61 protein-coding genes (2 of these 61 running past the window's edge) are annotated in these 54,943 nt (G+C 60.5%); 33 read left to right on the forward strand and 28 right to left on the reverse strand.

Annotation, left to right across the window (positions count from 1 at the left end; all coding sequences use genetic code 11):
- Positions 1–410, forward strand: the 3' portion of a protein-coding gene (locus AC07TV_RS06700) for a hypothetical protein (RefSeq protein ID WP_494647626.1). Its footprint begins 22 nt before the window's first position; only the last 410 of its 432 coding nucleotides appear in the window; the start codon falls outside the window, past its left edge; the stop codon is at positions 408–410.
- Here the strand turns inward: AC07TV_RS06700 and AC07TV_RS06705 are convergent.
- From AC07TV_RS06705 to nifE, 9 genes are all read right to left on the reverse strand, one after another.
- Complete coding sequence (locus tag AC07TV_RS06705) at positions 337–753, reverse strand: hypothetical protein (RefSeq protein WP_494647627.1); 417 nt, start codon at positions 751–753, stop codon at positions 337–339. The genes AC07TV_RS06700 and AC07TV_RS06705 overlap by 74 nt on opposite strands.
- 3 nt (positions 754–756) lie before the next feature.
- A complete protein-coding gene (locus AC07TV_RS06710; protein WP_494647628.1) occupies positions 757–1,104 on the reverse strand; it encodes a hypothetical protein in 348 nt (115 codons plus the stop codon).
- Between the two features lie 71 nt (positions 1,105–1,175).
- On the reverse strand, positions 1,176–1,445 hold the full coding sequence (gene fdxB, locus AC07TV_RS06715) for a ferredoxin III, nif-specific (protein WP_226404802.1): 270 nt from the start codon (positions 1,443–1,445) through the stop codon (positions 1,176–1,178).
- Positions 1,442–1,660, reverse strand: a complete 219-nt coding sequence (locus AC07TV_RS06720; protein WP_226498342.1) for a CCE_0567 family metalloprotein — start codon at positions 1,658–1,660, stop codon at positions 1,442–1,444. Before AC07TV_RS06720 ends, fdxB begins: the two co-directional genes overlap by 4 nt.
- A gap of 14 nt (positions 1,661–1,674) precedes the next feature.
- Complete coding sequence (locus AC07TV_RS06725) at positions 1,675–2,136, reverse strand: NifX-associated nitrogen fixation protein (RefSeq protein WP_226404798.1); 462 nt, start codon at positions 2,134–2,136, stop codon at positions 1,675–1,677.
- The gene (locus AC07TV_RS06730; RefSeq protein ID WP_494647629.1) at positions 2,129–2,584 is read right to left on the reverse strand and encodes a SoxR reducing system RseC family protein; all 456 of its coding nucleotides are present in this window, start codon (positions 2,582–2,584) and stop codon (positions 2,129–2,131) included. Before AC07TV_RS06730 ends, AC07TV_RS06725 begins: the two co-directional genes overlap by 8 nt.
- Before the next feature lie 8 nt (positions 2,585–2,592).
- Complete coding sequence (locus tag AC07TV_RS06735) at positions 2,593–3,072, reverse strand: NifB/NifX family molybdenum-iron cluster-binding protein (RefSeq protein ID WP_494647630.1); 480 nt, start codon at positions 3,070–3,072, stop codon at positions 2,593–2,595.
- Positions 3,035–4,438, reverse strand: coding sequence for a nitrogenase iron-molybdenum cofactor biosynthesis protein NifN (gene nifN, locus AC07TV_RS06740; protein ID WP_494647631.1), 1,404 nt, complete (start codon positions 4,436–4,438; stop codon positions 3,035–3,037). Before nifN ends, AC07TV_RS06735 begins: the two co-directional genes overlap by 38 nt.
- 10 nt (positions 4,439–4,448) lie before the next feature.
- Positions 4,449–5,849, reverse strand: coding sequence for a nitrogenase iron-molybdenum cofactor biosynthesis protein NifE (nifE, locus tag AC07TV_RS06745; protein WP_494647632.1), 1,401 nt, complete (start codon positions 5,847–5,849; stop codon positions 4,449–4,451).
- Positions 5,850–6,089: 240 nt separating this feature from the next.
- Between nifE and AC07TV_RS06750 the strand changes: the two genes are divergently transcribed.
- Complete coding sequence (locus AC07TV_RS06750) at positions 6,090–6,524, forward strand: universal stress protein (protein ID WP_494647633.1); 435 nt, start codon at positions 6,090–6,092, stop codon at positions 6,522–6,524.
- Between the two features lie 50 nt (positions 6,525–6,574).
- On the opposite strand, the gene AC07TV_RS06755 is transcribed toward AC07TV_RS06750, so the two are convergent.
- The 10 genes from AC07TV_RS06755 to AC07TV_RS06800 form a co-directional block, all read right to left on the reverse strand.
- Positions 6,575–7,663: a ComEA family DNA-binding protein gene (locus tag AC07TV_RS06755; protein WP_494647634.1), complete on the reverse strand. Its 1,089-nt coding sequence runs from the start codon at positions 7,661–7,663 to the stop codon at positions 6,575–6,577.
- Between the two features lie 220 nt (positions 7,664–7,883).
- Positions 7,884–9,215 carry a citrate transporter gene (locus tag AC07TV_RS06760; protein ID WP_494647635.1) on the reverse strand — a complete coding sequence of 444 codons (1,332 nt, stop codon included), beginning with the start codon at positions 9,213–9,215 and terminating at the stop codon, positions 7,884–7,886.
- Positions 9,216–9,362: 147 nt separating this feature from the next.
- Complete coding sequence (locus AC07TV_RS06765) at positions 9,363–9,632, reverse strand: RnfH family protein (protein WP_226498334.1); 270 nt, start codon at positions 9,630–9,632, stop codon at positions 9,363–9,365.
- Positions 9,633–9,643: 11 nt separating this feature from the next.
- Positions 9,644–10,315, reverse strand: coding sequence for an electron transport complex subunit E (locus tag AC07TV_RS06770; protein WP_494647636.1), 672 nt, complete (start codon positions 10,313–10,315; stop codon positions 9,644–9,646).
- Between the two features lie 9 nt (positions 10,316–10,324).
- Positions 10,325–10,930, reverse strand: coding sequence for an electron transport complex subunit RsxG (rsxG, locus tag AC07TV_RS06775; RefSeq protein WP_494647637.1), 606 nt, complete (start codon positions 10,928–10,930; stop codon positions 10,325–10,327).
- 1 nt (position 10,931) lies between these two features.
- Positions 10,932–12,029 (reverse strand): RnfABCDGE type electron transport complex subunit D, encoded by a 1,098-nt coding sequence (locus tag AC07TV_RS06780; RefSeq protein WP_494647638.1) that lies wholly within the window; start codon positions 12,027–12,029, stop codon positions 10,932–10,934.
- Entirely contained in the window at positions 12,026–13,555 is a 1,530-nt protein-coding gene (gene rsxC / locus AC07TV_RS06785; protein ID WP_494647639.1) for an electron transport complex subunit RsxC, read from the reverse strand. Before rsxC ends, AC07TV_RS06780 begins: the two co-directional genes overlap by 4 nt.
- Before the next feature lie 7 nt (positions 13,556–13,562).
- Entirely contained in the window at positions 13,563–14,090 is a 528-nt protein-coding gene (locus AC07TV_RS06790; protein ID WP_494647640.1) for an RnfABCDGE type electron transport complex subunit B, read from the reverse strand.
- Between the two features lie 12 nt (positions 14,091–14,102).
- Complete coding sequence (rsxA, locus tag AC07TV_RS06795; RefSeq protein WP_494647641.1) at positions 14,103–14,681, reverse strand: electron transport complex subunit RsxA; 579 nt, start codon at positions 14,679–14,681, stop codon at positions 14,103–14,105.
- Positions 14,682–14,738: 57 nt separating this feature from the next.
- Positions 14,739–14,900 (reverse strand): hypothetical protein, encoded by a 162-nt coding sequence (locus AC07TV_RS06800; protein WP_494647642.1) that lies wholly within the window; start codon positions 14,898–14,900, stop codon positions 14,739–14,741.
- A 44-nt stretch (positions 14,901–14,944) separates the two neighbouring features.
- Here AC07TV_RS06800 and nifL point away from each other — a divergent pair, with 44 nt between their 5' ends.
- From nifL to AC07TV_RS06845, 9 genes are all read left to right on the forward strand, one after another.
- Complete coding sequence (gene nifL / locus AC07TV_RS06805) at positions 14,945–16,477, forward strand: nitrogen fixation negative regulator NifL (protein WP_494647643.1); 1,533 nt, start codon at positions 14,945–14,947, stop codon at positions 16,475–16,477.
- 19 nt (positions 16,478–16,496) lie between these two features.
- The gene (gene nifA / locus AC07TV_RS06810) at positions 16,497–18,140 is read left to right on the forward strand and encodes a nif-specific transcriptional activator NifA (protein WP_494647644.1); all 1,644 of its coding nucleotides are present in this window, start codon (positions 16,497–16,499) and stop codon (positions 18,138–18,140) included.
- Positions 18,141–18,858: 718 nt separating this feature from the next.
- Positions 18,859–19,188, forward strand: a complete 330-nt coding sequence (locus AC07TV_RS06815) for a (2Fe-2S) ferredoxin domain-containing protein (RefSeq protein WP_226498325.1) — start codon at positions 18,859–18,861, stop codon at positions 19,186–19,188.
- Positions 19,189–19,192: 4 nt separating this feature from the next.
- Positions 19,193–19,465, forward strand: a complete 273-nt coding sequence (locus tag AC07TV_RS06820; protein ID WP_494647645.1) for a nitrogen fixation protein NifZ — start codon at positions 19,193–19,195, stop codon at positions 19,463–19,465.
- A 2-nt stretch (positions 19,466–19,467) separates the two neighbouring features.
- Positions 19,468–20,001, forward strand: a complete 534-nt coding sequence (locus AC07TV_RS06825) for a flavodoxin (protein ID WP_494647646.1) — start codon at positions 19,468–19,470, stop codon at positions 19,999–20,001.
- Entirely contained in the window at positions 19,998–20,303 is a 306-nt protein-coding gene (locus tag AC07TV_RS06830; RefSeq protein ID WP_494647647.1) for a hypothetical protein, read from the forward strand. The genes AC07TV_RS06825 and AC07TV_RS06830 overlap by 4 nt, the downstream gene beginning before the upstream one ends.
- Positions 20,304–20,394: 91 nt before the next feature.
- Positions 20,395–20,760: a hypothetical protein gene (locus tag AC07TV_RS06835; protein WP_494647648.1), complete on the forward strand. Its 366-nt coding sequence runs from the start codon at positions 20,395–20,397 to the stop codon at positions 20,758–20,760.
- A gap of 442 nt (positions 20,761–21,202) precedes the next feature.
- Positions 21,203–22,744: a sensor histidine kinase gene (locus AC07TV_RS06840; RefSeq protein WP_494647649.1), complete on the forward strand. Its 1,542-nt coding sequence runs from the start codon at positions 21,203–21,205 to the stop codon at positions 22,742–22,744.
- A complete protein-coding gene (locus tag AC07TV_RS06845; RefSeq protein WP_494647650.1) occupies positions 22,741–23,370 on the forward strand; it encodes a response regulator in 630 nt (209 codons plus the stop codon). Before AC07TV_RS06840 ends, AC07TV_RS06845 begins: the two co-directional genes overlap by 4 nt.
- Positions 23,371–23,403: 33 nt before the next feature.
- Here AC07TV_RS06845 and AC07TV_RS06850 read toward each other — a convergent pair whose 3' ends face one another.
- From AC07TV_RS06850 to AC07TV_RS06865, 4 genes are all read right to left on the reverse strand, one after another.
- The gene (locus AC07TV_RS06850; RefSeq protein ID WP_494647651.1) at positions 23,404–24,474 is read right to left on the reverse strand and encodes a YVTN family beta-propeller repeat protein; all 1,071 of its coding nucleotides are present in this window, start codon (positions 24,472–24,474) and stop codon (positions 23,404–23,406) included.
- 28 nt (positions 24,475–24,502) lie between these two features.
- Positions 24,503–26,263 carry a pyrroloquinoline quinone-dependent dehydrogenase gene (locus tag AC07TV_RS06855; protein WP_494647652.1) on the reverse strand — a complete coding sequence of 587 codons (1,761 nt, stop codon included), beginning with the start codon at positions 26,261–26,263 and terminating at the stop codon, positions 24,503–24,505.
- Between the two features lie 87 nt (positions 26,264–26,350).
- Positions 26,351–27,199 carry a substrate-binding periplasmic protein gene (locus AC07TV_RS06860; RefSeq protein WP_494647653.1) on the reverse strand — a complete coding sequence of 283 codons (849 nt, stop codon included), beginning with the start codon at positions 27,197–27,199 and terminating at the stop codon, positions 26,351–26,353.
- 375 nt (positions 27,200–27,574) lie between these two features.
- Positions 27,575–28,003, reverse strand: a complete 429-nt coding sequence (locus AC07TV_RS06865) for a TOBE domain-containing protein (RefSeq protein ID WP_494647654.1) — start codon at positions 28,001–28,003, stop codon at positions 27,575–27,577.
- Positions 28,004–28,205: 202 nt separating this feature from the next.
- On the opposite strand from AC07TV_RS06865, the gene AC07TV_RS06870 reads away from it, so the two are divergent.
- The 7 genes from AC07TV_RS06870 (at position 28,206) to AC07TV_RS06900 (ending at position 33,967) form a co-directional block, all read left to right on the forward strand.
- Entirely contained in the window at positions 28,206–29,024 is an 819-nt protein-coding gene (locus AC07TV_RS06870) for a TOBE domain-containing protein (RefSeq protein WP_494647655.1), read from the forward strand.
- 19 nt (positions 29,025–29,043) lie between these two features.
- On the forward strand, positions 29,044–29,790 hold the full coding sequence (modA, locus tag AC07TV_RS06875; RefSeq protein WP_494647656.1) for a molybdate ABC transporter substrate-binding protein: 747 nt from the start codon (positions 29,044–29,046) through the stop codon (positions 29,788–29,790).
- 214 nt (positions 29,791–30,004) lie between these two features.
- Positions 30,005–30,682, forward strand: a complete 678-nt coding sequence (modB, locus tag AC07TV_RS06880; protein WP_494647657.1) for a molybdate ABC transporter permease subunit — start codon at positions 30,005–30,007, stop codon at positions 30,680–30,682.
- A gap of 1 nt (position 30,683) precedes the next feature.
- On the forward strand, positions 30,684–31,754 hold the full coding sequence (gene modC, locus AC07TV_RS06885; RefSeq protein WP_494647658.1) for a molybdenum ABC transporter ATP-binding protein: 1,071 nt from the start codon (positions 30,684–30,686) through the stop codon (positions 31,752–31,754).
- Positions 31,751–32,605: a ModD protein gene (gene modD, locus AC07TV_RS06890; RefSeq protein WP_494647659.1), complete on the forward strand. Its 855-nt coding sequence runs from the start codon at positions 31,751–31,753 to the stop codon at positions 32,603–32,605. Before modC ends, modD begins: the two co-directional genes overlap by 4 nt.
- Before the next feature lie 14 nt (positions 32,606–32,619).
- Complete coding sequence (locus tag AC07TV_RS06895) at positions 32,620–33,012, forward strand: NifB/NifX family molybdenum-iron cluster-binding protein (protein WP_494647660.1); 393 nt, start codon at positions 32,620–32,622, stop codon at positions 33,010–33,012.
- Between the two features lie 223 nt (positions 33,013–33,235).
- Entirely contained in the window at positions 33,236–33,967 is a 732-nt protein-coding gene (locus tag AC07TV_RS06900) for a hypothetical protein (RefSeq protein ID WP_494647661.1), read from the forward strand.
- A gap of 166 nt (positions 33,968–34,133) precedes the next feature.
- On the opposite strand, the gene AC07TV_RS06905 is transcribed toward AC07TV_RS06900, so the two are convergent.
- On the reverse strand, positions 34,134–35,474 hold the full coding sequence (locus AC07TV_RS06905; RefSeq protein ID WP_494647662.1) for a (Fe-S)-binding protein: 1,341 nt from the start codon (positions 35,472–35,474) through the stop codon (positions 34,134–34,136).
- 68 nt (positions 35,475–35,542) lie between these two features.
- Here AC07TV_RS06905 and AC07TV_RS06910 point away from each other — a divergent pair, with 68 nt between their 5' ends.
- Complete coding sequence (locus AC07TV_RS06910; protein WP_494647663.1) at positions 35,543–36,088, forward strand: VF530 family protein; 546 nt, start codon at positions 35,543–35,545, stop codon at positions 36,086–36,088.
- Between the two features lie 108 nt (positions 36,089–36,196).
- Here AC07TV_RS06910 and AC07TV_RS06915 read toward each other — a convergent pair whose 3' ends face one another.
- A complete protein-coding gene (locus AC07TV_RS06915; RefSeq protein ID WP_494647664.1) occupies positions 36,197–36,436 on the reverse strand; it encodes a hypothetical protein in 240 nt (79 codons plus the stop codon).
- A gap of 169 nt (positions 36,437–36,605) precedes the next feature.
- Positions 36,606–36,812 carry a hypothetical protein gene (locus tag AC07TV_RS06920; protein WP_494647665.1) on the reverse strand — a complete coding sequence of 69 codons (207 nt, stop codon included), beginning with the start codon at positions 36,810–36,812 and terminating at the stop codon, positions 36,606–36,608.
- 261 nt (positions 36,813–37,073) lie between these two features.
- Here AC07TV_RS06920 and nifB point away from each other — a divergent pair, with 261 nt between their 5' ends.
- The 13 genes from nifB (at position 37,074) to AC07TV_RS06985 (ending at position 51,318) form a co-directional block, all read left to right on the forward strand.
- Positions 37,074–38,582 (forward strand): nitrogenase cofactor biosynthesis protein NifB, encoded by a 1,509-nt coding sequence (gene nifB, locus AC07TV_RS06925; protein ID WP_494647666.1) that lies wholly within the window; start codon positions 37,074–37,076, stop codon positions 38,580–38,582.
- A gap of 2 nt (positions 38,583–38,584) precedes the next feature.
- The gene (locus AC07TV_RS06930) at positions 38,585–38,863 is read left to right on the forward strand and encodes a 4Fe-4S binding protein (protein ID WP_494647667.1); all 279 of its coding nucleotides are present in this window, start codon (positions 38,585–38,587) and stop codon (positions 38,861–38,863) included.
- Positions 38,863–39,342, forward strand: a complete 480-nt coding sequence (locus AC07TV_RS06935; RefSeq protein WP_494647668.1) for a thioredoxin domain-containing protein — start codon at positions 38,863–38,865, stop codon at positions 39,340–39,342. The genes AC07TV_RS06930 and AC07TV_RS06935 overlap by 1 nt, the downstream gene beginning before the upstream one ends.
- On the forward strand, positions 39,320–40,591 hold the full coding sequence (locus AC07TV_RS06940; RefSeq protein WP_494647669.1) for an FprA family A-type flavoprotein: 1,272 nt from the start codon (positions 39,320–39,322) through the stop codon (positions 40,589–40,591). The genes AC07TV_RS06935 and AC07TV_RS06940 overlap by 23 nt, the downstream gene beginning before the upstream one ends.
- Before the next feature lie 18 nt (positions 40,592–40,609).
- The gene (locus AC07TV_RS06945; RefSeq protein ID WP_494647670.1) at positions 40,610–40,897 is read left to right on the forward strand and encodes a 2Fe-2S iron-sulfur cluster-binding protein; all 288 of its coding nucleotides are present in this window, start codon (positions 40,610–40,612) and stop codon (positions 40,895–40,897) included.
- Positions 40,898–41,035: 138 nt separating this feature from the next.
- Positions 41,036–41,398 carry a 2Fe-2S iron-sulfur cluster-binding protein gene (locus AC07TV_RS06950; protein WP_226498288.1) on the forward strand — a complete coding sequence of 121 codons (363 nt, stop codon included), beginning with the start codon at positions 41,036–41,038 and terminating at the stop codon, positions 41,396–41,398.
- Between the two features lie 14 nt (positions 41,399–41,412).
- A complete protein-coding gene (locus AC07TV_RS06955) occupies positions 41,413–41,988 on the forward strand; it encodes a nitrogen fixation protein NifQ (RefSeq protein ID WP_494647671.1) in 576 nt (191 codons plus the stop codon).
- Complete coding sequence (gene draG / locus AC07TV_RS06960) at positions 41,967–42,917, forward strand: ADP-ribosyl-[dinitrogen reductase] hydrolase (protein ID WP_494647672.1); 951 nt, start codon at positions 41,967–41,969, stop codon at positions 42,915–42,917. Before AC07TV_RS06955 ends, draG begins: the two co-directional genes overlap by 22 nt.
- 220 nt (positions 42,918–43,137) lie before the next feature.
- Positions 43,138–44,751, forward strand: coding sequence for a methyl-accepting chemotaxis protein (locus AC07TV_RS06965; protein WP_494647673.1), 1,614 nt, complete (start codon positions 43,138–43,140; stop codon positions 44,749–44,751).
- 344 nt (positions 44,752–45,095) lie between these two features.
- Entirely contained in the window at positions 45,096–46,394 is a 1,299-nt protein-coding gene (gltA, locus tag AC07TV_RS06970) for a citrate synthase (RefSeq protein ID WP_494647674.1), read from the forward strand.
- Positions 46,395–46,722: 328 nt separating this feature from the next.
- Positions 46,723–48,873 carry an HDOD domain-containing protein gene (locus AC07TV_RS06975; protein WP_494647675.1) on the forward strand — a complete coding sequence of 717 codons (2,151 nt, stop codon included), beginning with the start codon at positions 46,723–46,725 and terminating at the stop codon, positions 48,871–48,873.
- Positions 48,870–51,038 carry a putative bifunctional diguanylate cyclase/phosphodiesterase gene (locus AC07TV_RS06980; protein ID WP_494647676.1) on the forward strand — a complete coding sequence of 723 codons (2,169 nt, stop codon included), beginning with the start codon at positions 48,870–48,872 and terminating at the stop codon, positions 51,036–51,038. Before AC07TV_RS06975 ends, AC07TV_RS06980 begins: the two co-directional genes overlap by 4 nt.
- 61 nt (positions 51,039–51,099) lie before the next feature.
- Positions 51,100–51,318: a hypothetical protein gene (locus tag AC07TV_RS06985; protein WP_494647677.1), complete on the forward strand. Its 219-nt coding sequence runs from the start codon at positions 51,100–51,102 to the stop codon at positions 51,316–51,318.
- Positions 51,319–51,385: 67 nt separating this feature from the next.
- Here AC07TV_RS06985 and AC07TV_RS06990 read toward each other — a convergent pair whose 3' ends face one another.
- Positions 51,386–52,183, reverse strand: coding sequence for an SHOCT domain-containing protein (locus AC07TV_RS06990; RefSeq protein WP_494647678.1), 798 nt, complete (start codon positions 52,181–52,183; stop codon positions 51,386–51,388).
- Positions 52,184–52,416: 233 nt separating this feature from the next.
- Positions 52,417–54,402 carry a TonB-dependent receptor plug domain-containing protein gene (locus AC07TV_RS06995; protein ID WP_494647679.1) on the reverse strand — a complete coding sequence of 662 codons (1,986 nt, stop codon included), beginning with the start codon at positions 54,400–54,402 and terminating at the stop codon, positions 52,417–52,419.
- A gap of 231 nt (positions 54,403–54,633) precedes the next feature.
- Here AC07TV_RS06995 and AC07TV_RS07000 point away from each other — a divergent pair, with 231 nt between their 5' ends.
- A protein-coding gene (locus AC07TV_RS07000) for a DUF4124 domain-containing protein (protein ID WP_494647680.1) crosses the window boundary here: on the forward strand, positions 54,634–54,943 show its 5' portion. It continues 251 nt past the right edge of the window; only the first 310 of its 561 coding nucleotides appear in the window; the start codon lies at positions 54,634–54,636; its stop codon lies beyond the right edge, outside the window.

Consider the following 54,943-nt stretch of genomic DNA (forward strand, 5'->3'; position numbering starts at 1 on the left):
ACATCCTGACCAAGCTGGCCGCCCAGGCGTGGTCTCCGCAATTGCCGGCGGGGTTGTTGCGAAACTCCGGCTACACCATCCGCCATGCCCGCCAGGGATTCAACACGGCGATATTCAAGGTCGGCCAAATCGTTGGCTTCTATGCCGGCTCCTACCTCTGGATTGCGGCCGAGCATCGCGGCAAGGGCTTGTCGACTCCGCTGATCCTCGCCGCCGCCGAACAACGCGGCGGCAGCATCATGCCACCCGGCGTCGTCCTTCAGGGCTACACCCCGGCCGGTCTGGCGGCCCACCGGAAGGCCCACCGCCAGTCCATCCTCGACGCTACGGAGAGGCTTATCCCAGGACGTGTTCGTACGCCCGGCGCAGCAGATTTCGTTCGACTTCGCTTAGCTGGCGCGACTCGGTAATTGCGATGAAGCGGCCGTGGAGTCGGTCGGCTGCCTCGAACGGCGGATCGATGCCGGCAAAAGCGGCAAGCAGAACGGGCACATCGCCTTCCGGCGTATCGACCCAGGCCTGAAAATCGGCCACCGGCTCGACTGCGCCCTCGGCCAACCCGAGATGAACCTCGGCTTCGCGGACGACCGCCGTCGGATGGAACTGGACGGTTGGCGAGAAATCTTCGTCGCGCAGGGCCGACAGTGCCGGCAGTGGCTTGAAGGCGACAACGCCCGAATTCAGGCAGAGAAAGCGAACGCGGCCGCTGGTCCCATGCTTGTGAATGAGCAGCAAACGGGGCAAAACGGTCATGGGCTACTTGGCGTATTCCGCAATGACCGCATCGCCGCGGAATTTCTCCGGTCGCCCCCAGATTTCAACGGTATCGACGTAGAAATCGGCCTTGGCCGGGTGCGCCAGCAGCACCTGATACTCGGCAAAAATGCGGCCATCGGGAAAGAAGGTCGCCTTGCCGAAACGGGCCTTGCCGCGCCAATAGGCCAGCACGCTGACCTCCTGCGAATACGGGTCGGTCTCTTCCTCGAACACGACATCGGCCCACACCGGCTCGTCACCGATCGACAAGCCGAGCTTTTCCACCTGAGCGCGCAAGGCGGCGCAGACGGCTTCGCCAGTGGCGTTATCGGGCAAGCTTGCAGTCATGGTCGAGGTATCGAGGGCGTATGGACATCTCTGTCATTCCCGCAGGCGCGGAAATGACAGAGCTTTGTGTTTCAGGCCGGTGCGTAGGTGTAGCAGTCCTTCGGACAAACGCGTCCGCAGGAGCCACAACCGATGCAGTCAGCCGGATTGGCCAGCGACATGACCATCATGTTGTCGTCTTCGTCATCATCGTCGTCATCCAACTCTCGCTCGACGAGGTCGAGAACATTGCGCGGGCAGACCTTGTAGCAGCGGCCGCAGCCGATGCACTTGGCCTGATCGAGGCTGGTGGCGAATTGCGGCGTCCATTCGGTGCCGCCTTTGGTGAGTCCGGTGATCATGCTGGTTGTCCTTTCTGCGCGGCAGCGAGTCGGGCACTGGCATCGGCCCACGCCTGGCAGGCATCGTAGGTGGATTGGGAAAGCGCAGGAATTTCATGAAAGCCCGCCGGCAGGCGGTCTTCCACGAGATCGTGCATCTGCGAAGCCCACTCGGAAGCGATCCGCTTGAGCTTCTTGACTTCCTTGTCGAGGGCGGCCAGTTCTTCGTCAGTCATGTTGCCCCCCGCCCTTACAGCCCGGCGACGTTCGGATACTGACCGATACGTTCCAGAGCGATACCGAGCATCTTGTCGGCGTCATCCTTCATCTTGGACAGGCTCGGGAAGCCGAAGCGATGCACGTCGCGCAAGGTCTTTTCAACGGCAACCAGCTTGCCGACGGTAATGATGGCGCGGCCGAAACCTTCGTGAGTCAGGTGCACCAGCGGCACGGCGAGCAGCTTGCATTCCTTTTCGATCAACACGGCGATGGCGTTGTAGAAGGCCTTGACGCGCGAGATGGTCTCGTCGTCCGGATCACCGATCATCGGGATGTTGGCCTTGCGTTCCTTGGTCAGGATGTAGGGATCGAGGATCTTTTCGACCGTCCAGCCGGCGTAGGTGCCGTAGGTATCGAGCGCGCGCATCTGGCGGGCCATCTCCTTGACGAAATCGGTTTCGAAGATGGGATCGGCAGCAATGGCTTCAGTCATGGTCATACTCCTTGGGAAATGGGTTGGATTGGTTGGAAACCGGAATGAGTTGTGGCGCCGGCATGAGGCCGGGCACCAGGCCGATGGCGATGCGGGCGACGGCCAGTGCCCCGAGAAAGCCGGCAATGGCACCGAGCGCCGTGGCACCGTCGCTGCCATCGAGCAGCGAGCCGAGCCAGGCGCCAAAAATCATGGCGAAGGCCGGGAAGAGATAGCCGAGCAAGGCCGAGAAGGTCAGGCGGCTGGCTGGCAGCCCGATCATCACCATGTCACCGGCCTTGATGTCGCCGCTGACCGGCAGGGTCAGCAAGGTGGCCGGCCGGCCGCTGGCCATCTTGCCGATGCCGCAGTTGCTGCCCTGCCCGCAGGACGAACAGCCGGCCGTTTCCATGGCGACGATGGCCTTGCCTGCCTCGACGCGCTGGACGATGCCGCGGTGTTCGATCATGTTGGCGCTCATCCTTCCCACCCTTCCTCTTCCATGGAAGCGAAGCGATTCTCTTCCTTGGCCTTGGCCTGGGCGGCAATGGCGCGGTCAATCCAGACCACACCACCCTCGCTCATCGCTTTCGAAATTTGCCCCAAAAGCTCGTCGACCGTGTCAACCTCATCGACGCGGATCGGCTGGATGCCTTTGGCCAGCAGCTTCTTGATCGCCGAAGCACCAATCGCCATGACGTAAACCCCGGCGCAGCCTTCGAGGAAATCAACCTTGGCGCCGAGCTTGTCCTCGTTGCCGTCCATCGCCTCTTCGGCAAACTCGGCAACGCCGACCAGCGTCGCCTTGTCCGGCGTCACTTCGTAGACCACGAAGCCCTCGGCCGAACCGAAGTGCTGATTGACCCGTGTCCGGTCGGTCGAGGCGAAGGCGACCTTGATCATGGCGTCCGGCTCCTGCCTAATGGACCAGACCAACTGCAGCCGACGAGATGACATGTTGTTTGCTGACGCCATCGCGGTCGTCGGCCCAGTAGATTGATCGATAGGGTGCGAGTTCATGGTGTTGTCCCAGCATAAGGTTGGCGAGATCGAACAAGGCCTGCCGCGTACCGCGGTAGCCCACCCAGGTGCGGGCGTAACCGCCCACGTGGTCGTATTGCGGAAAGCCGGCCCGGAGCAGCGGCAAGCCCAACCGCGAAGCGGTGTCGGCAGCATGGGAATTGGCGACAATCAGTTGCGCGCCGTTGCTGCGTGCCTCTTTTTCCATATCCTCCAAGTCACCGACGATGACTTTGGCGATGGGCAGTCCAGCCAGGCTTTCATGCTTGTGCGTGGCAACGGCGCTGACAATTTCGGCGCCCATGCTGGTCAGGAAACGCACCTGCATGCCGACAAGATCGGGATCACCAGCCAGCGCGACGCGGGCGAAGCCGATCATGAAATGGCTGTCGACCATGGCATCCTGCAACTGGGAACGGTGACGTTCGATCTTCTCGGGCACCGGCTTGCCGGAAATCTCGGCCAGCGCCTGGGTGAAATCGTCGCAATCCTCGAGGCCCATGAGGCCAGCGAAATGGTAGTCAGGCACACCGGTCCGCGTCTTCAGGATGTTGGCCGCCTTGAGCAGCGAAGGGCCAACGACCAATGTTGCGGTCGACTCGCCCATGATCTCGATTTCCGAGCGCGGCGTACCGCCGATGGTCAGCGATGAGGTTTCGGCTTCGACCAGATGGCCGTCGAGCGAATCGCCAATGTCCGGCACGACGATGGGGCGCAGGCCGAAGGCTTCGATCCACTCCTTGATCGCCTCGATATCGCCCGGCGTCAGCATGGCCGAGGCCAGCACATTGACCTGCTTGGGACGTTTGCCGACGCAGGCGCTTTCCGGCACCAGCGTTTCGATCAGGGCTTCAATGGCCAGCGCGTAGCCGCTTTCCAGACAGCCGACGTAATCCGGCGTATTCACCGGGACCACCGCAACATGGTCAAATTCCGGGTGGGCCCGGCGAAAATCGCCGACACAGCGGCGAATATCGGTGCCCTGCGTTTCCGACAGACCGGTCGTCACGAGGCCGATGATGTCCGGCTTGCTCTTGTCGGACAGCGTGCGCAGCGCCTCGATGACGTTGTCGTCGGCGCCCATGATGCTCGACACCTGATCCATCGCCGTCGTCTGCAAGGGAATCGGCTCGCGGAAATGGCGGACGAAGAACACCTTGCCGAAGGCCGTGCAGCCCTGCGAACCATGCATGAGCGGCAGGCTGCGGTTGAGGCCGAGGAAAGCCAGCGAGGCGCCGATGGTCTGGCTGACCTTGAGCGGATTGACCGCCAGCGCTTTCTTGGAGTGGATGATTTCAGCCATGTCGTTCCCTTTATGCGGCCAGCACGGTGCCGGGACCGCTTTGCTTGGCCCACGGCGCCGGCTTGCGCACGGCAGCCCACACCGGGCTTTCCATCGACAGCGCCAGTTGGCGAGCCAGTTCGCTCATGCCGGCATAACCGGCGTAACCGAATTCACGCTCCTGATTGATGTCGAGGAAGGGAATCCGCGCCTTGAGCGCCGTGTAGAGATTGCGTCCGCCAGCGATCAGGATGTCGGCCTTGTACTCGTGATAGGTCGACAACAGTGCCTTCGGGCTGCCGTCGTCGATCATCTTGGTGTCCTCGCCCATCAATTCGCGGATGCGCGCCTTGTCTTCTTCGGTCGATTTCTTGGTACCGGTCGCCACCACCTTCATGCCCAGATCCTGCAGGGCCGAAACGATGGACCACGACTTGACGCCGCCGGTGTAAAGCAGCACGCGCTTGTCCTTGAGGCGGGCGCGCCAGGGTTCAAGCGCTGCATGGGCCTTGGCTTCCTCGCGGGCGATGACCGCCTCAGTGCGCGCCGTCAGGTCGGGGTCACCGATCAGCCGGGCGAAATCGCGCAGCGCATTGGAGACATCCTGAACGCCGTAAAAACTGCCTTCGAAGAAGGGTTGACCGAAGGTGTCCTGCATCTTGCGGGCGACGTTGAGCAACGCCTTGGCGCAGACCACCATGTTCACCTTGGCGCGGTGCATGGTCTGCACTTCATGGAAGCGCGAGTCGCCAGACAGCGTGCAGAGAATGCGCAGACCGAGCTCGTCGAAGAGCGGCGCAACGTGCCAGAACTCGCCAGCGATGTTGTATTCGCCGATCAGATTGACGTCGTAGGTCGGCAGACCGTCGGCCCGCGGCAGGACGGGCGCCGGTTCGGCGGTGCCGATGACGTGCTTGAACATCGCTTCGCCGGCCAGCCGGTTGCCGAGATTCTTGGTGCCGTAGAAGCCGGCGGCATCGACCGGCACCACCGGCGTACCCCAGCGTTCGGTCGCCGCCTTGCAGACGGCACCGACGTCATCGCCGATCAGCGCGGTGACGCAGGTGTTGTAGATGAAGACCGCTTTCGGCGAATAACTGTCGATGGCCTGCTTGATGGCATGAAACAGCCGCTTCTCGCCGCGCCCCATGACCACGTCGGTTTCCGACAGGTCGGTGGTCATGCCGATCTTGTACAGGGTCACGCCGGAAGAGCGTGTACCGCGGTTGTCCCAAGAGGAGCCGGCACAGGCAATCGGACCATGCACGATATGGGCAACGTCGGCAATCGGCAGCAGCGCAATCTGCGCGCCGTCGAAGGAGCAGCCGCCCGCCGTGGCACCAGGCTTGGGCTTGGCGCAGCCGGACTTTTCCTTGGTGTTATGAGTACAGGCTGGCTCGTCGAGCAAGGCCTGGATTTCGCTGGCTTTCATGCTGTTCTCCAGAGGTCTGGATAGCAATTAGCAAGACGGGTGCCACCTTTAGTTCATTGATTTATATGGATTTAAAACCACGGAAATTGTCGTCTTTGCGACAAGCCAAGCATCTATCGACAAAAACACGACCGCTTTCGCAATGCCGCTACCTAAATTAACCAACAGGCTCTACAGTTAAAGAGAGGTGAAGCAAATCCGCCAATTGAATGACTCAAAACCAGGCAAAAGGAGATTCAAATGCGTTCCGTACTACTTCCTGTCGACGGCTCCAAACATGCCTTCGCCGCTGCGCTCTACGTGATCGAGTTTGCCAAACTGCACGGTCCGCTTGAGGTACATGTCGTCAACGTTGAACCGGCACCAGTTGCCTGGCAAACCCATGGCATGGAAGAAGAGGCGATCCGGGGGCATCTGACGGCCCGCGCGCACGTCGTGCTCAAGCCTGTCCTCAACGCCTTGAACGAGGCCGGAATTGCCCACAAGACCTACGTCCGGCAAGGCGATATTGCCGAAACCGTCGTCGGGTTGGCCAATGAACTGGGCTGCGACAGCATCGTCATGGGTACCCGCGGCTTGGGCGGGCTGGCGGCGCTGGCTTTGGGTTCGGTGACGCGCAAGGTGCTTCATCTGGCGACAAAACCGGTTGTCTGCGTCAAAGCCGAGAACGACTGAAACGAGTTCGCCCCGACCGTCAGCGGCCGGGGCGAACATTTCGTGTCAGCTTAGATGGCGAGTTCGTCGCGCAGCTTGGCCAACAGCTTGGGGCCGACGCCCTTGACCTTGCCCAGATCGTCGAGCGACGCATAGGGACGGCCGGCGATGATGGCCTTTACCAGGGTAGCGCTCAGGCCTTTGACGGCAAGCAGTTCTGCTTCGCTGGCGGCATTGACGGCAACGCCCTTGGCGACCGGAGCTTTGGCGGCCTTGGCGGCAGCTTTGCTTTCCTTGGCTGGCGCTTTGCTCTCCTTGGTCACTGGCTTCGGCTCAGCTTTGGCCTTTGGTGCTTTTTCCTTCGCAACTTTTTCCTTCGGCGCCTCTTCCTTGGCGGCGGCCTTCTTGGCAGCAGCTTTCGGCTTGGCCTTGGTCTTGGCCGGCGCTTCCAGCGACAGATTGCAGTAATCACGCGTCACGTAACCGGCCGGACCCCATTCACGCAACATCAGGGTCAGCACGCCCGGACCTTCAGGGGCTGCCGCCGGCACGACAAAGTTGCAGTCGGACAGCTTCTGGCCACCACCCAGCACGCCGAGAATCATGCTGGCGACAGGGACGCCCTGCCAGCTACCACCGGAGTACGGCGCATCGAGCGCCCACAGTTCGAGGGCCAGGGTGCCGCTCAGATTGTCTTCGGCGCGCGGGTTTTCAATGGCATCGACGGTCAGCGTAGCCATCCCGTCAGCCAGCGCGCAGGTCACATTGCCCGACAGCTTGGGCTGGACGAAGCTCTCGGCGACCGGATACACGGCAATATCAGCGACGCTGGGCAATCCGTTCTCCCCCCAGAAAACGAGGGCCAGCGCCATGTTCTGATCGTCGGTACCGGCCGGCGGCATGGCGGCGACGGTTGCGGCCAGGCTCTGATAGCCGGCGGCCGGATAGACGGCCAGCTCGGCAACCTTGACGCCAGCCAGTTGCTGATCCGGAAAGCCTGACACGCTGCTCCACAACTGCAGCGCCCATTGCGACGCGGCACTCAGCGCGGCATCGGAAAAGGTCAGTTCGGCATTGATCTGGACGGAGTCGCCATCAAAGCAGTAACCATGTGTTTCGCCAATGTTGGCCAGGGCGTTTCCGGAAATATCTTGCGTCATAAATTGATACCTGTTCTATCGATTCGGGAGGCGCATTATATGTTTGATTTTCTGTTTTTTATCATGTAGTTAGTATTGTATTTTTGGCACTGGAATGGTGCGCAAAAACAGCTTTGTTTGTCGCAAAGCCGACATGAAAAAAGGCGGCCGAAGCCGCCTTTGATTTTGTTTTTGGCCTTTTTTCCCGGTTGACCGTAGCAAGCCCGGATGACCGCGAGTATTACTGAGCCGGAGCCGGAACCGGGGCTGGCGCTTCGACGGCGACCGGCTCGGCCACTTTCTTGTGGCCGGTATCGGGATGCCAGCCGAGAACCAGCATGAGCACGGCAAAACCGGCAACGTAACCAACCGGCACGTGCCAGCCGTTCTTGACCCACTGCACGGCCGAGCGGGCTTCCGGGTACATGTTGGACAGCGCCACGCCGGCCGAGGAACCGAACCACAGCATCGAGCCACCAAAGCCGACGGCGTAGGCCAGCACGCCCCAGTCGTAGCCACCCTGACGCAAGGCCAGCGCTGTCAGCGGGATATTGTCGAAGACGGCCGAGATGAAACCCAGCGCCAGCGCCGAGACCCAGGAGGCCGGCGGCAACTGTTCGACCGGCATCATCGAAGCGCAGAGCACCAGCGAGAGCAGGAAGATCGAGCCCTTGATGGTTTCGGGCATTAACTCCCAATCATGACGACGCACCGGGATGGTCAGGATGATGGCCACCCAGACCGCGACGCCGATGAACGGGAAGTGATCGGCCAGGTCGGTAAACTTGAGGTTGACCGTGACGTTGGTTCCTACGGCAAAGACAAGCATCAGCGCAACGATGAAAATGCGCCCCCAATCGATATGCGTGTGCGCGTGGCTATGGCGAATGATCGGCGAATAGGCGTGCTGCTGCTTAGCGGCAAAATAGGCCACGATGACCAGCGCCACAACGGCGGCGACATAGGCATCAACAACGACGAGCGGGCTGATGCCGTCGATCCACATCATTGTCGTCGTCGTGTCACCGACCACGGAGCCGGAACCACCGGCATTGGAAGCAGCGACAATCGCTGCCAGATACCCGATATGCACTTTGGCCCTGAACAACTGGTGGGCCATGGCGCCGCCGATCAGGGCGGCGGCGATGTTGTCAAGGAAGCTGGAAAGCACGAAGACCATGACCAGCATAAGAAAGCCGCCCTTCCAGTCATCAGGCAGGAACTTGGGCAGAATCACCGGCACATGGCTCTTTTCGAAATGGCGGGCGAGCAGCGCAAAGCCGGTGAGCAGACAGAACAGGTTGGTCAGCACCACCCACTCATGGCCGAGGTGACCGGCAAAGCCGAGCACACCCGCACCGGTCTTGAAACCGGTGAACACGATCTTGTACAGGGTGATGGTCGCCAGCCCGGTCAGCGCGACGTAGAGGGTGTAGTGGTGAAACAAGGCAACGCCAAGCAGGGTCAGCCCGAAGAGAATGAAATCGATGGGTATACCGCCGACGGTCGGCAGGCTGTCAGCGGCAAAAGCGGAAACCGGCAGCAACAGGAGTGCGGGCAATAAACGATGCATGGCTGTTCTCGTGGATGATGAAATTCTGGTTATTTTTGCTGCAGTTGCGCCCCGAAAAATGTCTTTCGGGATGCGTACTGACCGGCAAGCGACGCCATTGTCGACTGCCCGGCCCGGTTTTTCAAATTCGGATTATCCCGTAGGGGCTCAATCGTCGGCCATATCCTTGCGCGGCACGGTTTCCGGATCGGCGATGATTCCCCGGTAAATCTCGACGCGGTCACCCGGTTTCAAGGCGGCATCAAGTTTGACCAGGCGCCCGAAGACGCCGACTTTCTGCGCCGTCAGGTCAATATGCGGGAATTGCTTGAGAATGCCTGAACGCTCGATGCCCTCAGCCACGGTCGACTCGTCGGGAACCTCGATATTCAGCCAGATTTGCTGGCCCGGTTCGGAATAGGCAACACCGATCTGCATCGTTTTTCTCCTTAGGCCGCAGCCAGTTCGGCTTTTTGTGCCGCACGTTCGTCTATCCGCCGTTCCATCACCCGCTTGCCGGCCAGCAAAAAGCCGAGAATGGCAAAGCCGCCCGGCGGCAGGATCATGAGCAGTGCGCCGCCGTAACCGGGCAGCTTCATTTCAAGAAAAGCGAAGGATGGGCCGAGCAGGTTCGAAGCCTGGGCGAACAGCGTGCCCGAGCCGAGAAATTCGCGAATCAGACCGATGAAGGTCAACGCGCCGGTGAAACCCAGCCCCATGGCCAGCCCGTCGATGGTCGAGGCGACAAACCCGTTCTTCACGGCGAAGGCTTCGGCCCGGCCGAGAATGGCGCAATTGACCACGATCAGTGCAATGAACAGACCAAGCACCTTGTAGAGTTCGTGCAGCCAGGCGTTCATCGCCATGTCGACGATGGTGACCAGCGTCGCAATCAGCACGACGAAGACCGGGATCCGCACCTGCGAACTGACCGTGTGCCGAATCATCGACACGAGAATATTGGAGACGACCAGCACCGCCGTCGTTGCCAGCCCCATGCCGAGACCGTTGGTACCGCTCGTGGTCACCGCCATGGTCGGGCACAGCGCCAGCATCTGCGAGAAAACCACGTTGTTTTCCCACAGGCCATCCTTGAACAACTTGCCGTAAGACTCGCTCATCATCCGCTCCTAGCCCGTGATTTCCGCTTTGTGGGCGGCGAAGAATTCCAGTCCGCCCTTGACCGCCTTGACCACGGCGCGCGGCGTGATGGTCGCCCCGGCAAACTGGTCGAAGACGCCACTATCCTTCTTGACACCCCATTTCTCCGGGGTCGGATCGCCCAGCGACTTGCCGTCGAAATCCTTGATCCACTTGTCTTTCTTGACCTCGATCTTGTCGCCGAGACCGGGCGTTTCGGCGTGCTTGAGCACACGCACACCGAGCGTCTTGCCGTCGGTATCGACCGCCATGAGCACCTGGATGTCACCGGCGTAGCCGCGCTCGGCGACCTTGAACAAGGCTGCCTTGACGACGCCGCCCTGGCGAGCACGGTAGATGGTTATCGTTTTTTCGCCTTTTTTCAGGTCGACCGTATCAGTCAGGAAATCGTTGTCGGCCAAGCCCTGCGGCAACACTTCCGACAGCGAGTCACGCAAATCCTTGGCCTCGGCGGCGGCAATGGCACCGCCTGTGGCATTGGAAGCAAGGGCCAGCGCAGCACTGGCGAGCAGCGCAATAGCGCCGAGCAACAAAGGCTGGTAACCGATCTTTTCGCGGATGGCTTCGAGCTTCATGTCAGGCCCCCTTCCCTTCCGGAATGTCCAGCGGCTTGCCCTTGCGGTCACGGCCGAGGATGCGCGGCTTGATGAAGCGGTCAATGACCGGTGTCAGCGCGTTCATGAGCAACACCGCGAAAGCCATTCCCTCCGGGTAACCACCGTAAGTCCGGATCACCCAGGTCAGGAAGCCGATGCCGAGGCCGAAGACGATCTGTCCGCTGACCGTATTCGGCGAGGTTACGTAATCCGTCGCGATGAAGAAAGCGCCGAGCATCGCCGCCCCTGACAGCAGGTGCGCCGAAACACTCAGGTAATGGGTCGGATCGACGCTGTGGCCAATGGCGGCGGGAATGGCTATCCCGGCCAGAACGGCAGCCGGCGTATGCCAGCTGATGATGCCGACGCCGACCAGATACAGTCCACCGGCCAGGATAAGCAGCGAGGCCGATTCGCCGAAACTGCCAGAGCGCGCGCCGATCCACGACAGCGCCGGTGCATGGTCGCCGGCCAGTGAATGCAGCAAGTCGATGCCGCGCGACAGCTCGGTCTTGGTGTAACCGAGCAGTGAAGCGCTGGCCATGGCATCAGGCTGCGGCAGGCTGGTCAGGAAAATACGCAGGCCGTCGATGAAGTCGGGCGCCGCCAGCGAAGTCAGCGGCAGCGGATAGACCCACTGGGTGAGCGGCACCGGGAAGGAAACGAGCAGCGCGACGCGGGCGACCATGGCCGGGTTGAAGACGTTCTGCCCCACCCCGCCGAACACCTGCTTGCCGATCACGATGGCGATGAAACCGCCAACCACGGCGACCCACCACGGTGCCCAGGGCGGCAAGGTCATCGCCAGCAACCAGCCGGTGAGCAGCGCCGAGCCGTCGAACAGGGTCGCCTTGATGCGGGTGACGCCCATCATCTTGAGCGACAGGGCTTCGAAACCAAGACAGGAGAGAATGGTCAGCAGCCACAGGAAGAAAGCCGGCCAGCCGAACAGCCAGAAGCCGTAGAGCGTGGCGGGCACGAGCGCCATCTGGACGCGGAACATCGTGCGCGTCACCGAGTTGCCGCCATGGGCGTGCGGCGAGGCAACCGGCTGAGCAGTCAAGGCGGCCGTGTTCATGCTGATTCTCCCTGGGTTTCGGCTTTGGCAGCAGCTTCTGCCGCGGCCTTGGCGGCGGCGGCTGCTTCTCGTTCGGCCTTGCGTTTGGCGTTGGCTTCCGCCTTTTCACGGGCCTCACGCTCAAGACGCTCCTGACGTTGCAAGGCCAGTTTCTTGGTTGCATCGCCGCGCAGCTTGGCGCGGTCCTGCGCCGCCAGTTCGCCCTTGGCATGGACGAAATACTGAACCAGCGGAATCTTCGATGGGCAGACATAGGCGCAGCAGCCGCAGGCGATGCAGTCTTTCAGCCCGAGATCGATGGCTTCGCCGTAGGCTTCATTGCGGATGCGCGAACTCATTTCGAGCGGCAGCAGGCCCATCGGGCAGGCCTTGACGCACGAACCGCAGCGGATGCACGGGTTCGGCTCCTGCTCGGCGACCTCGACCGTGTCAAAAGCCAGGATGCCGCTGGTGCCCTTGACCACCGGCACGCGCCAGTGCGGAATCTGCATGCCCATCATCGGGCCGCCCATGACGCGGCGGGCCAGGCCGAGGCCATCGCCCTTGAGGCCACCGGCGAAGGCAATGACCTCTTCGGCCAACGTGCCGACGCGCACCTCGATGTTGCCTGGCCGGCTGGCGCAGTTGCCATTGATGGTGACCAGTCGCGAAATCAGCGGCTTGCCTTCGCGCACGGCCGTGCGCAAGGCGAGCGCCGTGCCGACGTTATGCACGATAACGCCGATGTCGGCCGGACGACCGTCAGCCGGCACTTCTATGCCGGTCAGGACTTGAATGAGTTGCTTCTCCGAACCCATCGGGTAACGGGCCGGCACCGGGCGAATCTGTACCGTGTCAAAACCGGCTGCCGCGGCTTGCATCGCCGCGATGGCTTCCGGCTTGTTGTCTTCGATGCCGACCAGGGCCACCTTGGCACCGGTGGCGTGGAGCATGATGCGGATGCCATCGACGATGCCGGCAGCGGCATCACGCATCAGGCGGTCGTCACACGACAGGTAGGGCTCGCACTCGCCGCCGTTCATGACCAGCGTCGTGACCTTCGCCTTCGAGGCGCCGATCAGCTTGACGGCCGACGGGAAGGCGGCGCCACCCAGACCGACAACGCCGGCCGCGGCCACCCGCTTGCCGATGTCGGCCGGTTCGAGGGCAAACGGATCGTCGCAGCCGTGCAGTTCGATCCACTCGTCGGCGCCATCGGCGTCGAGAATAATCGCCGGCAGCGTCAGGCCGGAGGGATGCGGCGCGGTGATTTCGGTGACGGCAGCAATCGTGCCGGAAGTCGGCGCGTGGATCGGCGCCGAGACCATGCCCTGCGCCTCGGCGATCAGCTCGCCCTTCTTGACCTTCTGGCCAACCAGCACGACCGGTCGGGCCGGCCCGCCAAGGTGCTGCTGCAGCGGCAGGTACAGTCTGGCCGGCACCGGCATGACACGCACCGGCTGATCGGCAGCCGGCCGCTTGTGGTCGTCCGGATGCACACCCCAGTCATCGCCGAGGAAGTGCTTGAAAAGGTTCATGAATCCCATGGCTATCTCACACAGCGGCAGGTTTGGGCATCACCCAGTGTTGCAAGGTGACCGGCACCGGTTTCATGACCAGTGCCTCGGTCGGGCATTTTTCGATGCAGCTCGAACAGCCGGTACAGGCTTCGCGGAAGACGTTATGCACCTGCTTGGCGGCGCCGATGATGGCGTCGGTCGGGCAGACCTTGCTGCAGCGGCAGCAGCCGATGCACAGTTCTTCGGAAACAACGGCGATCTTCGGGCCTTCGTCGGACATGCCCGAGAGATCGACTGTCAGGCCCAGCTTGGCGGCGATGGCCGTGGCCAGCGACTTGCCGCCTGGCGGGCAGCAGGTGGGCGGGGCCGAACCATCGACGATGGCTTCAGCGGCGCCGGAACAGCCGGGGAAGCCGCATTGCCCGCAATTGGAGCCGGGCATCATGGCGATCAGCTCCTCGACAACCGGATTGCCTTCGACCTTGAGCAACTTGTTGGCAATGCCGAGGATGATGCCAAGCGCGGCACCGAGGAGCGTCAGACTGAGGACGGCGGCGATCATGGTCATGCCTCCTTAAACGTTGAGACCGGAAAAGCCCATGAAGGCCAGGGCCAGCAGGCTGATGGTGACGAACGAAATCGGCGCACCGGCGAAGGCACCGGGCACCCGGGCCAGCGCGATGCGTTCACGCAGCCCGGCAAAAATCAGTAGCACGATGGTGAAACCGAGCGCCGAGCCGAAACCGTAGAGCAGACTCTTGAACAGGCTGAACTTCTGTTCAACGTTGAGCAGCGCAACGCCGAGCACGGCGCAGTTGGTGGTGATCAGCGGCAGGTAGATGCCGAGCGACTGGTAGAGACCGGGACTCGACTTCTTGATGAACATTTCGGTGAATTGGACGACCGAAGCGATGACCAGAATGAACGAGAGGATGCGCAGGTAACCCAGCCCGAGCGGCTGCAACAGCCAGTTGTCGAGCATCCACGACGCGCCGGCCGCCAGGGTGATGACAAAGGTCGTTGCCAACCCCATGCCGAGGGCGCTGTCCACGCTCTTCGAAACGCCCATCACCGGACAGAGTCCAAGGAACTTGATGAGCACCACGTTATTGACCAGCGCGGTGGAAAGCAGCAGTAGGAGAAATTCGCTCATGGTGGTGGGGTCCGGTTTTTTCACTGACCTCACTGCATAAGCCATGCCAATCTGCATTCAGGGGACAAAACCCCACGCTGATGCGCCATCCACAGCCACCGCACCAAGTCGGTGCGCTTCTGCAAAGACAAAATGTCGTAAAGGCGACAGCAATTCGTCGCATTTCCCCCGAAACCCATGCAGCAAGCCGTGATTGGCCCTGAAATCAAAGCGCGGCATGGAATCTGCTAATAAATAAAAAACGTTTATTGAGGAGCCTTTCGATGTCGGCCACACCGCTTGCCCAAGCCCGCGCCAATACGGCGCAGGAAACCGCACTGCCACCGGAAGCTTATAGCCAGGCCGTCGACCAGGCCGACCTGGCGATATCGATTACCGACGCCAGGGCCAATATCCTGTTTGCCAATGAAGCCTTCACCCGCGTCACCGGCTACAGCAAGGAAGAGATTGTCGGCAAGAACGAATCGACACTGTCCAATCACACCACCCCGCCCGAACTCTACAAGGCCATGTGGGCCGACCTCTCGGCGCAGAAGCCGTGGGCTGGCAAGCTGCTCAACAAGCGCAAGGATGGCGGGCTGTATCTGGCCGAACTGAGCATTTCTCCGGTCGTCGATGCCGACGGCAAGACCACGCATTTTGTCGGCATGCACCGGGACATTACCGAGATGCATCGTCTCGAACGCCTGGTCCGCAACCAGAAACACCTGATCGAATCGGTCGTCGACGCCGCGCCGATGGCTTTCGCCCTGCTCGACCCGACCGGCCGCGTCGTTCTCGACAACCAGGAATACAAGAAAATGGTCAGCGACCTGCGCCTCAAGGAGCCGGCCCACACCATTCTCGACAGTTTGCTCCCGAGCTGGCGCGATACCCTGGCCGACCGTCCGCAGGAATGCCTGGTGAACCAGCGCGAAGCGCGCATCGACCGCGCCGCCGGCCGGCCACGCTGGCTCTCGGTCACCTCGTCGATCATCGACATGCACAGCGACTGCGCCGACAGCTATTTCTGCGCCGACGGTCAGCCCGGCTTGCTCGTCGTGATGTCCGACATCACCAGCCTGCGCGACGAACAGGAACGCGCCCGCGCCTCGGCCCTGCAGGCGGTACTGGCCGAGGAAGAACGCACGGCGGCAATTCGCGAAGGTCTGTCGGCGGCGATCTTCCGTCTTGAAGAGCCAATGAACGTCATGACTTCGGCCATCTCGGTACTTCAGCGCCGCGATCCGGCCAGCGCCGCGATGTTGCAGCAAGCCCTGAGCGGCAGCCGCGAGCATCTCGAAACGCTGCGCCAGGTCATTCCGCAAGGCCAGCATGAAATCGTCGTCAGCCTAAACATGAATGAAATCCTGCGCGACGTGCTCGAAGTCAGCACACCGCGCCTGCTCTCGGCGGGAATCACCGTCGACTGGCAACCGGCTTCGACTCTGCCGCCGATGCTCGGTCGCCCGCTGCAGTTGCGCATGCTGTTCAAGGCGCTGGTCGACAACGCCATCGAGGCCATGAACATCAAGGGCTGGAAGCGCCGCGAGCTGTCGCTGGTCAGCGCGCTGCGCGACGACTGCATCGTCGTTTCCGTCATCGACAGCGGCCCCGGCATTCCGCACGAATGGCGGCACAAGGCTTTCGAGCCCTTCTTCACGGCCAAGGGCGGCAGCGGCAAGCACATCGGCACCGGCCTGTCGCGTGCCCAGCAGGTGGTTGCCGACCATGGCGGCATCATCGATCTCGATGACAGCCCGAGCGGTGGTTTGGCGGCGATCGTCGAATTCCGCGTCGACGGCGACCCGATCTGAGAAGAACAACGAGAACAGCATGCACGAACACATCATTCACTCCCATACCGACGAATGCCCGCCGCCGGGCGGCTTCTGCCGAACGCACGAGCTCAACATCCAGCTGCTGGCGGCGCTCTACGCCGTCAGCCGGGTACTCAGCCGTTCGCTCGACTTCAACGAAACGCTGCGCGACGTGCTGCGCGTGCTGCACGACGAGGCGGGCCTGACCCGCGGCCTGATCAGCGTGCTTGATCCGGAAACCGGCAAACTCAACATCCGCACCATCTACACGCCGGAAGGCCCGATCCTCGACGACAACCAGTACGGCCCGGGCGAAGGGATCATCGGCCTGATCCTCGAAAAACCGCGCACCATCAAGCTGGTCCGCGTTGCCGACGAACCGCGCTTCCTGAATCGCACGCAAATCTATTCACCGGAACTGCCTTTCATCGCCGTGCCGATCAAGGTCGGCGGCGACCTCAAGGGCGTCCTCGCCGTCCAGCCCGAAGCGCCAGAAGACGGCCTGCTCGAGGAACGCGCCCAGTTCGTCGAAATGGTCTCCAACCTGATCGGCCAGAGCCTCAGCCTGTCGATGGCGGTCGCCCAGGAAAAGTCGTCGCTGCTCGAAGAGCGCGACCTGCTGCGCCGTACCGTTCGCCATCAGTTCGGCTTCGACAGCATGGTCGGCCGCTCGGCCGTGATGCGCCGGGTTTTCGATCAGGCGCGCATGGTCGCCAAGTGGAACACGACCGTGCTGATCCGCGGCGAAACCGGCACCGGCAAGGAACTGATCGCCAACGCCATTCACTACAACTCGCCGCGCGCCCGCAATGCGCTGGTCAAACTGAACTGCGCGGCACTCCCGGAAAACCTGCTCGAATCGGAACTCTTCGGCCACGAACGCGGCGCCTTCACCGGTGCCGTCGAAGCGCGCAAGGGACGTTTCGAACAGGCCCATGGCGGCACGCTGTTCCTCGACGAAATCGGCGAAGTCTCGGCCGCCTTCCAGGCCAAGATGCTGCGCATCCTGCAGGAAGGCGAATTCGAGCGCGTCGGCGGCAGCAAGACGATCAAGGTCGACGTCCGCATCATTGCCGCGACGCACCGCGACCTCGAAACCGCCGTCGAAATGGGCGATTTCCGCGAAGACTTGTTCTATCGCCTCAACGTCATGCCGCTCTTCCTGCCGCCGCTACGCGAACGCATCGAGGACATTCCCGAAATCGCCCGTCACCTGCTGACCAAGATCGGCAACGACCAGAAACGCAAGCTCAAGCTGACCGACATGGCCAACCGCCGGCTGGCCAACCACGAGTGGCCGGGCAACGTCCGCGAACTGGAAAACTGCCTCGAACGCGCGGCGGTGCTCTCCGACGACGGCAACATCGACGTCGATCTGATCCGCTTCCCCAGCGTCCGCGAACGCACCACCCCGCGCCCGATCCGCGCTACTGCCAGCGCCCCGCCGGAGAATTTCCACCGTCCGGCGGTCAACCCGAATTCCGGGGGAAATTCCGAAGTCGACATCGATGACCCGAACCTGTCGGAAAAGGAACGCGTCATTGCTGCGCTGGAACAGGCGGGCTGGGTGCAGGCCAAGGCGGCGCGCATTCTGGGGATGACGCCGCGGCAGATTGCCTATCGGATTCAGACGCTGAATATTGAGGTGAAGCAGTTCTGATTCGGGTTTCTGGTTAATTGGCTTGGGGTTCCGCCTTGCTGGCGGGCGTACTTTTTCTTGCTTCGCCAAGAAAAAGTAGCCAAAAAGAAGGCGACCCCGAGGGCGGCGCCGGCTACGCCGGTCCCTTGCGCTACTCGGCAGGCCGGGCGGCTTGCTAAACTCGCCTTCGGCTCAGACAACGCAAGCCGAAGGCCCCCGGCCCGCCTGCGTTGCTCAGCGCCTTCCACGGGGACCCCAAAAACGTCCACGTTCAGCCGTTACTCGAAAAAAACAGGTTTCCACGGTCAACCGGAAAAAAGCCAAAAAATGAAATCCGCAGGTTCAGCGTGGACGCCTTACCGGGCCCCTTGGGAGGTGCCGAGCAACGCAGGAAGGCCGGGGGCAGTCGGCGAGGACTGTTTGAGGGGCGAAGCCCCGAGTTCCGCAGCCGCCCGGCCTTCCGAGTAGCGCAGGGAACCGGCGAAGCCGGCACCGACCCAGGGTCGCCTTTTCTTTGCTTACTTTCTTTTGGCGAAGCAAAAGAAAGTAAGACGCCCCTCAAGGGCGGAACCCCATGCCAATAGAAGCGGAAAGCAAAAAACAAAAACATCAATTTGCCACCCCAAAACCATTTTTGTCGCAAACACGACACACCAACCAAACACAACACATTGAATTAATTAATATTTAAAGCTGGCACTCCCCTTGCAATAGCTTAAGCATCAACCAGGAGAGCTCCATGCCAAAACCGAAGAAACACGTACTCGTCTGCGTCCAGGGGCGCCCTGCCGGCCATCCGCGCGGCTCTTGTCAGGAAAAGGGCTGCGGCGCCACCTGGCAGGCGTTTTCCGATGAATTCACCGCCCGCAACCTGTGGGCCTCGGGCTTCGCGCTGACCAACACCGGCTGCCTCGGCCCCTGCCACCTCGGCCCAAGCGTGCTGGTCTATCCGGAAGGCATCATGTACACCGGCGTCAAGCCGGAAGACGTCGGCGTCATCATCGACGAGCACCTGATGTTCGATCAACCGGTCGAGCGCCTGCTGGCGCCGCCTGACGTCTGGGCCTGAGATCATGGAAACCGCTCAGCAATATCACATCGGCGACATGGTCTTCGCGGCTGAAGACATCTTCAACGATGGCGGCATGCCCGGCTTCGAAGATGAAGAAGCCTTGATCGTTCCCTCCGGCCTGCGCGGCGTCGTCGTCCATTTTGGCGTGGCCGAAATGGACGAAACCAAGGAAATCTATCTGGTCCAGTTTGAAAACGGCCCGGATGGCAGCCTCGGCGCCCCAATTGGTTGCCTGCCCGACGAGTTGACGCAGGATTCCACGGTCAACCAGTAAAAATGGCCAAAATCGGAATCTTCTTCGGCACCGACACCGGCCGCACCCGGCTGATCGCCAAGCAGATGGCGAAAAAGCTGGGTGACGCGGCTGACGCCCCAGTCAACATCGGCCGGACGACGCTTGAAGATTTTCTCGCCTACGATGCGCTCATCGTTGGCAGCCCGACGCTCGGCGATGGCGAGTTGCCCGGCCAGTCGGTCGGCCTCAGCCAGCCAAGTTGGGAGGAGTTCCTGCCGCAACTGGCTGACGCCGACCTGTCCGGCAAGACCATCGCCATCTTCGGCCTCGGCGACCAGAAGAAATACGCCGAAGAATTTGTCGACGCCATCGGCCTCATCCACGACGCCGTAGTCGCCCGCGGCGCCCGTGTTGTCGGCCGCTGGCCCACAGCCGGCTACGACTTCACCACCTCGCAGGCGGTTGATGGCGACGACTTCCTCGGCCTGGCCCTCGATCAGCATCACCAACCACTGCTGACCGAAGAGCGCGTCAACACCTGGCTGGCCCAAATCCAACCGGAGCTACTGCCATGAACGCCAATCCCTGGGCCGCCCCCAAATCGCGTGAAATCCGCCGCGTCCTCATCTCGCTCGACGAGCGCATCGCCCAGGCCTGCGACATCGAGCCGGACGCCGGCGACGATCCGCACATTGTTACGCTGCGCCACGCCGAAATCGCCACCCTGCGCGCCCATGTTTACCTGCACGGCCAGCGCAGCGGCACCTACGGCATTTTCTACGAGTACCCGCACCCGGTTCCGGGCATTCTGGAAAGCGAAGAAAACCTGCCGCTACCCAAAGTACTGGCCAGCCTCGCCCTCCATTTCGACGCCTGATTGCCACAATCCGGCCAGCCCTAACCTATTCCTGCCCCCACCCTCCGCCATGAACTCCTTGCCCGGAAACTTCAGCCCCAGCACCAGCAATTTGGTCAAAGAACCCGGTTGCAAAGGGGGCACCCCGGATGCGCGAATCTGGCAGGAAGATCTGCCCGCCGAATGGTTGAACGCCGTCGAAGCGCCGCTCTATTACGCCCACTACCGCGAATACGAAATCAGCGCCGAGCGCGCCGTTGGCTACGATGGCGACGACAAGCCCTGCTTCACCTGCCATCGTTTTCTGCTCACCCAAACCAGCACCGGCGAGACAATTCAACCGGTAGTCACTTTCAGCGAACGGATATCGGCCTGGCGCCTGCGTGACGATCGCTGGCTGGTCTTCCGGCGCAACAGCGCCAACCACGGCAGCGAACCGGCCAGCTTCTACGCCTTCAGCAGTACCATGCCGCGCTAAGGCCACGCGCCTCCGGCACCAACCCCAGTCCCTTGAGGACGGCGCCAAAGAACCCTCGCCGAACGCTCTCTCGATAGGGTTTCGCCCCGTTGCCGTCAGCCGGCGGCGCGACTCTTTCGCACAAAACCGCGGTACCGCTGGGTTCCACGGTCAACCGGAAAAAATACCCAAAATCGAAATCCACCGATCGAGCTCCGGCCAATAAAAGGTTCCTCTTGACCAACAATTGTCGAACGACCGGTGGGGCCTGAAGAGACATGCGGTTTGCTGGTGGAATATGTCCCGTGTTGAAGGCGAATCCGACATCCAGGCTGTAGCCTCACATCGGTCAAATTAGTCAAAACTGCAAGCACCCGCTGCCGCTGCAGCGGGAAACTCATCACGCATCATCCTTGTCGGTCCTTTGCTCAAGGTGTGCTGTTTCTCCTGTTTGCCGATCGGATTGAAAGAAAGAGAACCCTCTGGTGCACTCCACAAAGTGGAAAATTGCGCGCACCTGCCCAACTTTACGTCGGGCAATTTACCCGACAGTTTTGAGGCATGCTATGTCCACATCGACGATTACCGCCTGACCATGTTCGCCTCACCCCCCTTGCGTCCACTTAACCTCAAGCGCCATCTCCTTGTTCGCGTCAGCCTGTTTGCCCTGATCGTGCTTTTCGTCGGGGCCGCAGTGACGCTGCTCGAAGCCCGCTATCGTATCCGCAGCGACATTCAGCGCACGGGCATTGCCATCCGCCTGCTTATCGCCGACGAGATCAATCGCAATTACTCGGTCTACAACGCGCCCCTGGCCGAGCTCAACCTCGACTTGGCCGCCTTAAAGGCGATCGGGCAAGTGCTCAATTTCTGCATCGAGATGACCGATTTCCATAGCCATACCATGTACCGGCAATGTTTTGCCGAAGCAACCAAGCTGCCCGGCCCCGTGGACGACTTCATGCGCAGGGTAATCGGCAGCGATATGGTATATCGGGACAGTATTGGCCATTATCCGGGCATCACCGCCGGGCAACTGGTGGTCACGCCCAATTACGGCAGCGAAGTGCAGGAATTGGCTCGGAAGCTTGGCAACCTCCTAGCGGTCAGCGTGATGATTTTGCTCCTCAGCTTTTTCGTATATCGCCCGGTACGCAATGCCCTGGCACCTTCGGAGGCCATTCTTGGCACCCTCAGACGAATGGAGCAAGGCGATCTCAGCGCCCGCATGCCGAACTTCGCTCTGATTGAGCTGAACAGCATCGGCGAGGGCTTCAACCATTTGGCCAACCGTCTGGAAAGCACTATCCATAGCCAGCAGCGCCTGGCGCACCGATTGCTGTCGGTACGTGAGGAGGAACGCCGGCACCTGGCCAGGGAGCTCCACGATGAATTTGGTCAGTATCTGGCTTCCCTCAATGCCGAAGCAGCCTTTGCCCGGGAGCTGGCCGACGAAGCCGTACCTGCCCTACGTCCCTGCGCGGACTCCATCGTTAAGACCGTCGAGCACATGATGGAAGCCCTGCAACAGATTCTCCATCGCTTGCGGCCCATCGGCCTCGAAGAATTCGGGCTGCTGCCCAGCCTGGAACAGTTGATCACGGGCTGGAATCAGCGGTGCAGGGATACCCGTTTCACGCTCGACGCCGACCCGGTCCTTGGCGACTTGCCGAACAACATCAACGTCAGCCTCTACCGAATTATCCAGGAGAGCATCACCAATGCCGTGCGACATGGCCAGCCGGATCGGGTCGAGGTAATACTGCAGCGCCGGCCAGCAGGCCTGGTGCTGGAGATTCGCGACGACGGCCAGGGCAGTGCCTCCCGTGAAAGCTCCGACAAGTCCGGAAAGCCGGGCGGCTTCGGGCGGCTGGGCATGGAAGAACGGGTCCTGGCCTTGGGCGGCACTCTGAGCATCCTGCCGGCACCGCCGCGAGGAACCCTCGTCAGCGTCTCCCTGCCTTTGGCGGGCGCCGATGAAACCGCCGGGGAGGAAGTGTCATGATCCGCATTCTCCTGGTCGACGACCATGCCGTCGTCCGCGAAGGCTATCGCCGGCTCCTCGAACGCCGCGCCGACCTGCGCGTCGAGGCTGAGGCCGATTCCGCCGAAGAGGCTCTGCAACGACTGCGTGAATTCGAGCCCGACCTGATCATTCTCGACTTGTCGCTACCGAACATGGGCGGCATCGAACTCACCCGCCGTGTACTTCAGCGCCAGCCTGATGCCCGTATCCTGGCCTTCAGCATGCATCGCGACCCGCTTTTCGCGGCACAGGCCATCCGTGCCGGCGCCCTCGGCTACGTGACCAAGAGCAGCAGTCCGGATGTGCTCATCCAGGCCGTGTACAAGGTCGCCCGCAAGGAAAAAGTACTGAGCCCGGACATCGCGCCCGAGATGGCCTTGATTCTGCTGCAGGGTGAGAGCAATCCGGCGGAAGAGCTGAATCCGCGGGAATTCGAAATCCTCCGCCTGCTTCTTGATGGCCTTGGCGTCGAGGAAATCGGCAACATCCTCAGTATCAGTCCCAAAACCGTGCAGAACGTTCACTACCAGATCAAGGCCAAGCTGGGCGTCAGGACGGATATTGAACTCGCCCGCTTGGCCATGAAGCTCAAACTGATCGATTAGCCTGACTGGCAGGATTTCGGTGAGCCTGCGGCCTCAAGGCTGATCGAGGCTGCCAAACGCCTTCGGATAAGTGACTATGCCCCAGGGCATGCCCTTGTTGGCAATGCGCTTGGTCACTTCCAGCTTGTCGGCATCGATCACGATCACCTCGTCGGAACGACCGCAAGTCAGCAGGATCTGTTTGTCATCCGGGGTGAAAGTGAAGTGCCAGCAACGCTCGCCACTCTGGATGTCCTTGATTTTCTCAAGGGACGTGGCATCAAAAACCTGCAGCGTATTGGCCCGCGACGCGGCGACGAAAATGCGCTGACCAGACCGATCGAAGGCAACGCCGTAGGGCGTCTTGCCAGTTTCCACCGTCTTGATCGGGTCGAGCTTGTCATCGAGAACGAGGAGCTTGTTGCCGAATTCGAGCGTCGCAACATAGTGCTTGCCATCCGGTGACACCTTGATGCCGCGCGGCCGGTCGCCGTATTTGCTGGTCGGGACGGTTTTGAGCAGTTTGCCGCTGCGGATGTCATGCAAGGTAATAGTGTTGTCGGCCTCGTTGGTGACGATCATCCGTTTGCCGTCAGGCGTGAACTCGATGCCTTCGGTTTCCGGGCCGCTGGTGATTTCCTTGAGCAGCTTGCCTTTCCTGATATCGACAATGGCGATGCGGGCCGGAACCTTGTCATCATCGTCGTCTTCCTTGACCACGGCTGCGCCGGGCATGGGCGGCGGGCCGCCCTTGGAACTGGGTTCGTAAGTAACAAAGGCCTTGTCGCCGAGAACGCGGACGAATTCCGGATTCTTGCCGATCTTGACCTGCTTGATGACCTTGCGGGTGGCCAGGTCGATGATTGAAACGTTGGCGTCATCCTTGTTGGCAGTGACCAGATACTTGCCGTCGGCCGTGACGCCGATGCCGCGCGGCCCCTTGGCCCCGACGTCGAAGGAGCCGGTCAGTTCGAGTGTCGCCAGATCAAGGACGCCGATGCCGCCATTCTGGTTCGAGATATAGGCCACGCCTGCTGTCTGGGCCTGGGCTGCAGAGGCAATGCCCAAGGCAAGCAGGGCGGCGCAGATGAGTTTTTGGGGTTTTCCGATCGACTTCATTTTCATCACAATCACTCCGATTCGTCCATGCACTTTAGTTTTTCAGCTTATAGACCTGGAACGTATCTCCGGTCTTGTATCCAAAAATCTGATTGCCGCCGGAAGCGACCGCCACGTACTGAACACCATCAATCTGATAAGTAATGGGAGGAGCATTTACTCCGGCGTCCAATTGATCGCTCCACAACACTTGGCCGGTCGTGGCGTCATAGGCATTGAAATCCCCCTCGCCCTCGCCCATGAAGACGAGATTGCCCTCCGTCGCCAACAAGCCGCCCACCAATGGCTGCTCTGTCTTGCGTTGCCACTTGACCTTCCCCGATGCCAGATCAATCGCCGACAACACGCCCCAACGCGGGACATCCATCAGTGGTTCAAGTGTCGTGTATTCCACGGCAGGCTTGCTTGGCGAGGCGGGAATGACCCGCTTGGTGTATTTGACCGGCCAGTGGATCGCCGGTACATACGCAACCAGCTTCTTCACGTCCACGGAAGTCGGCGACCAACTAACCCCCCCAAGCACGCCGGGCAAGATCACCTGGCCTTCCGGAGTTGGGTTGGTAAAGGTATTTTGGTGTGCCACGAACTCATCCGATTTGAGTAGCAACTCGCCGGTCAGGCGATTATGAATATAGTACCAGCCGATCTTGGCGGCCTGGCCTACAGCAGGTACTAGTTTTCCCTTATGGGGGTAATCGAACAGGACCGCCGGGCTGGCCACGTCATAGCCCCACTGGTCGTGCGGCACCTGCTGGTAATGCCAGCGAATTTTTCCGGTATTGACGTCCAAACAAACCAAGGAGACCGTATATAGGTTATCTCCAGGTCTTGAAGTGCCATCCATCTGGGGGGATGGATTGCCGGTACCGAAGTACAACAAACCATTCTTGGCATCTATCGCCGGAGTGGACCACGCCGAGCCGCCACCATACTTGGCCGCCTCGGAATACTTCGACAAATCTGCCCGTTCCTTCTCGATATCCCGATGAAGAGTTATGCCATCGGGCGTCGTTTGACTGAATTCACCCTCCCAATTGACTTGGGCGATCGTGTCGAACTGCCAGACGCGCTTGCCAGTATTCACATCAAACGCTGCCAGGAATCCTGACCGTCCATAATTGCCGGCGAAGCCGACAACCGTACCAAGCGGCGTGCCATCCCGGTCGGAATCCAAATGCAGGCCAAAGCCAACGCCAGTCACCCCGATGAGCACCTTGCCCAGGTAAACCACGGGCGCCATGGCGATCCCGACACCGGATTGGCCAGCAATGCCGGCCTTTCTGAGAGGGTCGGAATCCTTCAGGGAAGCGATGGACTCGCTTTTGACGCTACCGCCGTCCGCCACTTCAATATCCCAAAGAACTTTTCCCGACCTCGCATCCAGTGCGATCAGACGGGCATCCACGGTGCCGATGAAGACCTTGCCATCAGCGACCGCTACACCACGATTCGCCGGGCCGCAGCACATTGGATAATCCTTTTTGCGCCGATGGTCATAGCGCCACAACTGTTTTCCTGTAACGGCATCCAGCGCGACGACATGATTGAATGGCAGAGACAAGAATATGGTGCGATCAACCATGATGGGCGTCGCCTGAAACGTCGCCTTGATTCCACTCTGGTAAGTCCACGCCCTGCTCAGCTTATTCACATTCCCAGTGTTGATCTGGTCAATCCCGGAATACCTCCGGTTGCTGTGATCCAAACCATAAGTTGGCCAGTCGATATCGCCAGCAAAGACTGGCGTGAGAACGAAGGTAGCAACCATCAATAACAGATGTTTATATAAGCGCATTTTTTGAGCCCAGGTATTGGTAATTCTCTGAACGGCTGCAACAGGAGTCTTGCAGCCATTCGTCGCGTGCCCGCCGAGCGGACAGTGTCAGCGTGTGTGCAAGGTCACCCCGTGACGCTTGAAAATCGCGGCCACCGTGCCATCCTTCTGCAATTCCGAAAGAGCGCCGGACAATGCGGCTGCGAGGTCATCCGCCTCGGCCTTGACGGCCATGCCGATAGGCCAGCTCTTCGGGCTCAGCTCGCCGAGCTTAGCCTCGTCGATGGCAAAGCGGGTGTCGCCGGCGAGGGCGCCATCGAGTTCACCGAGCGGCGCCATGATGGCCGAAATGCGGTCTTCGCCGAGTGCCTTGGCGGCCTCTCTGATTGAAAGAAAATGCACGACATTCGAGCGTAGCCTGCCATGCAGCACGCTTCCGAGAAAGGAGGCGGCCAGCGTGTCGACTTCGACGCCAATTTTCTCGCGGGTGAACACTTCGAGCGCGACCGCTGCCGAACCGCTGGGGGCCGGAATGCGCTTGGCGACCCGTGCCATCCCCATCACTTCGTGATGATAGGGGGCAAAAATACGCACTTTGTCGTTGGCCTTGGCGAATTCCGCATCGACCGGCACGCGCATCATCACGTCGGCCGGATTGCCGCGCAGATAGTGGCCTTTCCAGACCATGTTGCGCAGGTCGTCGTTCATGTCCTCGCCAACCATGAAGCCGATGATCTCGGCCTGGAGCCCGAGTTTGGCGGCCAGGGCCTGACCGAGTTCGACGTCAATGCCTTTTCCCGCATCGGAATAAGGGGGGAAATTATTGTAGACGGCGACTTGCAGACGGCCACGCTTGCGGATGTTGTCCATCTGCTCGTCGGCCTGCACCGGGGAAAGGCAGATGAGCAGCAAAGCGGCAAACGCCAGAAAGAAATGGCGGCGGTTGGAACATGTCATACGTTTTCTCCGGAATGTTGAATGGGGTTGCGTGCTGTTAGTCCGGATTCTAGGGATATCAACGCGGGACGGAAGCGCCCGGCGAGGGGGCGGGCAAAATCGGCGCTCACGTCGGGCAAATTGCCTGCCAGCGGCCCCGTTGTCGCTTCCGAGCCGGGGTCAATCACGATCCTGCCGATATAGGTGCCAGAAATTCGCTGGTTAGCGTCGATAAGAAGCGATGGGCAATCGGGTGATATTCCGCACCGATCCGAACAGATTCTGGATTCCTACGGTCAACCGGAAAAAATGGCCAAAATTGAAATCTGCCGTTCCAAACCGGGCGCAACAAAAAGGCGGTCGAACGACCGCTTTTTTGTTGCCTGAGTCAGGCAATCAGGCCGGAATGCCCAGAATAACGTGGCTGGCCTTGATCAGAGCCGAGGCTTCGCTGCCCTCTTTCAGGCCAAGCTCCATGACCGCCTCGTTGGTCACCACGGAGTAGACCGTCGTGCCGCCCGGCAAGGAAATCGCGACTTCGGTATTTACCGCGCCTTTTTGCAGCTTGCTGACTTTTCCCGCCAACTGGTTGCGGGCCGAGAATTTGACGTTGGCCGGGCCGGCCAGCAGCATGACCCACGGCGCCTTGACGTAGGCAACCGCTTCCTTGCCGACGGCCAAGCCGAGCGATTTGACGCTGCCCTCTGTCACGATTGCGACAATTTTGTCGCCACCGGGCATGGTGAGTTCGACTTCGGCGTTGACCGTACCGTCTACCAAAGCGGTGATTTTTCCCTTGAATACATTGCGGGCGCTGACGTTCATGCTGTTCTCCTTGCTGGTTTGAGGGGACTGGCCCGCTTTTCGCTATATACCTGCACAACTAACGCTTTTTCGTCGGGTTGCCTACACTCTAGCCGCTGCCGTCTTGTCATCACAACCACAACGGCGGACTATTTTACGGATATTTCGAGCACCAAAACCTGGGTTATAGTAACCGCTATATAACATTGAACATCACGAAATCATGGATACCATCCTGCATCGCCTGCGTGGCAAACTGGAAGTCGATACCGAGTTCGGCACCTTTCTCGGCGATACCCGCATCCGCCTGCTTGAGGCCATCGACCAGCATGGTTCGATTTCCCAGGCAGCAAAAGCCGTACCCATCTCGTACAAGGCCGCCTGGGATGCCGTTGATGCGATGAACAACCTGGCCGACCAGCCGCTGGTTGTCCGCTCGACCGGCGGCAAGAACGGTGGCGGCACGCTGCTCACCGATCACGGCCGCAAGACCATCGCCCTCTACCGGGCGCTGGAGGCCGAATACCAGGCGGCACTGGAACGCCTGTCGGCCAGCATGAACGATGGCGAAGCGAGCGATTTCAAGCAGTTCAGCAAGCTGCTCAAGCGCATGTCGATGAAAACCAGCGCCCGCAACCAGTTCGCCGGCCATATCGTTGCGCTGCGCGAGGGGCATGTCGATTTCGAGGTGCGCATCAAGCTCGATGACGAAAACGAGATCGTCGCCGTCATCACCGGCGATTCCGCCGAAAGCCTTGGCCTGACGATTGGCATGGAAATCAGCGCCCTGGTCAAATCGTCTTCGGTGCTCCTGCTCAATGACCCAACCGTCAAAACCAGCGCCCGCAACCACCTGTGGGGCGAAATCACCCGCATCCACGACGGCCCGGTCAATGCCGAAATAACGCTGAGCATGAAGAGCGGCAAATCGGTCTGCGCCGTCGTCACCCACGACAGCGTCGACAAGCTCGGCCTCGTCGTCGGCGAGCAGGCCTGCGCCGTGTTCAAGGCCTCGTCGGTCATTCTTTGCAAGTATTCCTGACTCATCCGGAGAACCCGCCATGAAACGTCTGAGCACCCTGATCTTTTCCCTGTTGGCCGTCGCCACGGCCCACGCCGACGAAGTTCAGGTCGCCGTCGCCGCCAACTTCACTGGCCCGATGCAGGTCATTTCCGTGCTCTTCGAGCATGACACCGGCCACAAGACCAATCTGTCCTTCGGTTCCACCGGCAAGTTCTACGCTCAGATCGCCAACGGCGCCCCGTTCCAGGTGCTGCTTGCCGCCGACGACGAAACCCCGGCCAAACTGGTCAAGGAAGGCCACGCCGTCGCCGGCACGCCCTTCACCTACGCCATCGGCACGCTCGTACTGTGGTCGGCCGACGCCAAGCTGGTCGACGCCAAGGGCGAGGTGCTAAAGAAGGGCGGTTTCAAGCACCTGTCGCTGGCCAACCCGAAAACCGCACCGTACGGCGCAGCCGGCCTGCAGGTCATGAACAAGCTCGGCGTCGCCGAGAGCATCAAGCCACTGATCGTCCAGGGCGAGAACATTTCGCAGACGCATCAGTTCATTTCGACGGGCGCCGCCGAACTCGGCTTCGTCGCCTACTCGCAGGTCATCAAGAACGGCGCCATCGGCTCGGGTTCAGGCTGGGTCGTTCCGGCCAATCTCTACGACCCGATCCGCCAGGATGCAGTCATTCTCGCCAAGGGCAAGGACAAGCCGGCGGCCGTTGCGCTGATGAATTACCTCAAGGGCGAGAAGGCTCAGGCTGTGATTAAGTCGTTTGGGTACGAGCTGCGCTGAGAAAATGGTGGTGGATCACGCAAACCCCTCCCCAGCCCTCCCCTTGTCAGGAGAGGGAGCCCGACCAGGCGCGACTGAGGGAGCTCCTCCCCTGACAAGGAGAGGTTGGGAGGGGTTTCGCTCTAGTCCTTCAGCCTCAAATCGTTCGACTTCCGCACCAATGACAATTCCGGTCTAATCAACACCACTTTCATCCAACCAAAAACCCGCCACCATGCTGACAGACAGCGACCTCCAGGCCATCTGGCTGACCACGCGACTGGCCGGGATCACGACCGTGATCCTGCTCCTCGTCGGCACCCCCATCGCCTGGCTGCTGGCGCGCAGCCGTTCGTGGTGGAAGGGGCCGCTCGGCGCCGTCGTCGCCCTGCCGCTGGTCCTGCCGCCCTCGGTGCTCGGCTTCTACCTGCTGCTGGCCATGGGGCCGCACGGGCCGGTTGGCCAGCTGACCGCCTCGCTCGGCCTCGGCGTTCTGCCCTTTACTTTCTGGGGTCTGGTCGTCGCCTCGTCGTTCTATTCGCTGCCCTTCATGGTGCAGCCCCTGCAAAACGCCTTTGAAGGCATCGGCGAGCGGCCGCTCGAAGTCGCCGCCACCTTGCGCGCGTCGCCGCTCGACACCTTCTTTTCGGTCGTCCTGCCGCTGGCCAAACCGGGCTTCATCACCGCCGGCGTCCTGACCTTTGCCCACACGGTCGGCGAATTCGGCGTCGTGCTGATGATCGGCGGCAACATTCCCGGCGTCACCCGCGTCGCCTCGGTGCAGATCTATGACCACGTCGAGGCCATGGAATACGCCGATGCCCATCGTCTGGCCGCCGTCATGCTGATTTTCTCCTTCACGGTGCTGCTCGCCATGTACGTCCGCCGCCCCAAGCCGGCGAGGGGAGACTGAAATGGACAGCATCAATGCCCGTTTCAAACTCGACTGGCCCGGCTTCACGCTGGATGTCGACCTCGCCCTGCCCGGCCGCGGTGTCACGGCGCTGTTCGGCCATTCCGGCTCGGGAAAAACCACCTTGTTGCGCTGCCTGGCCGGGCTGGAAAAACCTTCCCACTGTCGACTCGAATTCAAGGGCAAAATCTGGCAGGACGAAAAAACCTGGCTGCCGACGCACCAGCGGCCCATCGGCTATGTCTTCCAGGAAGCCAGCCTGTTCCCGCATCTATCCATTCTCGGCAACCTGAATTTCGGCCTCAAACGCAGCACCACGGCGCAACGCGTCGGACTGGAGCAGGCCATCGAACTGCTCGGCATCGGCCACCTGCTCGAGCGCAAACCGGACACCCTGTCCGGCGGCGAACGCCAGCGCGTCGGCATCGCCCGCGCCCTGGCCGTCGGCCCGGAAATCCTGCTCATGGACGAACCGCTGGCGGCGCTCGACCTCAAGCGCAAGCAGGAGATCTTGCCCTATCTCGAGCGCCTGCACGACGAACTGGCCATACCGGTCATTTACGTCAGCCACTCGCCCGACGAAGTCGCCCGCCTGGCCGACCACATCGTCGCCATGGATGGCGGCCGGGTCGTCGCCGACGGCCCGCTGGTCGAAACGCTGGCCCGCCTCGACCTGCCGATCCGGCTTGGCGAGGACGTCGGGGTCGTGCTCGACGCAACGGTCGGCGCGGTCGATGGCGAATGGCATCTGGCCCGCGTCGATTTCGCCGGCGGCAGCCTGTGGACCCGCGATCGCGGCGTGCCGACCGGCAAGCACGTGCGCGTCCGTGTGCTTGCCCGCGACGTCAGTCTGGCCGTTCATCACCCGGAGCCGAGCAGCATCCAGAACGTGCTCGCCGGCACGGTCGAATCGATGGCTGCCGACGACCACCCCGGCCTGCTGCTGGTCCGCGTCCAGATCGGCGCCAGCCAGCTGGTCGCCCGCCTGACCCGCCGTTCGGCCGCCCAGCTCGGCATCGCGCCGGGCCTGCCGGTCAGCGTCCAGATCAAATCCGTGGCCCTGATGGAATGAGCAACAATCCCTACACCCTGTCCGACGGCGAACTCGAACGCCTGCTCGACGAAGACGTCCCGTGCGGCGATGCGACGACTTTTTCGCTCGGCATCGGCGACCAGCCCGGCCGCCTCGTTTTTCGTGCACGCCAGGCCATGGTCGTCTGCGCCAGCGAAGAAGCCCGGCGCATGGGTGAACTGCACGGCCTGCGCAGCATCGGCAGCGTGGTCGCCAGCGGCAGCCGGCTCGCTGCCGGCGAAACCATCCTGACGCTTGAAGGCCATGCTACCGGCCTGCACAAGGTGTGGAAAACGGCGCAGACCTTCATGGAATACCTGTCGGGCATCGCCAGCAGCACGGCCGACATCGTCGCCGCCGCCCGCAGCGCCAACCCGGACATCGGCATCGCCTGCACGCGCAAGAATTTCCCCGGCACCAAGGCCGCCGCCATAAAGGCCATTCTGGCCGGCGGCGCCAGCCCGCATCGCCTGAGCCTGTCGGAAACCCTGCTCGTCTTTGCCGAGCACAGGGCCTTTCTCGGCAACGAAGCGCCGCGCGCCACCGTGCAACGCCTGCGTCGCGCCTGGCCGGAACGCGCCATCGTCGTCGAGGTCGGCGACAAGGCGGAAGCCATGTGCTGGCAAGAAGCCGGCACCGACATCCTGCAACTCGAAAAAATGCCGGTTGCCACGGTCAACCGGATAAAAGGGCTAATTCCGAAATCCGCACACACTCGCATCGCGGCGGCGGGCGGCATAAATTCTGCTAATGCTGAAGACTATGCGCGGGCCGGGGCCGACATTCTGGTCACCTCCGCCCCGTATTTCTCGCCGCCACGCGACGTGGCGGTCACGCTGACAGCCCTGTAAAGACGCCGCTCGCCATGAAAATCGCCATCGCCACCAAGGACTTCGAAACCGTCAGCAGCCATGCGGGGCAAACCCGACAATGGCTGGTTTACGACCTGAGCAACCACCGCGCCAACCAGTTGCTGCCCGCCCCGCGCCGGGTCAATCTGGAGAAAGAGCAAGTGCTCCACGTCTTCGAGGACAACGAGCCGCACCCGCTCGATGGCATCGACCTCATGGTGGCGGCCAGCGCTGGCGACGGTTTCATCCGCCACATGAAAAAGCGTGGCACCGAGGTACTGCTCACCGGCGAAACCGAGCCAGCCCTCGCCATCACCCGCATCCTGGCCGGCGAAGCCCTGCCCGACCCGCGTTTCGACATTACGACGGCGCTGTGCAAGGTGCGGGATTTGTTTTCGCGGCATTGAGCTGAAAAGGATGCCTGCTTGAGGGGCGCTGCCCGAATGGCAGCTGGGTGCCTTAACCACAGCACGCGTTGAGATTTCTTACCTCACCGGCGGGAACGAACAAGGATCGTCCGGCAACAGCCCTTATGTCATGCAGATTGGTCCGTTCAGACTATTGAGAACAATTCATGGCGTCGCTAGTATTTTGTTCATCAATGCCAGTGTCACGAATTGAAGCTATGCTATGGCTGCTTTCGGCGTGGGCAATTGCCAGACTTTGACTTCAGCACTTATTTGTTCGGAGAACTCCATGCGTTCCATGATCGTGGCCGGTTTGATGGCCTTCATCACCTCAGCGCCCCAAGTCCAGGCCGCGACCGTTGTCGCCGATTTCAACGAAATCCCCATGGCCGCCAGCGCATCGACCAATCTGGGTCCAAACGGCTGGACGGTCGATCTGATCCCACGCTACACCTATGAAGAAAACGGCTTCCAGTTCAGCACGGCTTGGTCGCCCACCAAGTACGCAATGCAAATCGGCGCAATTGTCGATACCAACCCCTATTTCTGGACGGGAACCCAGGGGCTTTTTCATTCCTGGGGTGGGTCTGCCGAATACACAAACAGTTTCGAGATCACGCGGGTAAATGGCGAGGTTTTTGACCTGATCAGCCTGGATATCGCCGCGTTGGGAAATGGCTCACGCTACTTCATGGTCTATGGCTACCCGGCAGCCGGTGGCTATGTGCAGCAATATTTCCCCTTGCTTGACAATAGCTTCAACACGCTTGAAACACTGACTTTCGGGGATAATTTCAGGAATCTCAAGAGCGTTTCGTTCTCGGCCTGGGGCCAACAGATCGACAACGTCACCTTTGGAATTTCCGCTCCCGTCCCCGAAGCCGAGACCTATGCAATGTATCTGGCCGGCCTGGGCCTGCTGGGAGTGATTTCCCGACGCAAGAAGATGGTCTGATTCGCACTCAATCGAGCGTACAGACGGGGGCTTTTGCTCCCGTTTTGCACTTCTGGGGGAATAAGCGCAACCAGTCTTTAGCTTTCCCGAGTGTTCTCACCGTCGAATAGCTCTTGCTAGCCGTTTCCGGCCCCAAAAAGGCCACATCAGAACAGACCTCCCCCCCTCAGGCCAAGGCCCTTGCAAGCAACACGGCCACATGCACCGCATCACGCCCGGTGCCATCCTTGATCTGGTGCCGGCACGAAAAACCATCGGCGACAATCGTCGCATCGGCCGGCGCTGAGCGAACCGCAGGCAGAAGCGCCAGTTCGCCCATCTTCACCGAGGCGTCGTAGTGTTCGGCCTCCAGCCCGAAGCTGCCGGACATGCCGCAGCAACTGGCATCGACGATCTCGAACTCGAATTCCGGAATCCAGCCGAGCACCTTTTTCATCGACTTCATGGCGCCGAAGGCCTTCTGGTGGCAATGGCCATGGACCACCGCCTTGCCGCCGGGAATCGGCTTCAAATCGAGCTCCAAGCCCTTGTTGCCCTCGCGCATGAGGAATTCCTCGAACAGGAAAGCCTGCTTGCCGAGTTGCCCGACCTCCGGGCCGAGCGACAGGCTGTAGAACTCGTCGCGTAGGGCCAGCAGACAGGAGGGCTCAAGACCGACAATCGGCGTTCCGGCGGCCAGGGCTGGCGCCAGCGCGGCCATCACCCGTTTGCCTTCGAGCTTGGCGGCATCCACCATGCCTTGCGACAGATAGGTGCGGCCGCAGCACAAGGGGCGTTCCGGCTCGGCATCGTCTGCCGCCGGGCGCAGCACCTCGACGGCATAGCCGCCGGCCGTCAGCACGGCGATGGCCGCCTCGGCCACTTCCGGCGTGTAGTAGTGGGTGAAGGTGTCTACAAAAAGGGCCACTTTTCCCCGTTGACCGTGGGATTCCGTGTTTTCGGCGAAAACCGGCTGGCTGACGATCTCGGGAATCGGCCGCTTGGCCGAAATGCCCAGCTTGCGCTCGACCTGCCCGGCCAGCCACGGCGAGGCATTGCGCAGGCGAACCAAGGCAGCGAGCGGCCGACGATAGCGATGCAGCCATTCCGGCAGGCCGCCGAACAGTCGCGCCCGACGCGGCACGCCGAGTTCGTCGTTGCGATGCGCCAGGTATTCGGTCTTGATCAGCGTCATGTCGACCGAGCTCGGGCATTCCTTCTTGCAGCCCTTGCACGAGACGCAAAGATCCATTGCCGCCGCCAGGTCGGGATGGATGAAAGGCTGCTCGCCAAATTCCCCGTTCAGCGCCGCCTTGAAAGCCTTGACCCGCGCCCCGGTCGAATGCGCCGGATCGCCGGTGATCCGGTAGCTGGGGCACATCACCCCCTTGCCGTCGCGCTGGCACTGGTGATTGTTCATGCAGACGGCAACCGCCTTGGCGTAGTTACCGCCCGTCGCCGGAATGCCGGCATAGGCGTCGCCCATGCCGTAGGTGTCGTAGGCCGACCAGTCGAGAAAGGTTTTCATGACAGTCGACAAGCAAAACCGGCGCCACGGCAATAGTCTTTAAAATCAAAGCATCGCGACTGTCGGCAATGCGACAAGAAGGCCTGAGCCGGGACAGTGATCGGTATAATCCCGGCCTTATTCCATGGTTAGGCAACAGCATGAACGACGAGATCAACTACCAGAACAACCCGCTGCATGGGCTCAGTTTAAAAAACCTGCTCATTGAAATCGTCGATCACTACGGCTTCGAGATCCTGTTTGCCTATCTCAATATCAATTGTTTCAACAAAAACCCGAGCATCGATTCGGCCTTCAAGTACCTCAAAAAGACCGATTGGGCCCGCGAAAAAGTCGAAGCCTTCTATCTGTACAAGTTCAAAAGCCTGCCCCGCGCTTCTGACGAGCAGTTCGAACTGCCGCCCCGGGACCGCATCGTGCCACCGAACCAGGTACCCGGTTTGCCCGCCGAATTGAGCCTCGAAGATGCCGAGCGTTTGCGAGAAAAACGCATCAGAAAAGCCGCCCTGCACGACCAGGAAAAAAGCCGTCGCGCCGCACCGGGCAAGAGAACGCCAGACCGTTCACCCCCCTCGGCCAGCAACTCAGACCCATGGGCGAAGTGGAGAAAGTGAGCTGGGGGATTCACGCACAGCATCAACCCGTGATTGCTACGGTCAACCGGAAAAAATGACCAAAATTGGAATGGGCTTGAAGTCAGGATACGGGGGAAACGAGCCCCGTTAGCGTGGCTCGTAACGAGTCGACAGCTGGTCAATGATCTCGGCAAAGACCGCTTTGACCTGATCTTCAGCGCATCCCATGAGGACGGCGTCTTCGAGAGCAGCCAGAGCCATGTCGCGCAATTCCTCGAGGTTTTCAGACATCACCTTGAGCTTCTCATGGCAGGCGATCACCGTGCCGTCAGGGCCGCGCCACGGATTTGCATCCGAGCCGTAGTTTTTCAAAGGGGTCAGGTTCACGTCTTCTCCACAAGGCGACCGGGTTGAACAAGTTCGATTATGCCGTCTTCGAAAATGGAAACAAGGCCGGTGGAGAAAGCCGAGTGCCAAAAAAAAGGAGCGCAAGGCGCAAGCCCAGGCTCCTTATCCGGCCGGTCGGTTAGCCCGGCCGAAGATACCTTACACGGGCTTACTTGCCCATGTGCTGCAACACGGTGTGCAGGCGTTCGGCGGCGTAGGCGGCTTCCGGGTCGTTCTCGGTCAGCTTGAGGATGTCGGTCCAGCTGATGTAGCGATCAAGCCGGACCAGGGCGTTGGCGCTGACCACATCCAGATCGATATTCAAATTGATGGCGTCGCCGCTACCGTCCAGCTTGTACTCAAACGTACCTCGCATGCTTCGTTCTCCAAATGGTCGTGGGTTAGATGCGCGCAGTGTACAGACCGGCGCCGGGAATTGAAATGCCGTACAGTTGGTTAAGCGATATTTCCCGCCTGCGGCCGCCCGTCGCTTGTGCACTGCAACGCTGTCGCAAATGCGACAAGGCAGCCAACACGCCCTTTGGCAGAAATCCACATCTCGCTGATTTAATTAAGAAAACACCTCTGGCACAGCGATTGCTGAATAGGCTTCGACTGCATTCGAGGAGCCGACATCGTGGAACTACCAGTTATCAGCAATTCTGCCCCAGCCGCTGAAGGCGGCGGTTGTGCATCCAGCGGCTGCGGTACGGCCCCGGACGCTTTGGGCCACCTGCCCGATCACATTCGCGCCAAGGTTCAGGACCACCCGTGCTATTCGGAAGAAGCGCATCACTACTTCGCCCGCATGCACGTTGCCGTGGCCCCGGCCTGCAACATCCAGTGCAATTACTGCAACCGCAAGTATGACTGCTCGAACGAATCCCGTCCGGGCGTCGTTTCCGAAGTCCTGACGCCGAAACAGGCGATCAACAAGGTGCTTGCCGTTGCCGCCGAAATCCCGCAAATGACGGTACTCGGCATCGCCGGACCTGGCGACCCCTTGGCCAACCCGGGCCGTACGTTCGAGACTTTTGAAGAGCTCTCGGCGCGCGCCCCGGACATAAAACTCTGCGTGTCGACCAACGGCCTCAACCTGCCGATGTATGTCGACCGTATCGCCCAGCACAACATCGACCACGTGACGATCACCATCAACTGTGTCGATCCGGAAGTCGGTGCCAAGATCTACCCGTGGATTTTCTGGGAGAACAAACGCATCTTCGGCGTCGAGGGCGCCCGCATCCTGATCGAACAGCAGCAGAAGGGTCTGCAGATGCTGACCGACCGCGGCATCCTGGTGAAGGTCAACTCGGTGCTGATCCCGGGCGTCAATGACGAGCATCTCAAGGAAGTCTCGAAGATCGTCAAGGCCAAGGGCGCCTTCCTGCACAACGTCATGCCGCTGATTGCCGAAGCTGAACACGGCACCTACTACGGCATCATGGAGCAGCCGGAACCGACGCCGGAAATGCTGCAGGACTTGCAGGACGCCTGTGCCGGCGACATGGCGATGATGCGCCATTGCCGCCAGTGCCGTGCCGACGCGGTCGGCCTGCTCGGCGAAGATCGCGGCGACGAATTCACCATGGACAAGATCGACGTCATGGAGGTCGATTACGAAGCCGCCATGGTCCGCCGCAAGGTTGTCCACGACGAGATCATCGAGAAGCTCGACGCCAAGCGCGGCATCGTCAAGCCGAAGGCCGAAGAGCTCGGCATCCCGGCTGATGCCCGCCCGGTGCTCATGGCGGTGGCCGGCAAGAACGGCGTCGTTGCCGAGCACTTCGGTCACGCCAAGGAGTTCCTGATCTACGAAGCCTCACCGGCTGGCGTGCGCTTCATGAGCCATCGCAAGACCGAGCTCTACTGCGGCGGCATGGATGCCTGCGGTGACGGCGACGTGGCCGAGGCTGGCGCAACGGAGTCGCTGCTCGACCGCAACATCCGCGTACTCGAAGGCTGCGAAGTCGTGCTCTGCTCCAAGGTCGGTTACGAACCCTGGGCCAAGCTGGAAGCCGCCGGCATCGCGCCGAACGGCGAACACGCGATGGAGCCGATCGAGGAAGCAGTGATGGCGGTGTACAAGGAAATCGCGGCGACCGGCAAGTTGAGTCCGTCGGCTGAAGACAGAAAGGTGGCCTGATCATGGCACTGCAAATCACCGAGTCCTGCGTCAACTGCTGGGCCTGCTTCGATGTCTGCCCGAACGACGCGATCTACGAAGACAAGCCGCACTTCCTGATCGACGACGACAAATGCACCGAGTGCCTGGGCGATCACAGCGTGCCGCAATGCGCTGCGATCTGCCCGATCGAAATGGCTATCGTCGATGAACTCGGCGCTTTCCTGAACCCGCCGGGTTCGCTGACCGGCATCCCGATTGAAAAGCTCAAGCAATTCGGCATGTGGAAGGACGCAGCGTAATGGCGGTTGTCACGTTCTACGAAAAACCCGGCTGCAAGGGCAATCTTCGCCAGAAGACCCTGCTCGCTGCAGCCGGCCACACCGTCCAGGCCAAAAGTCTCAAGACCGAAGCCTGGACGGCTGACCGCCTGCTCGCCTTTCTTGGCAAGCTGCCGATCAGCGCCTGGTTCAACCCGGCGGCGCCCGATATCAAGTCGGGCGAAATCGTTCCGGAAAACCTGGGTTTCGAAGATGCCCTGCATCTGCTGCTCGAAAACCCGCTGCTCATTCGCCGTCCGCTCATGGAAATCGGCGAGGAACGGCTGGTCGGTTTCGACATTGCTGCGGTCGACGCGTGGATTGGCCTGAAAAACGTCGAGTTGCCGGAAGGCAATATCGAAGCCTGCGTGCATGGCCCGGAAGGACACGGCAGTTGCGGCAGCCACGCGCACGATCATGAGGAAGAGGAAAGCAGCCATGGTCGCTGCGGCACTCACTGACAACGCCGTAGAAATTGCGCCGGGCGTCCACTGGGTGGGCGCCCTCGACCCGCATCTGCGGAGTTTCGACATCATCCTCAAAACCGCCAACGGCACGAGCTACAACTCGTATGTCGTGCGCGGCGAGAACGGCGTGGCGATCATCGACACGGTGAAGGAAAACTTCGCCGACGATTTTTTCCGTCGACTCGAAACGGTCGCCCGTTACGACGAAATCACTACCATCGTCCTCAACCATCTCGAGCCGGACCACAGCGGTGCCCTGCCCGAGCTGCTCAAACGCGCCCCGCAGGCCAAGGTGTATTTGTCCAGCCGCGCCCAGATGATGCTCAAGGCGCTGCTCAAGCCCTCCGGCGAGAAGCCCCCCGAATATATTCCGGTGACCACCGACGACACCGTCGACCTCGGCGGCCGGACACTGCGCTTTCTGCACACGCCCTACCTGCACTGGCCGGATACTCAATGCACCTATCTGGTCGAGGACGGCCTGCTGTTCACCGGCGACATCTTCGGCTGCCATTTCTGTGACAACCGGCTGTTCAACGACACCGTCGGCGATTTCCGCTTCTCATTCGAGTACTACTACGCGCACATCATGCGACCCTTCCGCGAGTACGTACTTGATGCCATTGCGTTGATCGAACCGCTGGAAATCAACCTGATCGCCCCGGCCCACGGCCCGATCCTGCGCCACGCACCGCGTGACTACGTGCACCGCTATCGCGAACTGGCCACACCACGGTTGTTCAACGAGGCGCGCAGCGAAAAGACGCTGGTCGTCTTCTACATCTCGGCCTACGGCAACACCCGGCGCATGGCTGAATCGCTCGCTGCCGGCGCCGAATCGATCGGTGGCGTGCGCGTCTCGCTCTACGACCTCGAAGGCGGCGAGTCGGGCATCTTCACCGACCTCATCGAGGAAGCCGATGGCCTGGCCTTCGGCAGCCCGACGATCAATGCCGACGCCGTCAAGCCGATCTGGGACGTCCTGTCGTCGCTGACCACGGTCAATGTCAAAGGCAAGCTCGGTGCCGCTTTCGGCTCGTATGGCTGGAGCGGCGAGGCGGTTCGCCTGATCGAGGACCGCCTGCGCGGACTCAAGCTGCGCGTCCCGGTCGAAGGACTGCGCATCAAGCTCGTGCCGGACGCCAGCGAACTCGAAGCCTGCCGGGATCTCGGCGAACAACTGGCCCGTCACCTGACCGGACGGGTCGAACACCGAGAGATCGACATGGCGGCACTCGCATAACAACCAGGGGGAAGAAAAATGCCAAAAGCAAAAGTCACATTTCAGGATATCGGCGTCTCGGTCACCGTGCCGGCTGGTACCCGACTCATTGAAGTTTCCGAGAAGGTCGGCGCCGGCATCACCTACGGCTGCCGCGAAGGCGAGTGCTGCACCTGCCTGACCAAGATCATCTCCGGCGGCGAATTCCTCGCCCCGCCGAGCATCCTCGAAGACCAGGTGCTCAAGGACAACATGGCCCCGCGCGGCCATCGGCTGGCTTGCCAGGCGCAGATCATCGGCGGCGAAATCGTCGTTAAACCAGCCTAAGTCGCCACCACCGTCATTCCCGATCAAGTCTGGAATGACGGCGAACCAACCGAACAAGATTAAAAGCATCGTTAAGAAAATCGACCCAACCCCAACAGAGAAATTCAAATCAACCCGCTCATCAGGAGAAGTTAAGAAATGGCCCTCATCACTTTTACCAGCCCGCTGCACAAGGACAAGACGGTTTACGCCGTTGCCGGCAGCCACACCCAGACCATCCTCGCGCTGGCCAAGGAACATCACATCCCGATCGACTTCGGATGCCAGGAAGGCAATTGCGGCACCTGTCTGGTCAAGGTTTCGTCGGTTGACGGCAAGCGCGCCCCGATGGGCGGCCCGCTCAACGTCCGCGAAGTCGCTGCGCTGACCGAACTCGGCCACATCACCAAGGCCCAGATCGAGCAGATGTACGTCGATGACATCCCGCCGACCCAGTGGCGCCTGGCCTGCCAGATGATCGTCCGTGACGAAGACATCCTGGTCGAATATCCCAGCAAGTAAGTAACGAGCGTGACATGAACGGTCCGGATCGGCTTCCCTACCGCACCTCCCTGTTCGCCGAGCTGCTGGCCATGCCGGCGGCGACGGCGAAGGCGGCGGCCGATCCGAATCGTTTGCTGCTGGCCAGCATCGTTGCCGGGCAAGTGACCGATTCGGGTTGCCTGCCAGCCGATCTCGGTCTGGGCAAGGCCGTTCATGCCGCGCTGCTCCACACCTATTTTCCCGGGCTTGATGTCAGCGGCCCGCCGCGCGCCATTGAAGCCATTCCCGAATGGGAAGACCTGCAAAAGTTGCTGCTCGACCATCGCGCCTGCGAATACCCGTCCGAACTGCTCATCGCCAATATCGTCGCCACGGCCTGCGCCGGCCGCGACCATCTCTGGCAGGATCTGGGACTGGCCAATCGCGAAGAGCTTTCCCGGCTGATGTGGGTTAACTTCCCGGCGCTCGCCCGCGACAACACCGGTGAGATGAAGTGGAAGAAATTCCTCTATCGCCAGGTCTGTTCGCGCGAAGGCATCTACGTTTGTCCCGCCCCCTCGTGCGGGGTCTGTAAGGATTACGCCAAATGTTTTGGACCGGAGAACTGATTGCCAAGACCGCGCCGGTGCGCCGTCGCACCGTACCGGCCTACGCACCGCACGTCGACCGCGGCATGGCGGCCTATCTTGGCCTGGCTGTCGGCGATGCGCTGGGCGCCACGGTCGAGTTTCTGACTCCGAATGAAATCCGCCACCAGATCGGCCTGCACTGCGAAATAACCGGCGGTGGCTGGCTGCGCCTGAAAGCAGGCAAGGTCACCGACGACACGACGATGTCGCTGGCCCTCGGCGAATCGATCATCGCCCGCGGCCACGTCGACGCCATGGCCGCAGCCGAGGCCTTCGATGCCTGGATGCGAGCCAAGCCGGTGGACATCGGCAACACCGTGCGCCGTAACCTGATCACTTTTCGCAAGACCGGCAACCCGGAAGCCGCCGCCTCCGAACACGACGCCGGCAATGGCGCCGCCATGCGCGTTTTGCCCGTCGCCCTGGCTTGCTACGGTCAACCGGAAAAAACGACCATTTTTGCAAACCGCGCCCAGGCTCATGTCACCCACCACAACGCGCTGTCCGACGCCGCCTGCGAAACGCTGATCCTCATGGTTCAGGATTTTCTCGCCGGCCGCGACCCGATTGAGGTCGAGCGCGAACGTGCCGGCAAGCTGGTCAGTGACTTTCCCGTTTTTGCCTACGACAAACGCCGCCGCGAAAACCCCAGCGGCTTCGTTGTCGACACCATGCAGGCCGTATTCCAGGCCTTCTTCGCCACCGATACCTTTGAGGACTGCCTGATCGACGTCGTCAATCGCGGTGGCGATGCCGACACCACCGGCGCCATCACCGGCATGCTCGCCGGCGCCCGCTACGGTATGGAGAGCATTCCGAATCGCTGGCTCAAGGTGATCGACGAAAAGATTTCAACGCTGTGTTCGGACCAAGCCCGCAGCCTGCTGGCGCTTGCCGGCAATCAATAGATCAAGGTCTTCGGTCGACGTTGCCCGACTGCCCCGAAAAGCACTCCATGGCCGTGGCCGGCAGGCGAGCCTGACCGATATTACCTAAGTAATAATTTATTTGGCTTGACCACGCACTTTTTGTTACATTTGCCATATAGTGGTCATGTAGTTGCCTAGCCAATCAAAACATCCTTAACAGCTAGCGCAGCGATTTCGAGCAATCGCGGAGAAATAAGAAATGACCCTGTCCAAACGCCTGCTGATCCTGCTTTCAACATCGATCATCTCCCTGATTCTGGTCGCTGGGCTCGGCCTGATCCAGATGCAGCGGGTTTACTCCGCCGCCAATTTCAGCAACGAAAATATCGTCCCGAGCATTCTGGTGCTGGACGAAACGCTGCTCAGATTCAGCCAGGTTCGCGTCCGTGTCTATCGTCACGTGCTTAATACGGACCCCAAGGCCATGGCCGAAATCGATGCCAGCATCGAGACTGGGATCAAGGACACCGAACATGCCCTCAATGAGTACGACAAGCTGATTTACGACGCAGAAGACAAAAGGCTGCTCGATGAAAACAAGAGAACCTTTGCGAGCTATCGTGAATCGCTGAAACCCATCCTTGAACTATCGCGCCAGAACCAAAACGAAGAGGCTCGCCAGAAACTGGCGGCAGCGTCAGATGTAGCCAATCATTTCAACGAGGCGCTGGAAGCCCACATGCGCTTCAACGCCGAACTCGGCAAGAAGTCAGCGGAGACCGGCCTGGCCGCCAAGGATCTCGCAACCTGGTCGTCCTTCGCCATCGGGCTCGTTGCCATCCTGATCGTCGGTGGTCTCGGGTTACAGATCCGCAGCAGCCTGACGACGCGACTGCATGAAGCCAATCGGCTGGCCGAAAGCATCGCCTCCGGCGACCTTTCCAGCCGTAACGCGCCGCAGAGCATTTCCGACGATGAGCCCGGCATGCTTATCAAGTCGATGGAAAAGATGCGCCAGGATCTGGCCCGTACCGTTGGCGCGATTGCCGCAAGCAGCGACGAACTGGCTGCCTCGGCCGCCCAGCTTTCGATCACCGCCCAGCAGGTTTCGGCCAGTACCCAGAGCCAGTCGAGCTCGACCTCGGCCTCGGCAGCCGCCGTCGAAGAACTCACCGTCAGCATCGACCACGTTGGCAGCAGTGCCGACGACGCCAGCGAAGAAGCCCGTGCTGCTGGCGATCTGGCCATTACCAGTGGCAAGGGTGTCGAAACTGCCACCCTGCAGATCAACCGGGTTGCCGAGAGCGTTGATGAAACGGCCAAGCAGATCCAGACCCTTTCCGAGCACGTCAAGCAAATCGGCAACATCACCACCGTTATCCGCGATGTCGCCGACCAAACCAATCTCCTCGCCCTCAATGCCGCCATCGAAGCAGCGCGGGCTGGCGAACAGGGCCGCGGCTTTGCCGTGGTGGCCGACGAGGTGCGCAAACTGGCCGAACGAACAACCTTGTCGGTTCAGGAAATCAGCACCGTCATCTCAACCATCCAGAGCAGCGTCTCGGGTGCCGTGACCAGCATGCAGGCCAATTGCCATCTGGTCACCGATGTCGTCCATGCCTCACAGGCGGCCAGCAGTTCGATGGATGGCATCCGCAATGCCACCGAAATGGTCCGCAATGCGATCACCGGCATTTCGGAGGCCATGCGCGAACAGCGTAGCGCCTCGACCGAGCTTTCGCGCAACGTCGAAACCATTGCCCAGATGTCGGAAGAAAACTCGGCAGCCGTCGCCTCGGTCGCCAGCACGGCTACCGCCCTGGTTGCCGTTTCCGACCGGCTCAAGACGGCGGTTGGAAACTTCCGCTTCTAAGCCGCCTCGCTGCTGAAAAAGCCAGTTTGGCCGCGCCGGCCTGACTGGCTTTTTTTATGGCGCAGTGAACCAGCGCCTCGGCAAGCCACACGGCGATAGCGCACCGAAAATGAGCGTTTGCTGAAAAGTAACGCCGCTTTGGTGCTGCCTTATTCGCTTTGCCCAAGGTTCAGGTAAGTATTGCCTGTTACTCTCGCGGGCGGACAGTGGTTCGGTCGCATTCGGCCGCTCACGGCATGTCTATTGCTTGAATCCAAAATCACCATTAAAAAACGGCGTTTGTTTCGTATCCGCCATCGGTTTCATGACGCATAGCCAGTAGATGACTTTTCCAGGGAGTAAAAATGACTATTGAACGCAAGGCAACACTGAGCATTGACGGACTGGCACCGGTCGATTTTTCGATCATGGCTCCGGTCCATGGCAACGACTGTGTGGACATTCGTACATTGGGCGCCAAAACTGGCTTGTTCACCTATGACTCCGGCTTCCTCTCCACAGCCAGCTGCAAGTCGAAAATCACTTTCATCGATGGCGACGTCGGCCAGTTGCTTTATCGCGGTTACCCCATCGAGCAGCTCGCCGAAAACTGCAATTTCCTCGAAGTGGCTTACCTGCTGAAAAACGGCGAACTGCCAAACGCCCAGCAGAAAGCCGAATTCGAGAAAGCCGTCACGCATCACACGATGGTGCACGAGCAACTCGCCAAGTTCTTCTCCGGTTTCCGGCGCGACGCCCATCCGATGGCCGTCATGACCGGTGTCGTTGGCGCGCTGTCGGCCTTCTATCATGACGCGATGGACTTCGCCGATGCCGAGCATCGCAACACGAATTTCATCCACATTGTCGCCAAGATGCCGACCATCGTCGCCATGGCCTATAAATACAGCATCGGCATGCCCTTCATGCAGCCCGACAACGAGCTGAGCTACAGCGCCAACTTCATGCGCATGATGTTCGGCAATCCGTGCGAGAAGTACGTGCCAAACCCGGTTCTGGTCAATGCACTGGACACCATCTTCACGCTGCATGCCGATCACGAGCAGAACGCCTCGACCTCGACCGTCCGTCTGGCTGGCTCCTCCGGTGCCAATCCGTTTGCCTGCATCGCGGCCGGCATCGCCTGCCTGTGGGGCCCGGCCCACGGCGGCGCCAATGAAGCCTGTCTGCAGATGCTTGAAGAAATCGGCGACGTCTCGCGCGTTCCCGAGTTCATTGCCCGCGCCAAGGACAAGAACGATTCGTTCAAGCTGATGGGCTTTGGCCACCGTGTTTACAAGAACTTCGATCCGCGTGCCACGCTCATGCGCAAGGTGTGCAACGAAGTGCTGACCGAACTCGGCCTCGAAAATGACCGGCTGTTCAAGCTGGCCATGGAACTGGAAAGGATCGCGCTGGAGGATCCCTACTTCGTCGAGAAGAAACTCTACCCGAACGTAGACTTCTACTCGGGCATCGTCCAGAAGGCGATCGGCATTCCGACTGAAATGTTTACCTGCATCTTCGCCCTGGCCCGCACCGTCGGCTGGATGACGCAGTGGGAGGAAATGATCTCCGATCCGGAATACAAGATCGGTCGTCCGCGCCAGTTGTACATGGGCGCTGCCAAGCGCGATGTCGTACCGCTCGCCCAGCGCAGCTAACACTGACAAGAAGCAAGGCCGGCCGGGAAGGTATTTTCCCGGCCGGCTTTTTTCGTCTACCGGCGGCAATCCCACGGTCAACCGGAAATTCCGGCCAAATTTGAAATCCCCACTCGCCCGAAGTTAGCCGGTGAAAACGGATCGGCCGACCCGATATTTATATAGCATTTGCCGACTTACCTGGCTTTGGCCCCCTTAAAAAAATATTTCCAACATTTCATATTTAAGACTCATGAACTGTGTAAATTAGAATATTGTCAGTTGGGTAAGCCTGTTGCTGGCCGCACCAACCGTGCTGTTTATTGGTCAATATTCATCTCGTATATTCATGCACAGTCTCCCCAAGTCGGTTCTCGAAGCTATCGATATCGCGCGGATTCCCTCTCCGCCCGAGATTCTGTTGCGACTGGTGCGGACCGTTGAAGACGAACAAGCGACGATGGGGGAGCTGGCCACCATTGTTGAACAAGACCCAGGCCTGGCCAGCCGAATACTGAGCGTCGCCAATTCGCCCGCCCTGCGTCGGGGCAAAGAACTCAAGAATCTGGAAACCTGCCTGATTGCCCTGGGGACGCGCCTTGTCCGCTCGCTGGCGACTTGTCTCTCCATCCAGAAACTTTTCGACCGCAACCCCAACCTCGACAAATTCGATGTTGCCGACTATTGGAGTCACTCGCTGCTGGTCGGTGAAATGGCGCGCGGTGTGGCCGAACTGGCGGAATATCCGCATCCCGACGAAGCCTACCTGTCCGGTCTTTTGCACGATATCGGCGAACTGATCCTGCTCTCGGCGATTGGCGAGCCGTATCACCGCTTTTTGGCCAATTCGAGCGAAACCCCGAAACTCCAGGCCGAAGAATTTCAGCTGTTCGGCACGACGCATGCCGACGTCGGCGGCTGGCTGATCGATCACTGGGGACTCGATTCCGTGCTGGCCGATGGCGTCGCCTTCCATCACACGGCGGCCAATCAGATCGTCACGGCCACAGCGTTGCCGCAAATTGTCTGGATCGCCCAGGCGCTCAGCACTACCGCGGAGAGCACGCCGGAATTGGCCCTCGTCGTCAATCGCAGCACCCCCCGGCTTGAGATGTCGGCGCTATTGGCAGTTCGCGAACGCGCGATCCAGCGTGCCCGCCAGATTGCCGAGGCGTTGGGCATCAGCATCGCCGACGATTTTCCCAAGCGTCGCACGGCACTACCGGCGCCAACGCCGCGTTTGCCTGACCCGACCAATGCGGCTGACGAAGAACTGGCTGCGCTGGTCGGAGGCATGGCCATGCTGCAGCCGTTGCAGCAGGATCTCTTCCAGCTCGGCAGCGATACCGAAGTCCTGCTTGCGCTAAGGGAGTCCGCCCGCATCCTGTTCGACCTCCCGAAAGTCGCCATCCTGCTTGCCAACGACAAAGGCGATGCGTTGTCCGGCGAAAAGGTTGGCGCCCAGCCAGAACTATTCCGGCAGTTATCGATCCCATTGGTCTCTTCCCGCTCGCTTGCCGCGGCCGCCGTCATCGGGCGCCAGGTTCGGACAACATTTGATCAGACCGACTCCCCCGCCTTGCTCGACTTGCAACTCGCCCGCGCCCTGTCCGCCGATGGTCTGCTCTGCATCCCGATGCTGGCGCGCAATCGCGTGATAGGCGTGATTGTCTGCGGTCTGTCAGAAAAGCAGTACGGTCGCCTGCAGCGCCGGATTCCCTGGCTGGCGAATTTCGGCAAAATTGCCGCGATCAGCCTTGATGCGGTCATTGAAGCAAACCAGCACCGCCAGCAAGTAGAAGCGGAACTGACCCAGCAATTTACCCGTCAGGCCCGCCAGATAGTCCACGAGGCCGGCAACCCGCTGGGCATTATCAAGAGCTACCTGAGCATTCTCGAACGCAAGCTGCCGGAGGATGGCGTTCGCCAGGAACTGGCCGTGCTGACCGAGGAAATTGATCGCGTCGCCAACATCGTCGGCCACATGACGCAGTCTCTCAAGACCAGCCCGGATACCCGCAGCATTGATCTCGTCAGCGTCCTCAACGACTTCCTTGTGCTCTACGCCGACACCTTGTTCAACGCCAAGGGAGTACGCGTCGAAACGGCGCTGCCGACAATTGAGCTACTCGTTCCGGTCAACCGCGACAACCTCAAGCAAATTGTCCTCAACCTCTGGAAGAACGCGTCGGAAGCGCTCACTGAAGGCAAGCTGATCAAGATCTCGGTCAGCGACAACATCATCCATGATGGCGGCAACTATGTTCAGTTGCGCATTGATGACAACGGCCCGGGCATGTCCGAGGAAACCATCCAGGCGATCTATCGGCCGAAACCGGTCGCAGACACGGGGCAACGCGGCATTGGCCTGTCCGTCGTCGGCAGTCTGGCCCGGAAGGAAGGAATACTCATCACCTGCCGCAGCCAGATCGGCGCCGGCACCAGCATAGCCCTGCTGATTCCCAAAAACCGAACAGCCGCCCCGGACAGCAGCGCATGAACGCCATCACTGCACTGTACGAGTTGGCCAGGGTTCCCGCGATCGGGTCGCAGCAGGACATCCTGATCGTCGACGACGAGCCGCACTTTCGGCAGGCATACAGCGAACTTCTGGCTGGAGAGCGGCGTTCGATCAGCGAGGCAAGCACCGGGCAAGCGGCCATTGCCCGGCTCAAGACGGGCAACATTGACCTGGTCATTCTCGATTTGCGGCTGCCGGATATCTCGGGCCTCGAAATCATGGAGTGGATGACCTCGCACAAGATCGACGCATCGGTCATTGTGTTCAGCGCCGACAAGTCGATCAACTCGGCGATTCACGCCCTGCGCCACCGGGCCTTCGAGTTTCTGCGCAAGGATTGCGATCCGAACGACATGATCATGGCAGTTGACCGCGCCCTGGCCAATCGCCGCCGCGACCAGGAGCTCGCCGTCGTTTCGGCCCAGCTCCAGCACTCCGAGCGACTTCACCGATTCCTGGTCGAGCAATCGCCTGACCTGATCTTCACGCTCGATCGTGATGGCCGCTTCACTTTCATCAACGGGCGCGTCAGCACCCTGCTCGGCTATACGCCGGAAGAATTGCTCGGGCAAAACTACACCGCGGTTGTCGACCCGCGCGACCATGACCACGTCCAATATGCCTTCAACGAGCGGCGGGTCGGCGAACGCGCGACGAGCAATCTTGAAGTGCGCTTCAAGCCGAAGCCAAGCATGCCACGTGCCGGCAGCGGTCCGGTGATGACGGCCATCCTCAGTTCGCAAGGCGTCTACGAAACAGGGATGAGCGGATCTTCGGAAGCCTTTCTTGGCACCTCTGGTGTGGCGCGCGACATTTCGGAGCGCAAAAAAGCCGAAGAAACCATTACCTTCCAGGCATTTCACGATCTGCTGACCAAGCTGCCCAATCGCATCCTGTTCGTCGACCGGCTCGAGATGGCCATTGCCCAAGCCTTGCGCCGCAAGGAAAAACTCGCCGTGATGTTCCTCGACATTGATCGATTCAAGCTGGTCAACGACACTTATGGTCACCAGATTGGCGATCAACTGCTCAGGAAGTTTGCGGCGCGCGTTCGCAGTTGTCTGCGTACCGGGGACACCCTGGCGCGGCAAGGCGGCGATGAGTTCACGGCCTTGCTGCCGAACATCAGCAACACCGAAGACGTTCACGTCATCGCCGAAAAAATTCTCGCCGAATTGCGCAAGCCCTTCGTCCTTGGCGAAACCCAGTTTCTGGCGACGACCAGCATCGGCATTGCCGTCTACCCGGACAACAGCATCAACGCCGAAGACCTGATTCGCTGTGCCGACATGGCGATGTACCAGGTCAAGGCACAGGGAAAGAATGGCGCGCTGGCTTTCGAGCCGGATATGCACACGGCCCACCTCGATCGCCTGTCACTGGAAAACGACCTGCGCAAAGCGGTCAAGGAAGGCGATCAGTTCGAATTGCACTTCCAGCCACAGATGAATGCCTCCTCCGGCAAGGTGGTCGGCGTTGAAGCGCTGATTCGCTGGCACCATCCGAGCGCCGGCATGATCAGCCCGGATATTTTTATCCCGATTGCCGAAGAAACCGGACTGATCATCAACATCAGCGACTGGGTGTTGCGCGAAGCCTGTGCCCAATTGGCACGCTTGAAGCAACTAGGCTTCAACGAACTTCGCCTGGGCGTAAACCTGTCGGCCCGGGAATTCGATCGCATCGATCTCCTCGAGCGAATTCGCATTCCGCTCGACGAATTCAGCATTCCCCCCGAATCGCTCGAGATCGAAATCACCGAAAGCCTGCTCATGAAGGACGCCGAAAATATCGTCGCCCGCGTCAAACACCTGCGCAGCACCGGGGTCCACATTTCGATCGACGATTTCGGCACCCGCTATTCGTCACTCAGCTACCTGCGCCGCTTTTCGGTCAGCCGGATCAAGATCGACCAGTCGTTTGTCCGCGACCTGAGAACCTCGCACGACTCGTTCGCCATCATCCAGGCGATTGTCGGGATTGCCAAAAACTTCGATCTGCACGTCATCGTCGAAGGCGTCGAAACCGAGGTGCAGGTAGCCATCCTCAGACAACTCGGCTGCAACGAAATGCAGGGCTATTTCTTCAGCCGCCCCCTGCCATCGAACCAGCTGCTGGAGTTTTTGCAGGTCACGCGGCACTGACCGCCGTTTCAGGCACTGCCACGGTCAACCGGAAATTTCAGCCAATTTTGAAATACCCATCATGAGAAAAGCCAAAACCCGCGCCCCGTCGCCGGCCCGCCTTTCCTCGAGCGGGAAGCTGGCAGCCACTCGAATCACCGGCCAGACGTCGAAATACCTGGCGGAAACCGAGAAGAATCTGAACAAGGTCCTGCCCGCTGCGACATCAAGCAACACAACGCTGATCGTCGATGATGCCGATGACTTGTTTGGCAAACGCACACCGAACAAGCCACGATAGGCAAGGCGCACCGGGCATTTCCACGGTGAACCCGAAATTTCGCCCAATTTCAGAATAAGTGCTTGCCTCAAAGCTGGCTGAGCAACTCCGCTTTCTTGGTCGTAAATTCCTGCTCGGTCAGGATGCCTTTCTGAAAAAGATCGGCCAAGCGTTCGATCTTGGCGAAGACATCCCCATCCTGGGCGGCTGGTGCCAGACAAGTTGGAGCCTCGTTGAATTGCTGGGCCGGCGGCGCCATGAAGTTCTGCTGCGGCTGAGGCTGGTAGCCGTTGATGCTGACCACCGGCAGGCTGTTGACGGCGATCGTCCCGTACTGGCTGCTGAAAGTCATCGAATCGTTGCCGCCCTGCTGCTGCGAAACGCCGCCGATCTGATTATCCAAAGTGTCATAGACCGTGACCTGCCCGCCAATATCGACGACCAAACGACGCGAGCCGGGGAAAACGGCGTAGCGGACATTGTTCTGTCCCCCCGTAGAAGATGGCGAACCGAGATCGCCCGGCCACCACTGCCCTGCCGCCACGGCCGAGACGAACAAGTTGCCGCCAGAACCGTTGCCCGACGACTGGAATTGCGACTGGGCCGGCTGAAAATAGCCCGGCTGGTTCATCAACTGGTTGGAAATCTCGACGCACAGGCCGTCAACCTTGGACTTGAGCCCGTAATTGAACATGTCGCCGACCATGGTCATGCCGCCCATCATCCATTGGCCGGACCCACCGAGCTCCGGGTGGCTGAACTGCGCCATCGTCCCGTTGCCGTTCATCACCGCATAGAGCATGGTGATCGCCGCGTCGGTGCTGATCCCGTAACGCTGCGCCAAACCCTGAATAAACTGCTGCCCCTGCGCTGATAACTGTTGCATGACCGACTCCTGGCTGAAACGCCTAAATTTTGAAAATCCCGGCGACCAGTCTACAGCTGTTTTCTTTCAGGCAGTCGAATGGCCCGCAACTCACATCTCTTCAATATCTGGCAAGGGGATGGGTTTGGCTGACCGGGTCCGCCGCCAAACCCATGCTCTCCAAGTCCCAGGAGATAGCGCTCCCGGCGGAAGCTAAAGGGGGAGGCGCCAGTCCATACGACGACTTACCAACCTCAAATATCGTAATTGAGCTGGAACCAGTAGGTTCGGCCATCCATGCGCAGTGAATCCTGCGGCAGGCCGCTGTCGGGACGCCAGTCGAAGGGTGAAACAGCTTCGTATTCGCGGTCGAACAGGTTGCGGATGCTGAAGGAGGCCGACAGGCCGTACCACTTGCGCTCGCTAGAGAAGGTCAGGTTGGCCAGCCCTACGCCGTCGAGCCGCCGCTGCTCCAGAGTCAGCCGGGAACCGAGATACTGCGCCTCGAGCCCGGTGCGCATGGCGCCGTCGAACAGCGGAAAACTGAGATTGAACTTGCCCAGCACGTGCGGCGAATTGACCAGTTCAGCCCCATGAACATCCTGCGCATTTTGCCAGGCCAGGCTGCCACGTGAGCGAACGCCACCTTCCCACAGGCGCTCGAGTTCGACTTCCAGGCCCTGAGTCCGGCTGTTGCCTTCAGGCACATAGTCACCCGCTGCGTCGCTATAGATCAACAGGCCACTCTGCCGATAGTTGTACAGCGAAGCGGTCAGGCGCGTCTCGCGGGTGAATTCGTGTTGCAGGGCGAGTTCGGTGGCCGCCACGTATTCGGGCACGGCAGTCCCGCTGTAAGAGAAGCGCTCATAGCCATGCGGCATGCGGAAGGCTTCGCTGTAGGATGCTTTCAGTGTGGTCTGCTGGGTTGGCTTGTAGATCACGGCCAGACGCGGACTCCAGTTGCCGGCGAGGTCGCTGGCATCGTCGTAGCGCGTGCCGATGTTGAGTGACCAGCGCTCGTTGATCCGGTACTCGTCAGTCAGGTAAAAACTGGCCGTGCGCCGCGACAACGAATCGCTGAACACCTCGACGGCGGCTTTCTCGGGAGACAAATAGGTCCGCCGGAACTGCTGCCGGTAATCATTGCGGAACTCGAAGCCGAAGACCATCGTGTGGTCGACAAACCAGTTACCGACAAATTTCTGGTCCAGGCCCCACCACTGGCCGTGGTATTGGCGTCGGCCGTATTTTTCGTTGTCGAGACTGTATTCAGTAAATTCGCGCCACGAATCGTAGGCATAGTGCCCGGAATAGAAGCGGGACAGGGAACTCAGCGTTGAGCTCAGTGGTGTCTGGTAGGACAGATTGAGGAAAGCGTTTTCGTCGCGTACCGAAAACGGCGTATTGAAGGCTGTTGACCCACTGGGATTGGTCGGCAGCATCTTCTTGCGATCGACATAGGCAGCTTCGATGGTCAGGCCCTGGTAGGCAAATTTCCCGAAGACCCGCTTGTTGGTCTCGCCATCCTGGTTTTCGGCGATGCCATTGTTCGTGGTCGGCGTGTCGTAGGCCGGGAAATACAGGTTACGGCCACGGACATCGAGCGCCGATGCCGACAACAGGACGTCGGCCCCGTTTTCAAAACGCTTGCCGTAGGTCGCCCGCTGCTTCTGGCCGCCATGACTGGAAACCTCGCCGGATAACTGGGCCGCATTGAAATCGCGTCCTTTTTTGGTCACCACGTTGATGATGCCAAGCATGGCGTTGTTGCCGTAGGTCACCGAGCCGGTGCCCGGTACGTATTCGACGCGTTCGACGAGTTCGAGGTCGAGCAGACCGGATTCATCGATGTAGGCCTGGTTGAACAGGCTGTCTTGTGTCGCATAGCCGTCGATCAGCAGCATGATGCGCCCGGCGTAATCACCCGGTTCGCCGAAGCCGCGGCCACCCATGTACTGATAGCGCCGGTCGTAGGTGGTATGCAGGCCGCGCATGCTGTTGATGACGTCAGCCAGCGTACGGTAGCCGAAGGCGCGGATATCGGCCGCGGTGACAATGCTCACCGCCGAAGGGGAATCGCTGACCTGCTGGGCCATTTGCGCGACTGGCACGGCCTCCCGATGCATCAGTTGTTCGAGCGGCAGTTCCGTCAGGTCAACAGCCGGTTCTGCCAGCACCGCGCCAGCGAGAAAGGTCAGGCAAAGCACACCATGCAACCGTTTCAGCCTGCCAAAACTCATCCCGCCAATTTTCCCTGTGTCGTTGCCAGCGCCTGCACATGCAACGCGCATGTCCCGGGCTGTATTTTAACCGACTTTATCAAAAGCAAAAACCAGCACAACAGCAGTACACTTTTGTCATTTTCCCCAAATAATACAAACAAATAGCGACTTCGCATCGGCAGACCAGGACGCCTGGCGGACAGTTTGCGCTGATACGCACCGAAAGCATTTTTGGTGAATAATTACGTCATGTTGAGAACCTTCATTGCCACAGCAACCCTGATCTCGCTGATCGCCCCGGCCAGCGCGGAAATCTACAAATGCCGCCTGCCCGATGGCAAGACCGAGATAACCAACGTTCCCTGCCCGACCGGTAGCGGCACGGTGACGGTGCGACCTGACGAACGCGTTTCTGAAGCCGCCCGCCGGGCCGCCGAGCAGGATGTCGAGCGGATGCGCTCTTATGTAGAAAAACGCGAGGCCGTGCAACGGGCCGAAGAAGCCGCCGAGCGCGAGGAGCGGGTTGCCAGCCAGCGCCAGCAAAACACCGCCAGTCGCG

Source organism: Azonexus sp. GW821-FHT04F04, assembly GCF_059420025.1.

Coding starts and splice junctions, on each gene's coding strand:
- AC07TV_RS06720 (WP_226498342.1), bottom strand. CDS start 1,660: ATGACTGACGAAGAACTGGCCGCCCTCGACAAGGAAGTCAAGAAGCTC.
- AC07TV_RS06865 (WP_494647654.1), bottom strand. CDS start 28,003: ATGAACGTCAGCGCCCGCAATGTATTCAAGGGAAAAATCACCGCTTTG.
- AC07TV_RS06900 (WP_494647661.1), top strand. CDS start 33,236: ATGGCTGCTTTCGGCGTGGGCAATTGCCAGACTTTGACTTCAGCACTT.
- rsxA (WP_494647641.1), bottom strand. CDS start 14,681: ATGAGCGAATTTCTCCTACTGCTGCTTTCCACCGCGCTGGTCAATAAC.
- AC07TV_RS06940 (WP_494647669.1), top strand. CDS start 39,320: ATGGTCGCTGCGGCACTCACTGACAACGCCGTAGAAATTGCGCCGGGC.
- AC07TV_RS06850 (WP_494647651.1), bottom strand. CDS start 24,474: ATGAAAATGAAGTCGATCGGAAAACCCCAAAAACTCATCTGCGCCGCC.
- modB (WP_494647657.1), top strand. CDS start 30,005: ATGCTGACAGACAGCGACCTCCAGGCCATCTGGCTGACCACGCGACTG.
- rsxG (WP_494647637.1), bottom strand. CDS start 10,930: ATGAAGCTCGAAGCCATCCGCGAAAAGATCGGTTACCAGCCTTTGTTG.
- AC07TV_RS06770 (WP_494647636.1), bottom strand. CDS start 10,315: ATGAGCGAGTCTTACGGCAAGTTGTTCAAGGATGGCCTGTGGGAAAAC.
- AC07TV_RS06780 (WP_494647638.1), bottom strand. CDS start 12,029: ATGAACACGGCCGCCTTGACTGCTCAGCCGGTTGCCTCGCCGCACGCC.
- gltA (WP_494647674.1), top strand. CDS start 45,096: ATGACTATTGAACGCAAGGCAACACTGAGCATTGACGGACTGGCACCG.
- AC07TV_RS06800 (WP_494647642.1), bottom strand. CDS start 14,900: ATGCCGCGCTTTGATTTCAGGGCCAATCACGGCTTGCTGCATGGGTTT.
- modC (WP_494647658.1), top strand. CDS start 30,684: ATGGACAGCATCAATGCCCGTTTCAAACTCGACTGGCCCGGCTTCACG.
- nifA (WP_494647644.1), top strand. CDS start 16,497: ATGCACGAACACATCATTCACTCCCATACCGACGAATGCCCGCCGCCG.
- AC07TV_RS06820 (WP_494647645.1), top strand. CDS start 19,193: ATGGAAACCGCTCAGCAATATCACATCGGCGACATGGTCTTCGCGGCT.
- draG (WP_494647672.1), top strand. CDS start 41,967: ATGTTTTGGACCGGAGAACTGATTGCCAAGACCGCGCCGGTGCGCCGT.
- AC07TV_RS06950 (WP_226498288.1), top strand. CDS start 41,036: ATGGCCCTCATCACTTTTACCAGCCCGCTGCACAAGGACAAGACGGTT.
- AC07TV_RS06965 (WP_494647673.1), top strand. CDS start 43,138: ATGACCCTGTCCAAACGCCTGCTGATCCTGCTTTCAACATCGATCATC.
- AC07TV_RS06930 (WP_494647667.1), top strand. CDS start 38,585: ATGGCACTGCAAATCACCGAGTCCTGCGTCAACTGCTGGGCCTGCTTC.
- rsxC (WP_494647639.1), bottom strand. CDS start 13,555: ATGGGATTCATGAACCTTTTCAAGCACTTCCTCGGCGATGACTGGGGT.
- AC07TV_RS06975 (WP_494647675.1), top strand. CDS start 46,723: ATGCACAGTCTCCCCAAGTCGGTTCTCGAAGCTATCGATATCGCGCGG.
- AC07TV_RS06760 (WP_494647635.1), bottom strand. CDS start 9,215: ATGCATCGTTTATTGCCCGCACTCCTGTTGCTGCCGGTTTCCGCTTTT.
- AC07TV_RS06935 (WP_494647668.1), top strand. CDS start 38,863: ATGGCGGTTGTCACGTTCTACGAAAAACCCGGCTGCAAGGGCAATCTT.
- AC07TV_RS06855 (WP_494647652.1), bottom strand. CDS start 26,263: ATGCGCTTATATAAACATCTGTTATTGATGGTTGCTACCTTCGTTCTC.
- AC07TV_RS06980 (WP_494647676.1), top strand. CDS start 48,870: ATGAACGCCATCACTGCACTGTACGAGTTGGCCAGGGTTCCCGCGATC.
- AC07TV_RS06725 (WP_226404798.1), bottom strand. CDS start 2,136: ATGACTGAAGCCATTGCTGCCGATCCCATCTTCGAAACCGATTTCGTC.
- AC07TV_RS06710 (WP_494647628.1), bottom strand. CDS start 1,104: ATGACTGCAAGCTTGCCCGATAACGCCACTGGCGAAGCCGTCTGCGCC.
- AC07TV_RS06990 (WP_494647678.1), bottom strand. CDS start 52,183: ATGCAACAGTTATCAGCGCAGGGGCAGCAGTTTATTCAGGGTTTGGCG.
- fdxB (WP_226404802.1), bottom strand. CDS start 1,445: ATGATCACCGGACTCACCAAAGGCGGCACCGAATGGACGCCGCAATTC.
- AC07TV_RS06945 (WP_494647670.1), top strand. CDS start 40,610: ATGCCAAAAGCAAAAGTCACATTTCAGGATATCGGCGTCTCGGTCACC.
- AC07TV_RS06825 (WP_494647646.1), top strand. CDS start 19,468: ATGGCCAAAATCGGAATCTTCTTCGGCACCGACACCGGCCGCACCCGG.
- AC07TV_RS06765 (WP_226498334.1), bottom strand. CDS start 9,632: ATGCAGATCGGTGTTGCCTATTCCGAACCGGGCCAGCAAATCTGGCTG.
- AC07TV_RS06730 (WP_494647629.1), bottom strand. CDS start 2,584: ATGATCGAACACCGCGGCATCGTCCAGCGCGTCGAGGCAGGCAAGGCC.
- AC07TV_RS06815 (WP_226498325.1), top strand. CDS start 18,859: ATGCCAAAACCGAAGAAACACGTACTCGTCTGCGTCCAGGGGCGCCCT.
- AC07TV_RS06870 (WP_494647655.1), top strand. CDS start 28,206: ATGGATACCATCCTGCATCGCCTGCGTGGCAAACTGGAAGTCGATACC.
- AC07TV_RS06735 (WP_494647630.1), bottom strand. CDS start 3,072: ATGTCATCTCGTCGGCTGCAGTTGGTCTGGTCCATTAGGCAGGAGCCG.
- AC07TV_RS06845 (WP_494647650.1), top strand. CDS start 22,741: ATGATCCGCATTCTCCTGGTCGACGACCATGCCGTCGTCCGCGAAGGC.
- AC07TV_RS06860 (WP_494647653.1), bottom strand. CDS start 27,199: ATGACATGTTCCAACCGCCGCCATTTCTTTCTGGCGTTTGCCGCTTTG.
- nifL (WP_494647643.1), top strand. CDS start 14,945: ATGTCGGCCACACCGCTTGCCCAAGCCCGCGCCAATACGGCGCAGGAA.
- AC07TV_RS06705 (WP_494647627.1), bottom strand. CDS start 753: ATGACCGTTTTGCCCCGTTTGCTGCTCATTCACAAGCATGGGACCAGC.
- modD (WP_494647659.1), top strand. CDS start 31,751: ATGAGCAACAATCCCTACACCCTGTCCGACGGCGAACTCGAACGCCTG.
- AC07TV_RS06895 (WP_494647660.1), top strand. CDS start 32,620: ATGAAAATCGCCATCGCCACCAAGGACTTCGAAACCGTCAGCAGCCAT.
- nifN (WP_494647631.1), bottom strand. CDS start 4,438: ATGGCTGAAATCATCCACTCCAAGAAAGCGCTGGCGGTCAATCCGCTC.
- AC07TV_RS06830 (WP_494647647.1), top strand. CDS start 19,998: ATGAACGCCAATCCCTGGGCCGCCCCCAAATCGCGTGAAATCCGCCGC.
- AC07TV_RS06905 (WP_494647662.1), bottom strand. CDS start 35,474: ATGAAAACCTTTCTCGACTGGTCGGCCTACGACACCTACGGCATGGGC.
- AC07TV_RS06790 (WP_494647640.1), bottom strand. CDS start 14,090: ATGATCGCCGCCGTCCTCAGTCTGACGCTCCTCGGTGCCGCGCTTGGC.
- modA (WP_494647656.1), top strand. CDS start 29,044: ATGAAACGTCTGAGCACCCTGATCTTTTCCCTGTTGGCCGTCGCCACG.
- AC07TV_RS06985 (WP_494647677.1), top strand. CDS start 51,100: ATGAGAAAAGCCAAAACCCGCGCCCCGTCGCCGGCCCGCCTTTCCTCG.
- AC07TV_RS06750 (WP_494647633.1), top strand. CDS start 6,090: ATGCGTTCCGTACTACTTCCTGTCGACGGCTCCAAACATGCCTTCGCC.
- AC07TV_RS06755 (WP_494647634.1), bottom strand. CDS start 7,663: ATGACGCAAGATATTTCCGGAAACGCCCTGGCCAACATTGGCGAAACA.
- AC07TV_RS06995 (WP_494647679.1), bottom strand. CDS start 54,402: ATGAGTTTTGGCAGGCTGAAACGGTTGCATGGTGTGCTTTGCCTGACC.
- nifE (WP_494647632.1), bottom strand. CDS start 5,849: ATGAAAGCCAGCGAAATCCAGGCCTTGCTCGACGAGCCAGCCTGTACT.
- AC07TV_RS06910 (WP_494647663.1), top strand. CDS start 35,543: ATGCGACAAGAAGGCCTGAGCCGGGACAGTGATCGGTATAATCCCGGC.
- AC07TV_RS06955 (WP_494647671.1), top strand. CDS start 41,413: ATGAACGGTCCGGATCGGCTTCCCTACCGCACCTCCCTGTTCGCCGAG.
- AC07TV_RS06920 (WP_494647665.1), bottom strand. CDS start 36,812: ATGCGAGGTACGTTTGAGTACAAGCTGGACGGTAGCGGCGACGCCATC.